Annotated in this window: 51 protein-coding genes (1 of these 51 running past the window's edge); 37 read left to right on the forward strand and 14 right to left on the reverse strand. The window is 64.5% G+C overall.

The window, feature by feature from the left end:
* Window positions 1-44 precede the first annotated feature (44 nt).
* The gene (locus VHB27_RS01810) at window positions 45-161 is read left to right on the forward strand and encodes a hypothetical protein (RefSeq protein ID WP_325597301.1); all 117 of its coding nucleotides are present in this window, start codon (window positions 45-47) and stop codon (window positions 159-161) included.
* Between the two features lie 99 nt (window positions 162-260).
* On the opposite strand, the gene VHB27_RS01815 is transcribed toward VHB27_RS01810, so the two are convergent.
* Both VHB27_RS01815 and VHB27_RS01820 read right to left on the reverse strand, forming a co-directional pair.
* On the reverse strand, window positions 261-866 hold the full coding sequence (locus VHB27_RS01815) for a TetR family transcriptional regulator (RefSeq protein ID WP_325597119.1): 606 nt from the start codon (window positions 864-866) through the stop codon (window positions 261-263).
* Between the two features lie 125 nt (window positions 867-991).
* Entirely contained in the window at window positions 992-1297 is a 306-nt protein-coding gene (locus VHB27_RS01820) for a DUF1330 domain-containing protein (RefSeq protein ID WP_325597121.1), read from the reverse strand.
* Window positions 1298-1490: 193 nt separating this feature from the next.
* On the opposite strand from VHB27_RS01820, the gene VHB27_RS01825 reads away from it, so the two are divergent.
* A complete protein-coding gene (locus VHB27_RS01825) occupies window positions 1491-2264 on the forward strand; it encodes an SDR family oxidoreductase (protein ID WP_325597123.1) in 774 nt (257 codons plus the stop codon).
* Between the two features lie 185 nt (window positions 2265-2449).
* On the opposite strand, the gene VHB27_RS01830 is transcribed toward VHB27_RS01825, so the two are convergent.
* Together VHB27_RS01830 and VHB27_RS01835 are read right to left on the reverse strand one after the other, a co-directional pair.
* Window positions 2450-3238 carry a GDSL-type esterase/lipase family protein gene (locus VHB27_RS01830; RefSeq protein WP_325597125.1) on the reverse strand — a complete coding sequence of 263 codons (789 nt, stop codon included), beginning with the start codon at window positions 3236-3238 and terminating at the stop codon, window positions 2450-2452.
* A gap of 44 nt (window positions 3239-3282) precedes the next feature.
* Window positions 3283-3639, reverse strand: a complete 357-nt coding sequence (locus VHB27_RS01835; protein ID WP_325597127.1) for a hypothetical protein — start codon at window positions 3637-3639, stop codon at window positions 3283-3285.
* A gap of 484 nt (window positions 3640-4123) precedes the next feature.
* On the opposite strand from VHB27_RS01835, the gene rplK reads away from it, so the two are divergent.
* From rplK to rpoC, 6 genes are all read left to right on the forward strand, one after another.
* Window positions 4124-4558 carry a 50S ribosomal protein L11 gene (rplK, locus tag VHB27_RS01840; RefSeq protein ID WP_325597129.1) on the forward strand — a complete coding sequence of 145 codons (435 nt, stop codon included), beginning with the start codon at window positions 4124-4126 and terminating at the stop codon, window positions 4556-4558.
* A gap of 4 nt (window positions 4559-4562) precedes the next feature.
* Window positions 4563-5255, forward strand: coding sequence for a 50S ribosomal protein L1 (rplA, locus tag VHB27_RS01845; protein ID WP_325597131.1), 693 nt, complete (start codon window positions 4563-4565; stop codon window positions 5253-5255).
* 272 nt (window positions 5256-5527) lie between these two features.
* Window positions 5528-6058, forward strand: a complete 531-nt coding sequence (gene rplJ, locus VHB27_RS01850; RefSeq protein WP_325597133.1) for a 50S ribosomal protein L10 — start codon at window positions 5528-5530, stop codon at window positions 6056-6058.
* Window positions 6059-6148: 90 nt separating this feature from the next.
* Window positions 6149-6538 (forward strand): 50S ribosomal protein L7/L12, encoded by a 390-nt coding sequence (gene rplL, locus VHB27_RS01855; protein ID WP_325597135.1) that lies wholly within the window; start codon window positions 6149-6151, stop codon window positions 6536-6538.
* Window positions 6539-6734: 196 nt separating this feature from the next.
* Window positions 6735-10910 carry a DNA-directed RNA polymerase subunit beta gene (rpoB, locus tag VHB27_RS01860; RefSeq protein ID WP_325597137.1) on the forward strand — a complete coding sequence of 1392 codons (4176 nt, stop codon included), beginning with the start codon at window positions 6735-6737 and terminating at the stop codon, window positions 10908-10910.
* A 175-nt stretch (window positions 10911-11085) separates the two neighbouring features.
* On the forward strand, window positions 11086-15240 hold the full coding sequence (gene rpoC / locus VHB27_RS01865) for a DNA-directed RNA polymerase subunit beta' (protein WP_325597139.1): 4155 nt from the start codon (window positions 11086-11088) through the stop codon (window positions 15238-15240).
* Window positions 15241-15299: 59 nt separating this feature from the next.
* Here rpoC and VHB27_RS01870 read toward each other — a convergent pair whose 3' ends face one another.
* The 8 genes from VHB27_RS01870 to carA all read right to left on the reverse strand — a co-directional run bounded on the left by VHB27_RS01870 (window position 15300) and on the right by carA (window position 25532).
* Complete coding sequence (locus tag VHB27_RS01870) at window positions 15300-15878, reverse strand: uracil-DNA glycosylase family protein (protein ID WP_325597302.1); 579 nt, start codon at window positions 15876-15878, stop codon at window positions 15300-15302.
* Window positions 15875-17713, reverse strand: a complete 1839-nt coding sequence (cysC, locus tag VHB27_RS01875) for an adenylyl-sulfate kinase (RefSeq protein WP_325597141.1) — start codon at window positions 17711-17713, stop codon at window positions 15875-15877. Before cysC ends, VHB27_RS01870 begins: the two co-directional genes overlap by 4 nt.
* Window positions 17713-18615 (reverse strand): sulfate adenylyltransferase subunit CysD, encoded by a 903-nt coding sequence (gene cysD, locus VHB27_RS01880; protein ID WP_325597143.1) that lies wholly within the window; start codon window positions 18613-18615, stop codon window positions 17713-17715. Before cysD ends, cysC begins: the two co-directional genes overlap by 1 nt.
* 73 nt (window positions 18616-18688) lie before the next feature.
* Window positions 18689-19885, reverse strand: coding sequence for a threonine ammonia-lyase (locus tag VHB27_RS01885; RefSeq protein ID WP_325597145.1), 1197 nt, complete (start codon window positions 19883-19885; stop codon window positions 18689-18691).
* A 45-nt stretch (window positions 19886-19930) separates the two neighbouring features.
* A complete protein-coding gene (gene greA, locus VHB27_RS01890; RefSeq protein ID WP_325597147.1) occupies window positions 19931-20404 on the reverse strand; it encodes a transcription elongation factor GreA in 474 nt (157 codons plus the stop codon).
* 95 nt (window positions 20405-20499) lie between these two features.
* A complete protein-coding gene (gene carB / locus VHB27_RS01895) occupies window positions 20500-23739 on the reverse strand; it encodes a carbamoyl-phosphate synthase large subunit (RefSeq protein WP_325597149.1) in 3240 nt (1079 codons plus the stop codon).
* A 47-nt stretch (window positions 23740-23786) separates the two neighbouring features.
* Window positions 23787-24134 carry a hypothetical protein gene (locus VHB27_RS01900; RefSeq protein ID WP_325597151.1) on the reverse strand — a complete coding sequence of 116 codons (348 nt, stop codon included), beginning with the start codon at window positions 24132-24134 and terminating at the stop codon, window positions 23787-23789.
* A gap of 42 nt (window positions 24135-24176) precedes the next feature.
* Window positions 24177-25532 carry a glutamine-hydrolyzing carbamoyl-phosphate synthase small subunit gene (carA, locus tag VHB27_RS01905; RefSeq protein ID WP_325597153.1) on the reverse strand — a complete coding sequence of 452 codons (1356 nt, stop codon included), beginning with the start codon at window positions 25530-25532 and terminating at the stop codon, window positions 24177-24179.
* An 80-nt stretch (window positions 25533-25612) separates the two neighbouring features.
* On the opposite strand from carA, the gene VHB27_RS01910 reads away from it, so the two are divergent.
* From VHB27_RS01910 to VHB27_RS01955, 10 genes are all read left to right on the forward strand, one after another.
* Window positions 25613-26077, forward strand: coding sequence for a GFA family protein (locus tag VHB27_RS01910; RefSeq protein ID WP_325597155.1), 465 nt, complete (start codon window positions 25613-25615; stop codon window positions 26075-26077).
* A 49-nt stretch (window positions 26078-26126) separates the two neighbouring features.
* Window positions 26127-26585: a GatB/YqeY domain-containing protein gene (locus VHB27_RS01915; RefSeq protein WP_325597157.1), complete on the forward strand. Its 459-nt coding sequence runs from the start codon at window positions 26127-26129 to the stop codon at window positions 26583-26585.
* Between the two features lie 6 nt (window positions 26586-26591).
* Complete coding sequence (gene dnaG, locus VHB27_RS01920) at window positions 26592-28418, forward strand: DNA primase (protein ID WP_325597159.1); 1827 nt, start codon at window positions 26592-26594, stop codon at window positions 28416-28418.
* A gap of 58 nt (window positions 28419-28476) precedes the next feature.
* A complete protein-coding gene (gene rpoD, locus VHB27_RS01925; protein ID WP_325597161.1) occupies window positions 28477-30411 on the forward strand; it encodes an RNA polymerase sigma factor RpoD in 1935 nt (644 codons plus the stop codon).
* Between the two features lie 206 nt (window positions 30412-30617).
* Window positions 30618-30848: a hypothetical protein gene (locus VHB27_RS01930; protein WP_325597163.1), complete on the forward strand. Its 231-nt coding sequence runs from the start codon at window positions 30618-30620 to the stop codon at window positions 30846-30848.
* Window positions 30849-30872: 24 nt separating this feature from the next.
* Window positions 30873-31172 carry a cell division protein ZapA gene (locus VHB27_RS01935; protein WP_325597165.1) on the forward strand — a complete coding sequence of 100 codons (300 nt, stop codon included), beginning with the start codon at window positions 30873-30875 and terminating at the stop codon, window positions 31170-31172.
* Between the two features lie 10 nt (window positions 31173-31182).
* Entirely contained in the window at window positions 31183-31635 is a 453-nt protein-coding gene (locus tag VHB27_RS01940) for an acyl-CoA thioesterase (protein WP_325597167.1), read from the forward strand.
* A 53-nt stretch (window positions 31636-31688) separates the two neighbouring features.
* Window positions 31689-34571: a helicase-related protein gene (locus VHB27_RS01945; protein ID WP_325597169.1), complete on the forward strand. Its 2883-nt coding sequence runs from the start codon at window positions 31689-31691 to the stop codon at window positions 34569-34571.
* On the forward strand, window positions 34568-38035 hold the full coding sequence (locus VHB27_RS01950; protein ID WP_325597171.1) for an Eco57I restriction-modification methylase domain-containing protein: 3468 nt from the start codon (window positions 34568-34570) through the stop codon (window positions 38033-38035). The genes VHB27_RS01945 and VHB27_RS01950 overlap by 4 nt, the downstream gene beginning before the upstream one ends.
* On the forward strand, window positions 38023-38772 hold the full coding sequence (locus VHB27_RS01955; protein WP_325597173.1) for a hypothetical protein: 750 nt from the start codon (window positions 38023-38025) through the stop codon (window positions 38770-38772). Before VHB27_RS01950 ends, VHB27_RS01955 begins: the two co-directional genes overlap by 13 nt.
* 167 nt (window positions 38773-38939) lie before the next feature.
* On the opposite strand, the gene VHB27_RS01960 is transcribed toward VHB27_RS01955, so the two are convergent.
* A complete protein-coding gene (locus VHB27_RS01960; RefSeq protein WP_325597175.1) occupies window positions 38940-39233 on the reverse strand; it encodes a DUF3175 domain-containing protein in 294 nt (97 codons plus the stop codon).
* 180 nt (window positions 39234-39413) lie between these two features.
* Between VHB27_RS01960 and VHB27_RS01965 the strand changes: the two genes are divergently transcribed.
* The 17 genes from VHB27_RS01965 to VHB27_RS02045 all read left to right on the forward strand — a co-directional run bounded on the left by VHB27_RS01965 (window position 39414) and on the right by VHB27_RS02045 (window position 54493).
* Window positions 39414-39632: a general stress protein gene (locus VHB27_RS01965; protein WP_325597177.1), complete on the forward strand. Its 219-nt coding sequence runs from the start codon at window positions 39414-39416 to the stop codon at window positions 39630-39632.
* 149 nt (window positions 39633-39781) lie between these two features.
* Window positions 39782-41572: a thiamine pyrophosphate-requiring protein gene (locus VHB27_RS01970; protein WP_325597179.1), complete on the forward strand. Its 1791-nt coding sequence runs from the start codon at window positions 39782-39784 to the stop codon at window positions 41570-41572.
* Between the two features lie 3 nt (window positions 41573-41575).
* Complete coding sequence (locus tag VHB27_RS01975; protein WP_325597181.1) at window positions 41576-42478, forward strand: hypothetical protein; 903 nt, start codon at window positions 41576-41578, stop codon at window positions 42476-42478.
* A complete protein-coding gene (locus VHB27_RS01980) occupies window positions 42471-43112 on the forward strand; it encodes a gluconate 2-dehydrogenase subunit 3 family protein (RefSeq protein WP_325597183.1) in 642 nt (213 codons plus the stop codon). Before VHB27_RS01975 ends, VHB27_RS01980 begins: the two co-directional genes overlap by 8 nt.
* A 70-nt stretch (window positions 43113-43182) precedes the next feature.
* The gene (locus VHB27_RS01985) at window positions 43183-44745 is read left to right on the forward strand and encodes a GMC family oxidoreductase (RefSeq protein WP_325597185.1); all 1563 of its coding nucleotides are present in this window, start codon (window positions 43183-43185) and stop codon (window positions 44743-44745) included.
* 240 nt (window positions 44746-44985) lie between these two features.
* On the forward strand, window positions 44986-46212 hold the full coding sequence (locus VHB27_RS01990) for an alpha-hydroxy acid oxidase (protein WP_325597187.1): 1227 nt from the start codon (window positions 44986-44988) through the stop codon (window positions 46210-46212).
* A 338-nt stretch (window positions 46213-46550) separates the two neighbouring features.
* Window positions 46551-47009 carry a (2Fe-2S)-binding protein gene (locus VHB27_RS01995; RefSeq protein ID WP_413788612.1) on the forward strand — a complete coding sequence of 153 codons (459 nt, stop codon included), beginning with the start codon at window positions 46551-46553 and terminating at the stop codon, window positions 47007-47009.
* Window positions 47006-47989 (forward strand): FAD binding domain-containing protein, encoded by a 984-nt coding sequence (locus tag VHB27_RS02000; RefSeq protein WP_325597191.1) that lies wholly within the window; start codon window positions 47006-47008, stop codon window positions 47987-47989. Before VHB27_RS01995 ends, VHB27_RS02000 begins: the two co-directional genes overlap by 4 nt.
* The gene (locus VHB27_RS02005) at window positions 47986-50115 is read left to right on the forward strand and encodes a xanthine dehydrogenase family protein molybdopterin-binding subunit (protein WP_325597193.1); all 2130 of its coding nucleotides are present in this window, start codon (window positions 47986-47988) and stop codon (window positions 50113-50115) included. Before VHB27_RS02000 ends, VHB27_RS02005 begins: the two co-directional genes overlap by 4 nt.
* Before the next feature lie 2 nt (window positions 50116-50117).
* Window positions 50118-50321, forward strand: a complete 204-nt coding sequence (locus tag VHB27_RS02010; RefSeq protein WP_325597195.1) for a hypothetical protein — start codon at window positions 50118-50120, stop codon at window positions 50319-50321.
* An 11-nt stretch (window positions 50322-50332) separates the two neighbouring features.
* On the forward strand, window positions 50333-50788 hold the full coding sequence (locus tag VHB27_RS02015) for a hypothetical protein (protein WP_325597197.1): 456 nt from the start codon (window positions 50333-50335) through the stop codon (window positions 50786-50788).
* Entirely contained in the window at window positions 50785-51036 is a 252-nt protein-coding gene (locus VHB27_RS02020) for a monovalent cation/H+ antiporter complex subunit F (RefSeq protein WP_325597199.1), read from the forward strand. The genes VHB27_RS02015 and VHB27_RS02020 overlap by 4 nt, the downstream gene beginning before the upstream one ends.
* Window positions 51033-51323, forward strand: a complete 291-nt coding sequence (locus tag VHB27_RS02025; RefSeq protein WP_325597202.1) for a monovalent cation/H(+) antiporter subunit G — start codon at window positions 51033-51035, stop codon at window positions 51321-51323. Before VHB27_RS02020 ends, VHB27_RS02025 begins: the two co-directional genes overlap by 4 nt.
* Window positions 51320-51580 (forward strand): Na(+)/H(+) antiporter subunit B, encoded by a 261-nt coding sequence (locus VHB27_RS02030; RefSeq protein ID WP_325597204.1) that lies wholly within the window; start codon window positions 51320-51322, stop codon window positions 51578-51580. Before VHB27_RS02025 ends, VHB27_RS02030 begins: the two co-directional genes overlap by 4 nt.
* Window positions 51577-52338, forward strand: a complete 762-nt coding sequence (locus VHB27_RS02035; protein ID WP_325597206.1) for an MnhB domain-containing protein — start codon at window positions 51577-51579, stop codon at window positions 52336-52338. The genes VHB27_RS02030 and VHB27_RS02035 overlap by 4 nt, the downstream gene beginning before the upstream one ends.
* Window positions 52335-52682, forward strand: a complete 348-nt coding sequence (locus VHB27_RS02040) for a sodium:proton antiporter (RefSeq protein WP_325597208.1) — start codon at window positions 52335-52337, stop codon at window positions 52680-52682. Before VHB27_RS02035 ends, VHB27_RS02040 begins: the two co-directional genes overlap by 4 nt.
* Window positions 52679-54493, forward strand: a complete 1815-nt coding sequence (locus VHB27_RS02045) for a complex I subunit 5 family protein (RefSeq protein WP_325597210.1) — start codon at window positions 52679-52681, stop codon at window positions 54491-54493. Before VHB27_RS02040 ends, VHB27_RS02045 begins: the two co-directional genes overlap by 4 nt.
* 71 nt (window positions 54494-54564) lie before the next feature.
* Here the strand turns inward: VHB27_RS02045 and VHB27_RS02050 are convergent, their stop codons facing one another.
* The gene (locus VHB27_RS02050; RefSeq protein ID WP_325597212.1) at window positions 54565-55866 is read right to left on the reverse strand and encodes an MFS transporter; all 1302 of its coding nucleotides are present in this window, start codon (window positions 55864-55866) and stop codon (window positions 54565-54567) included.
* Between the two features lie 140 nt (window positions 55867-56006).
* On the opposite strand from VHB27_RS02050, the gene cyoA reads away from it, so the two are divergent.
* Both cyoA and cyoB read left to right on the forward strand, forming a co-directional pair.
* Window positions 56007-57173, forward strand: a complete 1167-nt coding sequence (gene cyoA, locus VHB27_RS02055; RefSeq protein ID WP_325597214.1) for a ubiquinol oxidase subunit II — start codon at window positions 56007-56009, stop codon at window positions 57171-57173.
* 35 nt (window positions 57174-57208) lie between these two features.
* On the forward strand, window positions 57209-57671 hold the 5' end (the start) of the coding sequence (cyoB, locus tag VHB27_RS02060) for a cytochrome o ubiquinol oxidase subunit I (RefSeq protein ID WP_413788613.1). It continues 1511 nt past the right edge of the window; 463 of the gene's 1974 nt are visible here — the first part of the coding sequence; the start codon lies at window positions 57209-57211; its stop codon lies beyond the right edge, outside the window.

Below are 57671 nucleotides of genomic sequence, written 5' to 3' on the forward strand. Positions count from 1 at the left end.
CCAGCGCCAGGGCAAAAGGCTGCCGGGTGCTGGGTGGCGGCGGCATGGCGGTGTTCCAAGCAGTGGAGGCGTTCCGCCTGTTCACCGGCCGGACGCCTTCGGCTGATCGGATGCTGGCGCATTTCGCCGAACTGACGCGAAACGCGGCTACTCCGGCGTGATGCCAGGTTCGGCGTCGCTGGCTCTCCGTCCGCCATGACGAAAACGGACCGATATCCCAGGCCGTCGGTATAACGGAGATTGCGCGAATCATGGGGATATCATGCGGGGTGCCGCAGATAACCTACCACTGCATCCACCACCATCGCCCGATGACGCGCCCGGTTATCCGCAGCCGACAGGTCGACGTTGAAGGCCGTCCCAAACGTGTAGCGGTTCGAGACTCTGTGAAAACACAAACCACTGATCATCAGATGGATGTCGAGGGCTTCAGCCCGGCGGCGAAATATCCCCAGCGCATGGCCCCGCTCTAGAATCTCACCCAAGGTTTTCAGGACATCCGCATTGACGGCGCGGATGTTCTCCATACGCGCCATATATTGACCCTGATGGATGTTCTCCACCGCCACCAGACGGACGAAATCGGCGTTGTCCTCGTGGTAATCGAAGGTGAACTCGATCATCCGGCGCAGGGCCGCTTCGGGGCCAAGCGTATCCAGGCTGAGCGTCGCCTCGGCGGCGCGGATGCCGGCGTAGGCCTGTTCCAGGACGGCGGAATACAGACCCTCCTTGCTGCCGAAATAGTAGTAGATCATCCGCTTGGTGGTCCGGGTCTTTTCCGCGATCGCATCCACGCGCGCGCCCGAGAGTCCATGCTGGTTGAATTCCGCTCGGGCAACGGTGAGGATGTCCTGGCGGGTCCGCACCGCATCCGGCTTGCGGCCACTGTCTGCTGTCCGAGCCATGGCCGTCCCTCCTGCGCCCTCCCTTCCGGGTTAGCCGCAGATAGATCATGGGCTAACCGGTTAGTCTAGAGGATCGCCTGGCGGGTTCAGCCGGGTTGAGGGCCGTCATAACCTTCGATGATGATCAGGTCGGCTTCGGAATGGGCCTCCCGCAAGGCCTTCGCCGCGGTGTATTCCGGCGAGTGGTAGCAGGCGACGGCAGTGTCGTAATCGGCGAATTCCAACACCACGTTGCGGGACCGCGATTTGCCTTCCGGCGCTTCGAACCGGCCACCTCGGACCAGGAAGCGGGCACCGTATTTGCTGAACGCAGCGGCGTTGGCGGCGACGTATTTCTGGTAATTGTCAGGGTTGGTAACGTCGACATGGGCGATCCAGTAGGCTTTGGGCATTGGCTCCTCCCGTTGGCTGGCGGTGAGCGTAAGCCTTGACTACCGTGACAGCTAGACCAGCGGGCGGAACACGCCGGGCGTCAGGCCAAATCTGGGCCATCAAGCCCCGTCATCGTTCCGTCAAAGTTTGGAGAAGCGGATCGCGGACGGCCCCGGCGCTGCCTATGATGCCGCGGTATTCATGGAGAGACCCATGGTTGACCATTCCATACAAGGCAAAACGGTGCTCATCGGCGGCGGCGCCAAGAACCTCGGTGGTCTCATCGCCCGGGATCTCGCCTCGCACGGTGCGAAAGCGGTCGCGATCCATTATAACAGCCCAGGAACGAAGGCAGCGGCGGAGGAGACCGTCTCCGCCGTGAAATCATTCGGCGCGCAAGCCCACGCCTTCCAGGGCGACCTGACCAGCGCGGCGGCGAACGAGGCACTGTTCGCGGAAGCGAAGACGGCCATGGGCTCCATCGACATCGCGATCAATACGGTCGGCAAGGTCCTGAAGAAGCCGATCATCGACACGACCGAAGAAGACTATGACAGCATGGCCGCGGTGAACGCGAAGGCGGCGTATTTCTTCATCAAGGAAGCAGGGCGGAACCTCAGCGACAATGGAAAACTAGTCACTATTGTAACCTCTCTGCTCGGGGCCTTCACGCCGTTCTATTCTACGTATGCAGGGAGCAAGGCGCCGGTGGAGCACTTCACGCGGGCGGCGGCGAAGGAGTTCGGCGCGCGGGGAATCTCGGTGAATGCGATCGGACCAGGCCCGATGGACACACCCTTTTTCTATCCCGCGGAAAGCCAGGATGCGCAGCGCTATCACGAAAGCGCTGCGGCATTGTCCGCTTTCACCAAAACCGGCCTGACCGATATAGCGGATATCGTCCCGTTCGTGCGCCACGTTGTGTCCGATGGCTGGTGGATTACGGGCCAGACCATCCTGATCAACGGCGGCTATACGACGAAATAGGATGGAGGTGCTTTCCGCGCGCGTGGTCGGGCCAAGCCCGACCGTCCGCGGCTTGCGGCGCTGGTCGAGGGAAAGGCATGGATGGTGCGCCATGCCCGTCGTGACGGGTTCGGTGCCGGGGCCTCACTGCAGCTTCGGCCAGTCGCCGGAGCCGTTACGCCAGGCCCCGAGAGCGAAGCCCCCTGTCAGGTGTGCGGCCGATCGCCCAGCATCTGGGACAGCACCGGTTCGATCGCGCGGGCGATCAGTTCCTGCCCTTGGGGTGTCGGATGCAGCGGCGGTTCGGGCGGGGTCAGCTTCGGGTCCAGGAACAGCCCCTTGTCCAGGGTATCGCCGCGCATGAACAGGGCAGAGACATCCATATAGGTCACATCCCCGGATCCCTTGTACTGCTTCGCCAGCATCGCATTGATCTGCTTGGTGGTCTCGGTGATCCAGGCCGAACGGTCAGACGGCAGGACACCGAGGAGCAGGATGCGGGTGTGAGGCAGGCGCTGGCGCAGGTCAGCAATGATGGTGTCGATCCCGGCGACGGTATCCTCCGCCGACCAATGCGGACGACCCATGTTGTTGGCGCCAATCATGATCACCGCAGCTTTTGGGTTGATGCCGGAGACCTCGCCATTGCGGATGCGCCAGATCAGGCTGGCCGTGGTGTCACCCTTGAAGCCAAGGTTCACCGCGTTGCGGTCGCCGTAGAAATGCTTCCAGATCGGGGCGAAATCCATCCAGGCCGGGGGGCCTTTGTATTCCCAGTCCTGGGTGATGGAGTCTCCAAGGAAGATCAAGTTGGGCTTCTTCTCGGCGATTTCCCTCAGCTTCTCATCATGTCGCGCCCGCCACCAGGGTAGGTCCATGCGGGAGATCGGGACGGCCGCGAGGATCGTGCGGGCGGGCGCCGGCGGCGCGGCCAGCGGCAAGCACAGGGCCATGGCAGCCAGCAGCAGGGAACGGCGGAACGTCGGAGCAAACATGAGGGTCACCCGTTTATCGCGGGCGGACACTCTCCGATTGGCCGTCAGGTCGCAAGATGGTGTCGCGCCCAGGCGCGGCTGCGCTGCAGCAGGCACCGAGGGGAAAGGATCGGTTGGATCAACGCCAGGCCAATTCCCCACGCCAGGCTGGCAAGGGCGGACAAGGCCATCGGCCGCGGGTGCCAAGCGAAGGCGACGGGGTGCCCGGCGATCGGCCGCACGACAAACCACGTCATCAGCAAGGCAAAGAGACCGGCGATAAGGGCTCGAACGGCTGCTCCGCCCGGCGGCTTGGGCAGGATGCTGACGATGCAGCCAAAGATGGCGCCCCAGAATGTGACGCTGGCGACCATCGGGACATTGAAGGGCGGCACAACCGAGAGCCGGAACGCCGGGTTCATGGCGAGGCCCATCCAATAGAGAAGCTGCAATGTCGTCTGATGAAACAGCAACATTGCCAACGCGCCGGCCACGAAGCCGAGGAATAGACGGGTGGAGCGTGCGTTGGCAGACGATGGTATCATGTGCGCGTAGCTTGATCGAATGGCGATAGAAAATCACTTGCCACAAGAGAAAGTCAATCCTGCACTGCACAACTCGCATAATTCAGAAATGGCAAGTAGCAATTTATCGCTCGCCCACGGGTTACGCGGCTGTCGACAGCCAAATGCTTGCAATCGTAACGTCAAGCATATCCTCCAGGTTGCTCCGCTTTGCTTGATCCGGATGTGTGGTTGGGCTCCGTTTCCCCAATGCGCGGAAGTTTGCGCTAGACTCTCGCCGCGGGCACGACTATAGGCCCCCCTCTTTGGAACGTGGGAGATTGGGGCCGTTCGGTTGCGGTCGCGGTCGCTTGCACCACGGTCCCTTCGACAGAGGGATGACATGGCGAAGAAGATCGTCGGCTACATCAAGCTGCAGATTCCGGCCGGCAAGGCCAATCCGTCCCCGCCGGTGGGTCCGGCGCTGGGTCAGCGTGGCTTGAACATCATGCAGTTCGTCAAGGAATTCAACGCGGCGACGCAGAGCATGGAGCCGGGAATGCCGATCCCGGTGGTGATCACCGCGTTCGCGGACCGCAGCTTCTCCTTTGTGATGAAGACGCCGCCGAACACGTATTTCCTGAAGAAGGCAGCGGGCATCACCAAGGGCAGCACCAATGTCGGCAAGGGCGCCGCGGTGGGACGCGTCACCATGGCGCAGCTCCGCGAGATCGCCGAGATCAAGATGAAGGACATGAACGCCAACGACGTCGATGGTGCGGTCCGCATGCTGGCTGGTTCCGCCCGTTCGATGGGCCTGACGGTGGTGGAGGGCTGATCCGATGGCAAAGAACAAGCGCCTGGAAACCGCCCGCAAGGCCGTCGACAAGTCCAAGGCCTATTCGCTGGCCGAGGCGATCAAGCTGATCAAGTCGATCTCCAAGGCGAAGTTCGACGAGACGGTTGAGATGTCGATGAACCTGGGCATCGATCCCCGCCACGCCGACCAGATGGTACGCGGTCTGACCAACCTGCCGAACGGCACGGGCAAGACGGTGCGCGTCGGCGTGTTCGCCCGTGGCGCGAAGGCGGATGAGGCGACCGCGGCCGGTGCCGATGTCGTGGGGGCCGAGGACCTGATGGAAAAGGTCCAGGCCGGCGAGATCAATTTCGACCGCTGCATTGCGACGCCGGACATGATGGGCATCGTCGGCCGGCTGGGTAAGATCCTGGGTCCGCGCGGCCTGATGCCGAACCCTCGGCTGGGCACCGTGACGATGGACGTCAAGGGCGCGGTGCAGGCGGCCAAGGGCGGTCAGGTGGAGTTCCGGGCCGAAAAGGCCGGGATCATCCATGCCGGCATCGGCAAGGTCTCCTTCGACGAGGATAAGCTGCTGGAGAATGCCCAGGCCCTGGCCGACGCGGTGATCCGCGCCAAACCGACAGGGGCGAAGGGTACCTATGTGCAGAGGGTCTCCGTGAGCTCCACCATGGGGCCGGGCGTGAAGGTCGATATCAGCTCACTGACCGCTTGATCGAGATACGCGGCCCTTGGAAAAGGGCCGCGGGCAGGGGCGCGGCTTCGTGGAAGACGCTGCCCCGACCTGTCCGAGACCGTTCGTCCCACCCGGGAATAATGGACCAAGGTCCGCGCGCGGTAGATGGGGTGCCAGATATTCTCCGGGTTTTCCCGGCGGGTCTTTGGTTGTTCCAGGACAGGCGAACCGGAGCGGACCCGCGAGGGTCCGCTTCATAGGGCAACCTGGCCCGTCGCCCGAAAGGGCCGCGGGCCGAACGGAGACGAAACGTGGATCGTACGGAGAAGCGCGAATTCGTCACCGAGCTCAATCAGGCGCTGGTCGCCACATCGATGGTCGTCGTGGCCCGCAATACGGGTCTGACGGTCGCCGAAGTGACGGATCTGCGGCGCAAGATGCGGGCCTCGGGTTCGACGTACAGGGTCGCGAAGAACCGGCTGACCAACCTCGCTCTTGAAGGTACCCCGTTCGACGGCATCAAGCCGATGCTGAAGGGTCCGATCGCGCTCGCGTGGTCGAAGGACCCGGTGGCAGTGGCGAAGGCGGCCGTCGAGTTCGCCAAGACCAACGAGAAGTTCGTGCTCGTCGGCGGTGCGCTTGGCTCCCAGACGCTGAATGCGGATGGGCTCAAGGCGCTGTCGGAGATGCCGAGCCTGGAAACGCTGCGGGCGCAGTTGCTGGGGCTGATCGTCAGCCCGGCGACGAAGGTCGCAGGCGTTCTGCAGGCGCCGGCCGGACAGCTCGCAAGGGTCTTCGGGGCCTATGCCAAGAAGGACGAGGCTTCAGCCGAAGCTGCCTGAGTTTGCCCCGGATCGGAATGGGGCACGGCCCCGGGTTGATCGGGGGCTTGCATGGAACACACCAAAGTCTAAGTTAAAGGAACCGCACACATGGCTGATCTACAAAAGCTGGTCGACGAGCTGTCGGCCCTGACCGTTCTTGAAGCGGCCGAGCTGTCCAAACTCCTTGAGGAGAAATGGGGCGTCTCGGCTGCTGCGCCGGTTGCCGTCGCCGCTGCTCCGGCCGCCGCTGGCGGTGGGGCTGCCGCCGCTGCTCCCGCCGAGGAGCAGACCGAGTTCACCATCATCCTGGCGGACGCCGGCGATAAGAAGATCAACGTCATCAAGGAAGTCCGCACCATCACGGGCCTGGGCCTGAAGGAAGCCAAGGACCTGGTGGAAGCCGCGCCGAAGCCGCTGAAGGAAGGCGTTGGCAAGGACGAGGTGGCGAAGATCAAGAAGATGCTCGAAGACGCCGGCGCGAAGGTGGAGGTGAAGTAACGCTCTCCGCTGGCAGGATACACAGGCCGGCCGTCCCTCACCGAGACGGTCTGGCCTTCGGGTCTGGGACGGGTGGAAATCGGCCGATTTCCGCCCGAATCCCTTTTTCGGTGAAGGGTTTCGTCCCACTCCTTGGAGTGGGTACCATTCGCGCCGGGGCCGCGGATGGTCGGATTAATGGCAAGGTGGGTCTTCGATGAACGCGATCACACGATCCTTTACGGGGCGCAAGCGCATCCGCAAGAGCTTTGGCCGGATTCCGGAAGTGGCGCCGATGCCGAACCTGATCGACGTGCAGCGCGCCAGTTACGAAGGGTTCCTGCAGATGAACGTGCTGCCGGACAACCGGACGCACACGGGTCTGCAGGAGGTGTTCAAATCTGTGTTCCCGATCGACGACTTCGCCGGCCGCGGCCGGCTGGAATTCGTCAACTATGAGCTGGAAGAGCCGAAATACGACGTCGAGGAGTGCATCCAGCGCGGCCTGACCTTTGCTGCCCCGCTGAAGGTCGTCCTGCGCCTGATCGTCTGGGACGTGGATGAGGACACCGGCGCCCGCTCGATCCGCGACATCAAGGAACAGCCCGTCTACATGGGCGACATGCCGCTGATGACCGACAACGGCACGTTCATCATCAACGGGACCGAACGCGTCATCGTCAGCCAGATGCACCGCTCCCCGGGCGTGTTCTTCGACCATGACAAGGGTAAGACCCACTCGTCCGGCAAATACCTGTTCGCCGCGCGCGTGATCCCTTATCGCGGCTCCTGGCTGGACTTCGAGTTTGACTCGAAGGATTTGGTCTATGTCCGCATCGACCGCAAGCGGAAGCTGCCGGTCACCACGCTGCTCTACGCGCTGGAAAGCGCCGCGACCGAGGCCCTGCGCGCGGCCCGGGAAGCGCAGGGGGAGCAGTTGGACGTCACCGAGGTCCGGGGCATGGACCAGGAAGAGATCCTGGGCCACTTCTACGGCAAGGTCGTCTTCGAGAAGACCCCGAAAGGCTGGGCGCGTCCCTTCGATCCCGAGGCTTTCCGCGGCCAGAAGCTGCTGGAGCCGCTGATTGACGCCGCGACCGGCGAGGTCGTCGCCGAGGCCGACGCCAAGCTGACCGCGCGCCAGGTCCGCCGCATCGCCGAGAAGACCAAGGAGGTGTTGGTCGGCCGCGCCGACTTGCTGGGCCGGTTCATGGCCGAGGATCTCGTGAACGTCGATACCGGTGAGATCTATGCCGAAGCAGGGGAGGAACTCGCCGAAGCCAGGCTGACCGCACTGGAGGAAGCCGGAATCACCACCCTGCCGACCCTGGCGATCGACCAGCAGAACGGCCCGTGGATCCGCAACACCCTGGCGATCGACAAGAACACCAACCGGGATGAAGCGCTGATCGACATCTACCGCGTCATGCGTCCCGGCGAGCCGCCGACGCCGGACACGGCCGAAGCGCTGTTCCGTGGCCTGTTCTTCGATCCGGACCGCTATGACCTGTCGGCGGTGGGCCGGGTGAAGATGAACATGCGCCTGGGCATCACCGACGTCCTCGACACGATGCGGGTGCTGCGCAAGGAAGACCTGATCAAGACGGTCAAGACCCTGACCGACCTGAAGGACGGCCGCGGCCAGATCGACGACATCGACAATCTCGGCAACCGCCGTGTCCGCTCGGTCGGCGAACTGATGGAGAACCAGTACCGCGTCGGCCTGCTGCGCATGGAGCGGGCCATCCGCGAGCGCATGGGCAGCGTCGATATCGATACGGTCATGCCGCACGACCTGATCAACGCGAAGCCGGCCGCCGCCGCGGTGCGGGAGTTCTTCGGATCGTCTCAGCTCTCGCAGTTCATGGACCAGACCAACCCGCTGTCGGAAGTGACGCACAAGCGCCGCCTCTCGGCCCTGGGTCCGGGCGGCCTGACGCGGGAGCGCGCGGGCTTCGAGGTGCGCGACGTGCATCCGACGCATTATGGCCGCATCTGCCCGATCGAGACGCCGGAAGGCCCGAATATCGGCCTGATCAACTCGTTGGCGACCTACGCCAAGGTCAACAAGTACGGCTTTATCGAAACGCCGTACATGCTGGTCAAGGACGGCGTGGTGCAGAAGGAGCCGCGCTACCTCTCCGCCATGGAGGAGGAGCGTCTGGTCGTGGCGCAGGCCGACGCCCCGATGGATGGCGGCGGCAAGTTTACGCAGGATCTGGTGTCGGTGCGCAAGCAGGGCGACTTCCGCCTGGTGAAACCGGAAGACGTGACCGCGATTGACGTGTCGCCGAAGCAGTTGGTGTCCGTGGCCGCGGCGCTGATCCCGTTCCTGGAGAACGACGACGCCAACCGCGCGCTGATGGGCTCCAACATGCAGCGCCAGGCGGTGCCGCTGATCCGAGCGGACGCGCCGCTGGTGGGCACGGGCATGGAGGCCGCGGTCGCTCGGGACTCCGGAGCGACCATCGTGGCCCGCCGGCCGGGTGTGGTGGATCAGATCGATGGTGCGCGCATCGTCGTCCGCGCGACCAACGACGACGGCACCACGAAGGGTGTCGACATCTACCGCTTGAGGAAGTTCATGCGGTCGAACCAGTCCACCTGCATCAACCAGCGCCCGCTGGTGAAGGTCGGCGACCGGGTGACGGAGGGCGATATCATCGCCGATGGTCCGTCGACGGAGCTGGGTGAGCTGGCGCTGGGCCGGAACGTGCTCGTCGCGTTCATGCCCTGGAACGGCTACAACTTCGAGGACTCGATCCTGATCAGCGAGCGGATCGCCCGCGACGACGTGTTCACATCCATCCACATCGAGGAATTCGAGGTGATGGCGCGTGACACGAAGCTGGGCCAGGAGGAAATCACCCGCGACATCCCGAACGTGGGTGAAGAGGCGCTGAAGAACCTCGATGAGGCCGGTATCGTCTATATCGGCGCGGAAGTGAACCCGGGCGACATCCTGGTGGGCAAGGTGACGCCGAAGGGCGAAAGCCCGATGACGCCGGAAGAGAAGCTGCTGCGCGCGATCTTCGGCGAGAAGGCGTCCGACGTGCGCGACACGTCCCTGAAACTGCCGCCCGGCGTGACCGGGACAGTGGTGGATGTCCGCGTGTTCAGCCGCCGCGGCGTCGACAAGGACGAGCGTGCGATGGCGATCGAACGCGCCGAGATCGAACGCCTCGCCAAGGACCGCGATGACGAGAAGGCGATCCAGGAACGCTCGTTCCTGAACCGCCTGCGGGAGAAGCTGCTGGGCCGCAAGGCGTCCGGCGGGTTCAAGGGCATCAAGGCCGGGACGGACATCACCGAAGAGGTACTGGCCGAACACCCGCGTGGCGCCTGGCGCCATATCGGCGTGCAGGACGACGCCGTGATGCAGGACATCGAGACCCTGCGGCGTGAGTTCGACGCCGCTGTCGGCCGCCTGCAGGCCCGGTTCGACAGCAAGGTGGAGAAACTGCAGCGCGGCGACGAGCTGCCGCCTGGCGTGATGAAGATGGTCAAGGTCTTCATCGCGGTGAAGCGCAAGCTGCAGCCTGGCGACAAGATGGCCGGCCGCCACGGCAACAAGGGTGTCGTCTCCCGCGTCGTGCCCGTCGAGGACATGCCGTTCCTGGACGACGGCACGTCGGTCGACCTCGTGCTGAACCCGCTGGGCGTGCCGTCGCGCATGAACGTGGGCCAGATCCTGGAGACCCATCTGGGATGGGCCTGCGCGAACCTGGGCAAACAGGTCGGTGAACTCGTCGAGGAGTACCGCCGGACCGGCGCTCGCCGCGACGACCTGCTGACACGGTTGAAGGACGTTTATGGCGACGAGGTCTATCGCCTGCAGATCGCCAACCTGGAAACCGAACAGCTGATCGAGCTGTGCGAGAACCTGCGCAAGGGCATCCCGATCGCGACCCCGGTGTTCGACGGCGCGCGCCAGACGGACATCGAAGGCATGCTGAAGCGGGCCGGGCTGGATACGTCCGGCCAGGTGTCGCTGACCGACGGCCGCACGGGCGAGACGTTCGAGCGGAAGGTGACCGTCGGCTATATCTACATGCTGAAGCTGCACCACCTGGTCGACGACAAGATCCACGCGCGCTCGATCGGGCCTTACTCTCTGGTCACCCAGCAGCCGCTGGGCGGCAAGGCGCAGTTCGGCGGCCAGCGCTTCGGCGAGATGGAGGTCTGGGCCCTGGAAGCCTACGGCGCGGCCTACACCTTGCAGGAGATGCTGACGGTGAAGTCCGACGACGTGTCGGGCCGCACCAAGGTCTACGAAGCGATCGTGCGCGAGCAGGACACGTTCGAGGCCGGCATTCCGGAGAGCTTCAACGTGCTGGTGAAGGAACTGAAGAGTCTGGGTCTGAACGTGGACCTGGACAATCGGGCGGCGTGATTCCTCTCGCGGCAAGGCGAACCGTCATGGCCGGGCTTGTCCCGGCCACCCGCTCCGGGATGGTTCAGCGCGGCGAAGGTCGCTTGTTTGCACCCCTCCGTGGGAGGGCGACCGGGACCAGCCCGGTCATGACGATTGATATGACGATGAACCCACATCAAGGGGTATCGAGCGTATGAACGAACTGATGAAGATCCTCGGCCAGACCGGCCAGTCTCTGACTTTCGACCAGATCAAGATCCAGATCGCCTCTCCGGAGCAGATCCGCTCCTGGTCCTATGGCGAGATCAAGAAGCCCGAGACGATCAACTACCGCACCTTCAAGCCGGAGCGGGACGGTCTGTTCTGCGCCCGCATCTTCGGTCCGATCAAGGACTATGAGTGCCTGTGCGGCAAGTACAAGCGGATGAAGTTCCGCGGCATTATCTGCGAGAAATGCGGCGTCGAGGTCACCCTGGCGAAGGTCCGCCGCGAGCGGATGGGCCATATCGAGCTGGCGTCCCCGGTTGCGCATATCTGGTTCCTCAAGTCCCTGCCCTCGCGCATCGGCCTGATGGTCGACCTGACGCTGAAAGAACTTGAGAAGATCCTGTATTTCGAGAGCTACGTCGTTCTCGAACCCGGCACGACCGACCTGAAGCTGCTGCAGTTGCTGACCGAAGAGCAGTTGATGGCCAAGCAGGACGAGTTCGGTGAGGACCAGTTCGAGGTCGGCATCGGCGCCGAGGCGATCAAGAAGGTGCTGAACCGCATCGACCTGGACGCCGAGAAGGTGAAGCTGCGTGGCGAACTGAAGGAGACGTCTTCGGAAGCCAAGCGCAAGAAGCTGGTCAAGCGCCTGAAGTTGATCGAGGCGTTCGGTGAATCCGGCTGCCGCCCCGATTGGATGATCATGGACGTGGTGCCGGTGATCCCGCCGGAGCTGCGGCCGCTGGTGCCGCTGGACGGCGGCCGCTTCGCGACGTCCGACCTGAACGACCTGTATCGCCGCGTCATCAACCGCAACAACCGCCTGAAGCGGCTGATCGAGCTGCGTGCGCCGGATATTATCGTCCGCAACGAAAAGCGCATGCTGCAGGAATCCGTCGATGCGCTGTTCGACAACGGCCGCCGTGGTCGAGCGATCACGGGCGCGAACAAGCGGCCGTTGAAGTCGCTGTCGGATATGCTGAAGGGCAAGCAGGGTCGTTTCCGGCAGAACCTTCTGGGCAAGCGCGTCGACTATTCGGGCCGTTCGGTCATCGTGGTCGGGCCGGAACTGAAGCTGCACCAGTGCGGGCTGCCGAAGAAGATGGCGCTGGAGCTCTTCAAGCCGTTCATCTATTCCAAGCTGGAGAAATACGGCCACGCCACGACCATCAAGGCTGCCAAGCGGATGGTCGAGAAGGAACGGCCCGAGGTCTGGGACATTCTGGAAGAGGTGATCCGCGAGCACCCGGTGATGCTGAACCGGGCGCCGACGCTGCACCGGCTGGGTATCCAGGCGTTCGAGCCGGTGCTGATCGAAGGCAAGGCGATCCAGCTCCACCCGCTGGTGTGTACGGCGTTCAATGCGGACTTCGACGGCGATCAGATGGCGGTGCACGTACCGCTGTCGCTGGAAGCGCAGCTCGAAGGCCGCGTGCTGATGATGTCGACCAACAACATCCTCAGCCCCGCCAACGGCAAGCCGATCATCGTGCCGTCGCAGGACATCGTTCTGGGCATCTATTACCTGTCGCTGGAAACGGCTGAATTCAGAGACGTGCCTGACGACAAGGCGCCTGTGTTCGGAACGATCGGAGAGATCGAGCACGCCCTGTTCGCCAAAGCCGTCACACTGCACAGCAAGATCCGTGCGCGGTTTGAAACCGTCGATCACGGCGGCAACAATGTGCGCCTGCAGGTTGTTACGACCCCAGGTCGCATGCTGATCGCACAGATCCTGCCGAAGCATCCGGATGTGCCGTTCAGCCTGATCAACCGCCAGTTGACGAAGAAGAACGTGTCGGACGTGATCGACATGGTCTATCGCCACTGCGGCCAGAAGGAATGCGTGATCTTCGCCGACCGGCTGATGGGTCTCGGCTTCGCCCAGGCGGCGAAGGCGGGCATCTCCTTCGGCAAGGACGACATGGTCATTCCGGCCGAGAAGAAGAAGCTGATCGCCGACACCCAGACCGAGGTGAAGGATTTCGAGCAGCAGTACCAGGACGGTCTGATCACGGCCGGCGAACGCTACAACAAGGTGGTCGACGCCTGGTCGCGTTGCACGGACGAAGTCGCCAAGGCGATGATGAAGGAGATCAGCAAGCAGGAATCCGGCAAGCCGACCAACTCGGTCTGGATGATGTCGCATTCCGGTGCGCGTGGGTCGCCGGCGCAGATGCGCCAGTTGGCCGGCATGCGCGGCTTGATGGCGAAGCCGTCGGGTGAGATCATCGAGCAGCCGATCATCGCCAACTTCAAGGAAGGCCTGTCGGTCCTGGAGTACTTCAACTCCACCCACGGCGCCCGCAAGGGCCTGGCGGACACGGCGCTGAAGACCGCGAACTCGGGCTACCTGACCCGCCGCCTGGTCGACGTGGCGCAGGACTGCATCATCGTCGAGGAAGACTGCGGCACCGAACGTGGCCTGACCGTTCGCGCGGTCATGGATGGCGGCGAAGTGGTTTCGTCTCTATCGGAACGAATTCTCGGCCGCACCACGGCCGAGGACGTGGTCGATCCGACGACGAACAAGGTCATCCTGGGTCGCAACCAGTTGATCGAGGAACCGGAAGCCGAAGCCATCGAAAAGGCTGGCGTCGAAGCGGTGAAAATCCGCTCGGTGCTGACCTGCGAGGCGCCGGTCGGCGTCTGCGGTCACTGCTATGGCCGTGACCTGGCGCGCGGCACGCCGGTGAATATCGGCGAGGCCGTTGGCGTCATCGCCGCTCAGTCGATCGGCGAGCCTGGCACCCAGTTGACGATGCGCACGTTCCACATCGGCGGTGCGGCGCAGCGCGGTGCGGAGCAGTCCAGCGTCGAAGCGAGCCATGACGGTATCGTTTCGATCAAGAACCGCAACGTCATCGCCAACAGCGCCGGCGCGATGGTGGTCATGTCGCGCAACTGCGAAATCGTCCTGAGCGACGACAAGCAGCGTGAGCGTGCCCGCTTCCGCGTCCCCTATGGCGCGCGTCTGCTGGCCGAGGAGAACCAGCAGGTCACTCGCGGCCAGAAGCTGGCGGAATGGGATCCGTTCACCCTGCCCATCATCACGGAGCGTGCCGGTAAGGTCGAATATATCGACCTGATCGACAGCATCACCCTGGTGGAGCGGATGGATGAAGTCACCGGCCTGACCTCCAAGGTCGTCGTCGACTACAAGTCCGGCGCGAAGGGCGTGGATTTGCGTCCACGCCTGCAGTTGAAGGACGAGAACGGCGAGGTGCTGCGGTTGGCGAACGGTGGTGACGCGCGTTACTTCCTGGCGCCCGACTCCATCCTGTCTGTCGACAACGGCGCCGTGGTGCAGGCCGGCGATGTGCTGGCGCGCATCCCGCGTGAAGGCTCCAAGACCCGCGACATCACCGGCGGTCTGCCGCGTGTGGCAGAGCTGTTCGAGGCGCGGCGTCCCAAGGATCACGCGGTCATCGCCGAGTGCGACGGGCGTGTCGAATTCGGCAAGGACTACAAGGCCAAGCGCCGCATCATCGTGAAGAACGATGAGACCGGCGAGGAAACCGAGTACCTGATCCCGAAGGGCAAGCACGTCTCGGTGCAGGAAGGCGACTTCGTGCGTCGCGGCGACCCGCTGGTCGACGGTCCGCGCGTGCCGCACGACATCCTGAAGGTGCTGGGCGTCGAGGCGCTGTCGGACTATCTGGTGAACGAGATCCAGGATGTGTACCGCCTGCAAGGCGTGAAGATCAACGACAAGCACATCGAGGTCATCGTTCGGCAGATGCTGCAGAAGGTGGAAATCACCGACCCCGGTGACACGACCTTCCTGATCGGCGAGCAGGTCGACCGCAGCGAGTTCGAGCAACTGAACGCCAAGCTGGTGAAGGACGAACGTCCGGCAGTCGGCATGCCGGTGCTGCAGGGCATTACCAAGGCCTCGCTGCAGACCACCAGCTTCATCAGCGCCGCGTCGTTCCAGGAAACGACCCGGGTGCTGACCGAGGCGGCGACGGCTGGCAAGACTGACAGCCTGATGGGCTTGAAGGAGAACGTGATCGTCGGCCGTCTGATCCCGGCCGGCACAGGTGCGGTGATGAACCGCCTGCGTGCCGTCGCCGCGGGCCGGGAAGGCCGGGCGTTGTTCAACGAGACGCCACAGATCACCGATACCGCCGCCGAATAAGCGGCTGTTGCGTCAGGGAAGGCCGGCGGGTGAAGACCCGGCCGGCCTTTTCTTTTGCGCTACGGTTCCAGGGCTGCCGCCACCGCCGTCCGCAGTACCGGCAGCAGTTCCTCCGTGAACCATGGGTTCCGCCGTTCCCACCCCGTCGTCCGCCAGGACGGGTGCGGCAGTGGCATCACCGTCGGTCCGAACTCCTGGAATCGCCGCACCCGTTCGGTCATCGCGCCTTTGCCCAGCCGCCGCTCCTGCGCATAGGTTCCAACCAGCAGCGTCAACCGGATCTCCGGCATCAGCCGCAGGAACCGGTCCATCCATAGTGGCGCGCATTCCGGCCGTGGCGGCCTGTCGCCGCCATTGGGTAATCGTCCCGGATAGCACAGCCCCATCGGCACGATTGCAATCTGCGACGCGTCGTAGAACGTATCCCGATCCATCGCCAGCCATCCGCGCAGCCGGTCGCCAGACGGGTCGTTCCATGGAATCCCGGTCTCATGCACCTTCGTCCCCGGTGCCTGCCCGATGATCAGTAACCGCGCGGTGACGGACACACGGAAGACGGGCCGAGGCCCGAGGGGCAGGTCAGCGCAGATGCGGCAGGCCAGTGCCTCGGCTGAAACGGACTCGAGCGTATCCGTCAGGTGATGATCCCGCGCGCACGCAGGTTGGTCACGACGACCTCGGCCAGGTCGTCCGGCGAACCCTCCATCGTGCGCAGCCGCATTTCCGGGTCCAGCGGCTCCTCGTACGGCGCATCGACGCCGGTGAAGTTGCGGATCTGACCGGAATCGGCCTTCACGTACAGGCCCTTGGGGTCACGACGCCGGCATTCCTCGATCGGGGTATCGACGAAGATCTCCAGGAACTCGCCTTCGGCGACCCGGTCTCGCGCCAGCATGCGTTCGGCACGGTAAGGGGAGATGAAGGACACGATGACGATCAGCCCGGCTTCGACGAACAGGCGGGAGACCTCGGCGATACGGCGGATATTCTCCACGCGGTCGGCTTCCGAGAAGCCCAGGTCGCGGTTCAGGCCGTGCCGGACGTTGTCGCCGTCCAGGATCATCGTGTGGTGGCCCAGCGTATGCAGGCGCTTTTCCACCTGGTTGGCGATCGTCGACTTGCCTGCGCCGGACAGGCCGGTGAACCACAGCACCGCCGGTTTCTGGTGCTTCATGGCCGATCGGGCGGCCTTGTCCACGTCGAGACGATGCCAGACGATGTCGGCGTTGCGGGTCTTGCTGCCGGTGACCATGCCGGCGCCGACGGTCCCGCGCGTCAGCCGGTCGATCAGGATGAAGCCGCCGAGGTCGCGATTGACCTCATAGGGTTCGCAGACCACGGGATGGGTCAAGGAGATCGACACGCGGCCGATCTCGTTCAGCGCGAGTTCGCGGACGGGGGTTTCGTCCAGCGTCTCCATGTCCAGGCGCGTGGTGATTTCGGTGACCGTGGCCACCGCCATGCGCGTGCCCAGCATCAGCATATAGGCGCGGCCGCGGAACAACGGGGTTTCGTCCATCCAGACGACCCAGGCTTCCAGGCCATCCGCCGGTTTCGGCGCAGGTTCGACGGCCAGCACGTCGCCGCGGGAAACGTCGATCTCGCGGTCCAGCACGATCGTGACCGGATCGCCCGGGCCCGCTTCGGCGAGGTCGCCATCCATGGTGACGATGCGGTCGATCTTGGCCTCGGTGCCCGAGGCGGCATTCACCACGGCGTCACCGGGTCGGAGCTGCCCGGCCGCGATCGTTCCGGCATAGCCGCGGAACGTATGGTCGGGACGGCTGACGTATTGCACCGGCATGCGGAACGGGCGGGTCTGGCCCAAGCCCGTCTCGGCGGCTTCCAGCGCGTGCAGCAGCGGCGCGCCCTGATACCAGGACATGCGCGCGCCGGGGCCGGTGACATTGTCGCCATCGCGCGCGCAAAGCGGGATCGCGGTGACGTGGTTGAAGCGCAGCTTCGGCATGATGTTGCGAAAGTCCTGCTCGATCCGGGCGAACACCCCTTGATCGAACCCGACCAGATCCATCTTGTTCACCGCCAGCACCACCTGCCGGATGCCCAGCAGTGACGCGATGGCTGCGTGACGCCGCGTCTGCGGCAGGATGCCCTTGCGTGCGTCGATCAGCAGGATCGCCAGGTCCGCGGTCGATGCGCCCGTAACCATATTACGTGTGTATTGCTGATGGCCGGGCGTATCGGCCAGGATGAAACGACGAGAGGGCGTTTCGAAAAAACGATACGCGACGTCGATGGTGACACCCTGTTCGCGTTCGGCTTCCAGCCCATCGACCAGCAGGGCATAGTCGACACCGCCCTCGACCGTGCCGAAGCGGCGGGAGTCACGCTCCAGCACCGCGAGGACGTCGTCGGGGATGGAGCCGCATTCGAACAGCAGGCGGCCGATCAGGGTGGATTTGCCGTCGTCGACACTACCGCAGGTCAGGACGCGCAGAACGGAATCGGGCATCAGAAATATCCTTCCCGCTTCTTGCGTTCCATCGAGCTGTCCTGTTCCTGGTCGATCAGCCGGCCCGCACGTTCGGACATGCGGGTTTCCATCATTTCCTTCAGCAGCGCGTCCATGTCGGCGGCGTCGGACTCGACCGCGGCGGAGAGGGGATAGCAGCCCAGGGAGCGGAACCGCACCATCCGGTCCTTCGGCCGCTCGCCGGGTTCAAGGCGCATACGATCGTCATCCACGACGATGATCTGTCCGCTCCGAATCACGGTTGGGCGGACCGCCGCGAAATACAACGGCACAACGTCGATTTTCTCGGCGGCGATATAGGTCCACACGTCGAGCTCGGTCCAGTTAGACAACGGAAACACCCGTAAGGTTTCACCTGGTGCGAGTTGTCCGTTATAGAGATGCCAGAGTTCCGGCCGTTGCCGCTTCGGATCCCAGGCATGGCCGGGCGCACGCACCGAGAAGATACGTTCCTTGGCGCGGGACCGTTCCTCATCACGGCGGGCCCCGCCGATCGCGAAATCGTAGTTGCCTTCGGTCAGGGCTTGCTTCAGCGCGTCGGTCTTCATGATCTGCGTATAGGCGCCGCCATGGTCGAACGGATTGATGTTGTTCCGCAGCCCCTCCGGGTTCGTGTGCGACCGAAGTTCCAATCCGTACCGTCTGACCACCTCATCCCGGAATTCGATCATCGCTCTGAATTTCCAGGTCGTATTGATGTGTACGAGCGGGAAGGGCGGCCGAGCGGGGTAGAAGGCCTTGCGGGCGAGGTGAAGGAGAACCGAGGAATCCTTGCCGATCGAGTACAACATGACGGGCCGACTGGCCTGCGCCGCGACTTCTCTAAATATCTGGATGCTTTCGGCTTCCAATGTCGCAAGATGAGCGGGGCGCGAATTCATAGGGGCTTGATCCACAAGCAAAGCTCCTTGGTCAGCTGCCGAGCGGCCGGGCGACCAACTTATGATTCGTCAATTATACGCGCCGGACGATGTAGGTCCGTTCCAGCGCCTGGACGATGTCATTAGCATGCTTTGGGTCACGTGCTTCCACCATTATTTCGAGCTCGGCCGCTTGAACCGAAACCGAAGCGAAAAGCCGTTGGTGGGAGACTTCGATGATGTTTCCGCCCGAGGTGCCGATCGTTCCTGCGATATCCGCCAGGACGCCGGGCCGGTCGGGAATTTGCAGATGCAGCTTCAACAGGCGTCCGTCACGCAACAAGTCGCGTAACAAAACGTTGGAAAGGATACGCGCGTCTATATTGCCGCCAGTGATGGCGATGCCGACTTTCTTGCCGCGGAACCGTTCCGGATAGGCCAAAAGGGCGGCGAGGCCGATGGCGCCCGCACCCTCGGCGACTGTCTTGGCGGCTTCGACCAGCAGGCCGATGGCTTCCTCGATGGCGCGTTCGGGGATCACCAGGACACCGGCGACGCGGCGCCGGACGAGTTCGAACGGGGTTTCCCCGATGTCGCGCACGGCGATCCCTTCGGCCACCGTCGCGCCCCCGACCGACACCGCTCGGCCGGCGAGGCGCTGGGCCATGGCGGCGTAGGTTTCGACTTCGGCGCCGTAGACGGCGATGCCGGGCTGCAGCGCGGTGGCAGCGACCAGGCAGCCGGCCAGCAAGCCCCCGCCGCCGGTGGGGATGATCAGTGCATCCAGGTCCGGCACGTCGCGCAGCATCTCCAGCGCCAAGGTGCCTTGGCCGGCGATGATGCCGGGATCGTCATAGGGATGGATGAACACCAGATGGTCGCGTTCGGACAGCTTGTGCGCATGGGCGGCGGCCTCGGCGAGGGACTCGCCTTCCAGCACGACGTTGGCGCCCCAGGCGGCGGTGCGGGTCACCTTGGTCGCCGGGGTGAATTTCGGCATCACGATGGTCGCGGCGATGCCAGCCAGGCTGGCATGGCGGGCCACCGCCTGGGCATGATTGCCGGCGGACATGGCGACGACGCCGCGCTCCCGCTCGGCCGGGGTCAAAAGGGCCAGCCGGTTGGCCGCGCCTCGTTCCTTGAAGGCGCCGGTGGCTTGCAGATTGTCGAGCTTCAGCCAAACCTGGGCGCCGGTCAGGCGGGACAGGGCTTCGCAGAGCAGCATGGGCGTGCGCTGCACCTTGCCCGCGATACGCTCCGCCGCCTGTTCGATGTCTGACAGGGAGATCACGCGGTCGCCTGGCGCGCACGCAAGGGATGAACCATCGCTTTCGGTTCAGCCGAACCGGATTTCAAGGATCTCGTACGACCGGTCCCCGCCCGGGGCTGGCACGGACACCGTCTCACCGACCTTCTTCCCGATCAGCGCCTTGGCGAGCGGGGAGGAAATGGACAGCCGGGCGATCTTGATATCGGCTTCATACACGCCGACGATCTGGTAGGTGGCTTCCTTTTCGGTTTCCTCGTCCACCAGCTTCACGTGGGCGCCGAACTTGACATGGCTGCCGGACAGGGTGGAGGGGTCGATGACCTCGGCGGCGGCGACGATCTCTTCCAGCTCCTGGATGCGGCCTTCGATGAAGGATTGACGCTCACGCGCAGCGTGATATTCGGCGTTTTCCGACAGATCGCCGTGTGATCGGGCTTCCGCGATGGCACGGATGATGGCTTGGCGTTCAACCGTTTTCAGGTTGCGCAGCTCTTCTTCCAGCCGTTGCAGCCCAGGGGCAGTCATCGGAAACTTCTGCACGTCAGGGTCCTTCGATCCTCAGTTTTCCTAGCGGTCTACATGGCTCCGCCGCGACAAGGACGACCCGAAGGGCAACCTCATCCGCGGCGCAGGTGTCAAAACGAACCGCGAAAGTAGGACTGTAGAGGCGCAACTTCAAGCGTTCCGGCGCGCAATGCTGCAATTGCGTGAACCGCCGCTCGGGCGCCCGCGAGCGTCGTGTAGTGCGGCACGAAATGCGTGAGAGCGGTCCGGCGGATCTCGAAACTGTCGGCCACCGATTGCGGGGTGGAGGCGGTGTTGATCACCAGTTGCACCTCTCCGGACTTGATCGCGTCGACGCAATGCGGCCGGCCTTCCAACACTTTGTTGACCACTGCGACCGGGAACCCGGCCTCCTTGATCCGGGCGGCAGTTCCCCTGGTGGCCATGATGGAGAAACCCATCTCGCTCAGCAGGCGTGCCAGGACGGGCAGGCCCTTCTTGTCGGCGTCCTTGACCGAGAGGAACACCGTGCCGGACGCCGGCAGCACGATACCGGCGCCAAGCTGCGACTTGGCGAAAGCGCGCTCGAAGGAGGAGTCGAGACCCATCACCTCGCCGGTCGACCTCATTTCGGGACCGAGGATGGTGTCGACATTGGGGAAACGAGCAAACGGGAACACGGCTTCCTTCACGGCGACGTGGGGTGAAATCGAATCGTCATCCAGCTTGAAATCGGTCGCGAGCCGAGCACCGGCCATGACGCGGGCGCCGATCTTGGCGACGGCGACGCCGGTGGCCTTCGCGACGAAGGGTACGGTGCGGGATGCGCGCGGGTTCACCTCCAGCACATAGATCGTATCGTCCTTGATCGCGTACTGCACGTTCATCAGCCCGACGACGCCCAGGGCGCGGGCCATCGATTCGGTTTCCGACTTCAGTTCGGTCACCATCGCCGGCGACAGCGAATAGGGTGGCAGCGAGCAGGCGGAATCGCCCGAATTGATGCCGGCCTCCTCGATATGCTCCATCACCCCGGCAACATAGACGCTTTCGCCATCGGCGATGCAGTCGACGTCGACTTCGATCGCGTCGTTCAGGTAACGATCGATCAGCACCGGATTGTCGCCGGAGACGCGGACGGCTTCCCGCATGTAGCGATGCAGGCCGGCGCGGTCGTAGACGATCTCCATCGCGCGGCCACCCAGTACGTAGCTGGGGCGGATGACGACGGGATAGCCGATGCGTTCGGCAATCTCGTCGGCCTCCTCGGCACTGCGGGCGGTCCCGTTGTCGGGCTGGCGCAGGCCGAGGCGTTGCAGAAGCTGCTGGAACCGTTCGCGGTCCTCCGCCAGATCGATGGCATCGGCGCTGGTGCCCAGGATCGGGATGCCCTCGCGCGACAGGGCCTGGGATAGTTTCAAGGGAGTCTGACCGCCATACTGCACGATGCAGCCCAGCACGGTACCGTTCTGCTGTTCGCGGCGAACCAGGCCGATCACGTCCTCCTCGGTCAGCGGCTCGAAATACAGGCGGTCGGAGGTGTCGTAGTCGGTCGAGACCGTTTCCGGGTTGCAGTTGACCATGATGGTCTCGAACCCGGCGTCCTTCAGCGCATAGGCGGCGTGGACGCAGCAATAATCGAACTCGATGCCCTGGCCGATACGGTTCGGGCCGCCGCCCAGGATCACGATCTTCTGGCGGCCGGTCGGATCGGCCTCGCAGATCGGGGTGCCATAGCCGCCCTCGTATGTCGAATACATATACGGCGTGCCAGAGGCGAATTCGGCCGCGCAGGTGTCGATACGCTTGTAGACCGGGACGACGCCCAGTGCGGTGCGTGCCTTGGTGACGTCGGCGGCCGGGACGCCGGCGAGCTCACCCAGGCGCCTGTCGGAGAACCCCAACGCCTTCAACCGGCGAAACGCGCCGGCCTCGCGCGGCAGGCCTCGCGCGGCGACGTCGCGCTCGGCGATGACGATCTTTTCCATCTCGCGCAGGAACCACGGGTCGAACTTGGTGGCGTCGTGGATGTCTTCCACCGACATGCCCTCTCGCAGAGCCTGCGCCGCCATCACCAGGCGGTCCGACGCCGGGCGGGACAGTGCCGCTCGGAATGCGTCGATGTCGCCGGGGGCCTCGATCGCGTCGAGGCCATAAAAGCCGGTTTCCATGCTGCGCAACCCCTTTTGCAGGGCCTCCGCGAAGGAGCGGCCGATGGCCATGGCCTCGCCTACGGATTTCATGGACGTGGTCAGCAACGCCGGCGTGCCGGGGAATTTCTCAAAGGTGAAGCGGGGGATTTTCACGACCACATAGTCGATGGTCGGTTCGAAGCTGGCGGGCGTGGTCCGGGTGATGTCGTTCTGCAGCTCGTCCAGCGTGTACCCGACCGCGAGCTTGGCGGCGATCTTGGCGATCGGAAAGCCGGTCGCTTTCGACGCGAGGGCCGAAGAGCGGGAGACGCGCGGGTTCATCTCGATGATGACCATCCGTCCGTCCTTGGGGTTCATGCCGAACTGCACGTTCGATCCCCCGGTGTCGACGCCGATCGCGCGCAGGCAGGCGATCGAGGCGTCGCGCATCCGCTGGTATTCCTTGTCGGTCAACGTCAGCGCCGGGGCGACCGTGACGCTGTCGCCGGTATGGATGCCCATCGGGTCGACGTTCTCGATCGAGCAGATGATGATGCAGTTGTCGTTGCGGTCGCGCACCACTTCCATCTCGTACTCTTTCCAGCCGAGGACGGATTCCTCGATCAGGACCTCGGTGGTTGGGGACGCTTCAAGGCCGCCGCCGACGATCTGCTCGAACTCTTCCTTGTTGTAGGCGATGCCGCCGCCGGTGCCGCCCAGGGTGAAGCTGGGGCGGATGACGGCGGGCAGGCCGGTCAGGGCGAGGGCGGCGCGGGCTTCCTCCATCGTGTGGGCGATGGCGGAGCGCGGGGATTCGATGCCGATCTTCTCCATCGCGTCGCGGAACTTCAGCCGGTCCTCGGCGCGATCGATCACGTCGGCCTTGGCGCCGATCAGTTCGACCCCATGGCGTTCCAATGCGCCGGAGGCCGCCAGTTTCATCGCTGTGTTCAATGCCGTCTGGCCGCCCATGGTGGGCAGAATCGCATCGGGCTTCTCGCGGGCGATGATCTTCTCGACCACTTCGGGAGTGATGGGCTCGATGTATGTTGCGTCGGCCAGGCCCGGGTCGGTCATGATGGTGGCCGGGTTGGAGTTGACCAGGATGACGCGATAGCCCTCGGCCTTCAGGGCCTTGCAGGCCTGCGCGCCGGAGTAATCGAACTCGCAGGCCTGGCCGATGACGATCGGGCCGGCGCCGATGATCAGGATGGAGTGGAGGTCGGTGCGTTTGGGCATGGGGCGGGCCTTCTGGGTCGGCTGGCGCGGTCAGGTGCGTGGGGCGGTTAGCGGCGTCGTGCTTCGGCCACGCCCTGGGGGGTGAGTTCCAGGTGCCAATGGCATTGCAGCGCGCCCTCCGGCAAGCGGATGGGTTCGCGGATCAGTCCGTCGCGCAGGCAGGCGTCGATGGCATCACGGAACGCATCATAGCCGACCGGCGTGTCGGTCAGGGCGGCAAAGCGTTCATAACCGGCTTCAACGCTGGGGGCGGTGATGCCGTGACGGAAGCCGACGGCCAGGATCGCCGAACGCGCGGCGTCCAAACGGTTCGTGTGAGCCGTCCCATCATCGTTGGGCATGTGCGAACTCGCTGCTGGACGGAAAAGGGACCGAACCGGCGACTGCGGCACCACGGACGGTCTCCTGGCATGATGGATAGCCACGGTGGCCATCCATTATGTCCGCTGCTCCATTAGTCCCACGAACCGCTTGAACAGATAGTGGCTGTCCGACGGTCCCGGACTGGCCTCCGGGTGGTACTGAACCGAAAACACCGGCCGGTCGATGACCGCGATCCCCTCGTTCGATCCGTCGAACAGCGACACATGTGTCACCTTCGCCCCTGCCGGCAGCGTATCCGCGTCCACCGCGAAGCCATGGTTCTGGCTGGTGATTTCGACCTTTCCGGTCTCCAGGTCCTTCACGGGCTGGTTGGCGCCCCGATGGCCCCGGTCCAGCTTGTAGGTCTTCGCCCCCAGCGCCAGGCCCAGCAACTGGTGTCCAAGGCAGATGCCGAATAGCGGAACCCCCGTCTCCAGTACGCCGCGGATTGTCGGAACCGCATACTCCCCGGTAGCCGCCGGATCGCCGGGGCCGTTCGACAGGAACACGCCGTCGGGTTTGTGACGCAGGATGTCATCGGCCGTCGCGGTGGCGGGGACGACGGTGACCCGGCAACCGGCGGTCGCCAGGCAGCGCAGGATGTTGCGCTTGGCGCCGTAATCCACGGCCACGACATGGAACCGAGGCTCCGTCTGCCGGCCGAAGCCCTCGGGCCAGGCCCATGTGGTTTCGTCCCAGTCATAAGTCTGGCGGCAGGTAACCTCCTTCGCCAGGTCCATCCCCTCCAATCCCGGCCAGGCGGAGGCTTGCGCCTTCAGCGCATCGAGGTCGAAGCGACCGTCGGCGGGGAAGGCCAACACGCCTGTCGGGGCACCACCGTCGCGGATGCGGACGGTCAGCGCGCGGGTGTCCACCCCGGCGATGCCGGTGATGCCTTGTGACCGGACCCAGGCGTCGAGCGTCTGCATCGCCCGCCAGGATGACGGTTCGGTGATGTCCTGCTTCACCACCAGGCCGCGGGCAGCGATGTTGGTCGCCTCGATATCCTGGACGTTGGCGCCTACGTTGCCGATATGCGGGAAGGTGAACGTGATGATCTGGCCGGCGAAGGACGGATCGGTCAGCGTCTCCTGATATCCGGTCATGCCGGTAGAGAAGCACACTTCGCCAACCGGGGCCGTTCCCGCCGTATGGACCCCGAACCCGCGTCCCCAGAACACCGACCCGTCGGCCAGTACCAGCACGGCGGTGGCGCCAGCCGGCACACCGTCCACTGCCTCGGGGGTTTCGCCCGTCATCAGGTCCGCCATTGTCAGCCCCGTGGCGGCGATCACTGCGGGCCAGTGCCGCGACGGGATGGCGCCGGCCTGGCGCCATTTGCGTACCGCTTCGGTGCCTACGCCAGTAAGTCGAGCGGCTGAGTCGGGACCGCCGAGGCGGTCTATGATAGAGTCGATCGCGTGCGCCATGACTTGACTATATGGGAAGAAACTTCCCAGCTCAACTGTCGCCCGGCTTGACGGAAGAAATCTCCCGGAGGATTCACGCAATGCCAGACACCATCCTGACCGGCGGATGCCAATGCGGTGCTGTCCGCTATGCCCTGTCCGAAGCTCCGGAGTCGACCGTTTGCCATTGCCGCATGTGCCAAAAGGCCGTCGGCGGACCGTTCGCCGCGTTCTGCAAGGTGCGTCTCGACCACTTTGCCTGGACGCGTGGCCAGCCGGCCGCGTTCCGCAGCTCCACGGCGGCGGAGCGGCATTTCTGCCGCGACTGCGGCACGCCGTTGACCTTCCATTACTTGCATGGCGACGCCATCGAGGTGACGACCGGCAGTCTCGATCATCCGGAGACGGTGCCGATCATCCGCAACTTCGGTGCCGACTCGCGGCTGCCTTGGATCGACCGGCTGATGCCGGGTGCGGTCCCGGATGTGCCGCCCAGCAATCCGGCGCTGGACAGCCGCCAGCATCCCGACCACGAAACACTGACCGGCTGGCGGCCGCCTGCCTGATTATCACCACACCTCGTCCCTATAGAGACCGCTCCGCCGGAGACTTTTCATGACTCTCAGAGAACAATTCACCGACCACCTCAAGACCGCGATGAAGGCCGGCGATGCCGCCACGACCTCCACGGTCCGCATGATCATGGCCAAGATGAAGGACACCGACATCGCCGCTCGTCCCAAGGGCATCGACAAAGTGCCGGACGAGGAGATCGTCGCCATGCTGCGCGGCATGGTCAAATCCCGGCGGGAGTCCGTCGAACTCTACCGCCAGGGCAACCGGCCCGAGCTGGCCGCCAAGGAGGAGGCCGAGATCGCGGTCATCGAGGGATTCCTGCCCAACCAGATGGATGATGCCGCCGTCCAACGGGCGGTGAAGGACGCGGTCGCCGAGACCGGCGCGGCCAGCATCAAGGACATGGGCAAGGTGATGGCCGCGCTGAAGGCGAAGCACGCCGCCACCCTGGACATGTCCAAGGCGGGCCCGCTGGTGAAAGCGGCCCTATCCGCCTGACGTCCCATGGCGCTCCCCGCCGGATTTTTGGAAGAGCTTCGCACGCGGGTTCCCGTCCCCGCGGTGGTGGGGCGCCGCGTCCAGCTCGCCCGGTCCGGCAAGCAATGGAAAGGATGCTGTCCCTTCCACGGGGAAAAGACGCCCAGCTTTTATGTCTATGACGATCACTACCACTGCTTCGGATGCGGGAAGCATGGCGATGCGATCACCTTCGTCATGGACACCCAGAACCTTGGCTTCATGGACGCCGTTGCCCAGCTCGCCGCCGAGGCCGGATTGGAAGTCCCCAAACCCACCCCGGAAGCCGCCGAGGCGGAACGTCGGCGCCTGGACACGATCGAGGTGTTGCAAGCCGCTCTGGCGCATTATCGCCGCCGGCTCGACCTGCCGGAAGGCCGAGCGGCGCGGGACTATCTACTGGGGCGAGGCCTGACGGCGGAGACGATCGAGCGCTATGGCTTGGGCTGGGCCGGCGAGCGGGGCGGTCTGACCGCGGAACTCGGCCGCCAGGGTGTGGCAAATGAGCAACTGGAAATCGCCGGCCTGCTGCGCCGCGACGAGGAAACCGGTCGCACGTTCGAGTTGTTTTCTAACCGCGTGATGTTTCCGATCCGTGATCGGCGCGGCGCCATCATCAGCTTCGGTGGCCGGATCCTGGGGGCCGGTCAGCCGAAATACGTCAACGGGCCGGAGACCCCGGTCTTCTCCAAGCGCCGCAGCCTGTTCGGGCTGGACATCGCGCGGGAGGCCGTCCGGACGGGAAAGGCCCTGATCGTGGTGGAAGGCTACATGGACGTCATCGCCGCCGCTCAGTCCGGTTTCACCGGGGCCGTAGCTCCGCTCGGCACCGCGTTGACCCAGGAGCAATTGGAGCAACTCTGGCGGATTTCGGCTGCTCCCGTTCTCTGCTTCGACGGCGACAGCGCCGGGGCGCGTGCCGCCGCCAGGGCTATGGACCTGGCGCTGCCGATGCTGACCTCGGGACACACGCTGAAATTCGCCACGCTGCCGGCGGGCGAAGACCCTGACAGCTTGGTGCGCAAGGGCGGCGCGGGGGCTTTGCAGGCGATCCTGGACATCGCCCAGGCACCGGTCGAGGCGCTGTACGGGATGCTGCGGCAGGAGGTCGGGGATGCCAGCGCCGAACAGCGCGCGGCGCTGCGCAACCGGCTGACCGAGGTGGCCAGCCGGATCGCCGACAAGGCGCTGGCGAGCGAATACCGCTCCGCGCTGCTCGACCGTTTCTTCGCCAGCCGGCCGCGCAACGGGGGGACGAAAAGCGGGGCGCGCGCCAATGGGGTACGCCCGATGAACAGCGTCGTCCGGACGGCACCCAGGCAGGTGCCGCAACCGAACGGCGCGATCGCTGAAAGGATGCGGATCCTGACGGCAATCCTGCTGCGCCATCCGGCGCTTTTTCACGACGTGGCGCACGCGTTCGACACGCTGGGGCTCGACGATCGCCTGGCGGGGTTGCGGAATGCAATCGAGTCTTATGCAAATACAGCGGAAACCCTTGACTCTGCTGGTCTGATGGACCACCTCACGCAGTCTGGATTTGAACGCGACGTGCAGCTCGTGCTGGCCGGGGCGCCGATGCCCTTGCCGGCCTGCGTTGCGTCCGACGCGATGCCGGCCGAGGCGGAAAGAGAATGGTGGCACATTTTTGGCTTCCTCAATGTGGACCGCCTGCGAGAGGAAGTCGAATTGGCCAAGGTCGAAGCGGGTCGCAACCTGACGCAGGAAACCCAGCAACGTCTGCAAGCGCTCAGGGAAGCTCTGCTGAACGTGCAGAGCGGCGACCCGGATGGCGCATCGATGAACGATGCCTAAAAGTATGATGTTTGATAGTATGGGGTCACACCCGACCTACGAAGGAGAGACCTGAACGATGGCCACCAAGCCCATGGTCGCAGGTGATACCGCCACGGCGGAACAGGATGTCGAGAACACGCTGCTGGATGTGCAGACCGCCGCGGTCAAGCGGCTGATCGCGAAGGGCAAGGAGCGTGGATACATCACCTTCGATGAGCTGAACGCCATCCTGCCGCCGGACCAGAACAGCTCCGAACAAATCGAAGACGTGATGGCCAATTTCTCGGAAATGGGCATCCAGGTCGTCGAGTCCGAGGAGTCCGAGGAAGGCGAGGCCCCTGCCGCCAAGGCCGACAAGGTCGATGAGGCGGAGGAGGACGAGCAGTCCGGCAATGTCGACGAAGCCAGCCTGGGCCGCACCGACGATCCGGTGCGCATGTACCTGCGCGAGATGGGCAGCGTCGAGCTGCTGTCGCGTGAGGGCGAGATCGCCATCGCCAAGCGGATCGAGGCCGGCCGCAACATGATGATCAACGGACTTTGCGAAAGCCCGTTGACCTTCAAGGCGATCATCAACTGGCACGACCAACTCAAGGCCGGCCGGATGCTGCTGCGCGACATCATCGACCTGGAAGCCACCGAGGGCGCGGGGTCGGGCGGCGAAGAATCTGACGGGGCACCGGCCAGCGACGGGTTCGCCGCCAACGACGACATGGATCCCGACGACGAGGATGGCGGCCCCTCGATGTCGCTCTCGGCGCTCGAGGAAAAGCTGAAGCCCGAGGTGCTGGCGAATTTCGAGGAGATCGAGAACCTCTATAAGAAGCTGCACAAGATGCAGCACCGCCGACTGGAGACCATCACCAGCGGCGAGGAAATGAGCTCGCGCTCGGAAAAGGGCTACGAAAAGACCCGCGAGGAACTGGTCGAGAAAGTCGGCCAGGTGCGGCTGCACAACAATCGGATCGAGGAGCTGGTCAGCCAGCTCAAGCTGCTCAACCAGCGTCTGACGACGCTGGAAGGCCAGCTCATGCGGATGGCGGAAGGCTGCAAGGTCAACCGCGAGGAATTCCTGAAGTTCTACCGCGGGCAGGAACTCGACCCGAACTGGGTCGAGAAGGTGGGCAAGCTGCCGGGCAAGGGCTGGAAGCTGTTCGTCGCCAAGCACCCGGACGATATCGGCAAGGTGCGGGGCCAGATCTCGGCCGTGGCGACCGATGCCAGCCTGCCGATCAGCGAATTCCGGCGCGTCTACATGACCGTTTCGCGTGGGGAACGGGATAGCGCGCGCGCCAAGAAGGAGATGATCGAGGCCAATCTACGCCTGGTGATCTCGATCGCGAAGAAATACACCAATCGTGGCCTGCAATTCCTCGACCTGATCCAGGAAGGCAATATCGGGCTGATGAAAGCCGTCGATAAATTCGAATATCGCCGCGGCTACAAGTTCAGCACCTATGCGACCTGGTGGATCCGGCAGGCCATCACCCGCTCGATCGCCGATCAGGCGCGGACGATCCGTATCCCGGTGCATATGATCGAAACGATCAACAAGCTGGTGCGCACGTCGCGGCAGATGCTGCACGAAATCGGCCGCGAGCCCGCCCCTGAGGAACTGGCCGACAAACTCGGCATGCCTTTGGAAAAAGTGCGGAAGGTCCTGAAGATCGCCAAGGAGCCGATCAGCCTGGAAACGCCGATCGGTGATGAGGAAGACAGCCACCTGGGCGACTTCATCGAGGACAAGGCCGCCATCATCCCGCTGGACGCCGCGATCCAGGCCAATCTGCGGGAGGCAACGACGCGGGTGCTGTCCAGCCTGACGCCGCGCGAGGAGCGCGTGCTGCGTATGCGTTTCGGGATCGGCATGAACACCGACCACACGCTGGAAGAGGTCGGCCAGCAGTTCAACGTGACCCGCGAGCGCATCCGCCAGATCGAAGCGAAAGCACTGCGCAAGCTGAAGCACCCCAGCCGCAGCCGCAAGCTGCGAAGCTTCCTCGACGACTGATCCTGGCGTGGCCGGGTGCTTTCTCCGTCAGGGCGGGCCTGCGCTCGCCATGACGAGGGGAGGTCTGTGCCGGACCGAGACGGCAGACAGGGATCGCGACCCCGCCGCGAAACGCCCACCTATCCACGCCGCGTCAAATATCCTAGTGTGGAAGTTCCTGTAACGGCTGACGATTCAGTCTCTTACCACAACGACACGGCGATCAGATGGCGGATGCTCAGACTCCCGGCAACTCCGAAGGCGCCGAGGCCTCGCTCAACCGGCTGGAAGCAGCGTTGGAAGCGATCGCCGACAGTCTTCGTGCGAGGCCGCCCGCCCCGGCCCCCGCTGCGTCTCCTCCATCGGCGACGCCCGAGGTCTTGGATGAAGTCGAGCAGCGTCTCGACGCCGTGATCGAGCGGGTCAGGACGATCCTCGGCCGAAAATCCGATCAGTAAAACCGAAGAGAACCAGGTTCGCTCATGGCGCAAGTCACCATCCGCATAAATGGCTATTCTTATACCGTCGGCTGCAAGGACGGGGAGGAAAAACACCTCGAAGCCATGGCGGCCGAGGTCAACCGGCGGGCCGATGCCATCCGCCAAACCGCCGGCGGAGTGGGTGAGACCCGCATGCTGGTCATGCTCGCGCTGTCGATGGCCGACGAGATCTTCGAGATCCAGCAGAACGCCAAGCCGGACAAGCGCGCCGACACGGAACGGCTGCATCGGCTGGCGAAGCGGGCCGAACAGATCGCGGCGAACGTCGAAAAGAGCGACTGACGCTGCCGCGATGAACGGCGTCAGGCGCGAACCCGCCAGGCGGGCGGATTACCGTTACTTCACCAGCATCACGACGCGCTGGAACGACAATGACCAGATGATGCACGTCAACAACGCCGTGTATTACATGTATTTCGACACGGCGCAGACGACGTTCTACATCCAGCGCGGCCTGCTCGACATGCGCAGGACGTCGCCCTATGTCGTCGCGGAAAGCGGGTGCCGGCATTTCACCGAAATCAGTTATCCCGACGTGCTTACGATCGGGATCAGGGTCGCCAAGCTGGGAACGTCGTCCGTCCGGCTGGAGATGGGACTGTTCCGTAACGACGCCGATATCGCCTCGGCGGAAAGTTATTTTGTTCACGTATTCATAGATCCGGGCACGAGACGGCCGATCACCATCCCGGACGAAGCGCGGGCGGAGTTTGCCGCGATCGCGATCGGCGCCGACCGCCATTAACCCTTCGGAAAGGTTCCTGTGTTTCCGTCGCCCTGTGGCAACGGAACACCCGCATGCAACTCACCCCCGGACTCAGGATCGCCGCACGCGGTCTTGAGTGGGACGTCATTGACGCCGACCCGCCCCCAGACCCCTCCATCGCGGAACATCGCCGCGTGCGCCTTTGCTGCGCGTCGGGTGACCTCGCAGGGCTGGAATGGGACATCCTTCACCCCCTCGAGCCTGTAACGGTCTTGCGCGCCGACCCGGACCCACGAGCCCCCGATAGTCTGCGGGACTGGTGGCTCTACCATACCGCCTGGCTGTTCGATCAGGTGCCCGGCCCTGCGACCCAAGCCGGCCGCATGACGATCGAGCCATATCAGCAGGTACCGGTACGGCGCGCGCTCGACATGGTGCGCCCGCGGTTGCTGCTGGCGGATGGTGTCGGCCTTGGGAAGACCATCCAGGCCGGGCTGATCGCCGCGGAACTCCTGGTGCGCCGCCGAGCGCACAGGATCCTGGTGGTAACGCCGCCGGGACCGCTGCTGCGACAGTGGGAGCAGGAGATGCGGCTGCGCTTCGGCCTCCGCTTCGCCGTCCTGGCCGACGCACCCAGCCTGCGGGAGGCGCGCGCTCGGCTCGAATTCGGCGGCAACCCGTTCGAGGCGACGTCCCTCTGCCTCACTTCCATCGATTTCGCCAAGTCGGACCAGGTACTGATGGAATTGGAGAGGACGCGCTGGGACCTTGTGATCATCGACGAAGCGCATCACTGCGCTCAACCGGACTCCCGTCGTCATCTGCTCGCGAGGGTTCTGTCACGCATTTCGGACGGTCTGCTGCTGCTGACCGCCACGCCGCATGACGGCAACGACGCGCATTTCGCTGCGCTGATGGCGCTGCTGGACCCCAGCCTCGTAGACGGGGCGGGCCGGCTTGTCGGCACCGCCTATCGCCGCCACGTGGTGCGGCGTTTGAAATCGCATATCCGCGACCCGCGCACTGGCCTGCCTCTGTTCCGCGAGCGCCGGGTCCAGCCGGTGCGGGTGATGGTCGATGCCGATCCTGTGTGCGCCTTCCATAAGGCGCTCTCTGACCTCGTGCTGCCTCGCCTGCGCACCCCGCGCGACACGAGGCATCTGACCGATGCCTTGGCGTTCGTGACCTTATTGAAACGGTCTCTCTCGACCCTTGCTGCCTGCGTCGCCACGCTGCGCGTCGTTGCCGCCCGCCTTGGCGCCACCGACAGCCTTGCCCGGCGACGGGAGCGCCAGCGGGCGCTGCGGGCTTGGTGCCGCCGTGTGGCCCGTTATGGGGTGCTGTCGGCGGCCGAGGAAAGCGCCGTCGCTTCCCTTGAAGCGGAAGAAATGGCCACCAGCCTCGATGCTGCGACGGCCGAGGCGCTGAACGCATTGATCGCGGCGGGCGAAGCGGCGATCCCGCTTGATCCAAAGCTGCAAGCCCTGCGACAGGAAATCCGCCTGATCCGGCTGGAACAGCCGAACGCCAATGTCCTTGTCTATACGGAATACGCCGAAAGCCAGCGAGCCGCCGCGATGGCGCTCGCGGAGCTTGGCGGGATCGTGCTCACGATCGCCGGCACCGATACGGAGGCAGAGCGAACCGGCGCGGCCGAGCAGTTCGCCGAACAGGACGGCATTGTGCTGATCAGCACGGACGCGCTGGCCGAGGGCTTGAATCTGCATCGACGCTGCCGCCACCTGATTCATCTCGACCTGCCCTACAACCCCAACCGGCTGGAACAGCGCAACGGCCGCATCGACCGCTACGGCCAGGTCCACGACCCCGACATCCGCTATTGTTACCTCGTCGGCACGTTCGAGGAGCGCCTGCTGCTGAAGTTGATCGAGAAATACGAAGCCGCCAGGGTCTGCTTGGACATCATGCCGGACACGCTTGCGGTTTCATCCGCAACCGGTGGCCTGCGCGAGCCGATCTTCGCCGGGGGCACGGATGACTTGTTCGCCGGCCTGCCCCGCCTGGTCCAGTCCCTGGACCAGGCCGCCGAGGACACCGCGAGCGAGGCCTGGCGCGACCTGTTGCGAGAGATCGACCACGCCTTCAAGGCGTTCGAGGACATGGCCGTCCGCCACGGCTGGCTGGGCGGCGGCCCTACGGGTGATCCAACCGATCCAGTCACCGAAGCGCCGCTGGGGCTCACCGTTCACACCTTCGTCGCCGCGGCGTTGCCCGACGGCAAGGTGCCGGGATCGTGGGCCACCGATCTCCATGCGCTGCCGGGCTTCGACGGCACGACGAACACGGTTCGGCTCACAGACGATCCCGACCGGCTGCACGATCGTCTTTACCCCGGTCGCGCCCATCCCCTCACGCGTCGTGTCATCGCGCGGCTTCGCGCGGGCAGGACGGGGCAGGTGGCAGCAGCGCGGGGGGAGGTGTCGCTGATAGCCACTTATGCCGTCGAGACCGGGGACGGCCGCTTCCGCACCCTGTTCGCGCTGCGCCAATACCCTGACGGCCGTATCGTCGACGAGCCGGATTGGTTGCGGCACGCCGACCGTCCGTCCATGGTTGCCGACTGGGACACAGATTTCGCGCCCTGGGCCGGCGGTCCGGCACTGGATCGGGCGGCCGGTGCCGCCGCCGATAGAGCGGTTGCCACGCATGCCGCCGCGGAAGCGCGACGGGCCGAAAAGGCGGAGCTCGAAGTCGCCGCTTGGCTGCGCCGCCGCGCCGACGAAATCTGCGGACCCGCGCCGAAGCCCGGCACGGGCGATCTGTTCGCCGCCGCCCGGCCGGTGATTGCCGCGGCGCCCGAAACCCGGCTAGCCCGGTGTGCCGCCGACCCCGATCAGCCCGACGCTACTCGCCAAGCGGCGGCCGAGGTGCTGGCTATCTTCGCCGCAAGGCCGCGTCCGTGTGCCTCCGAAATGCGGCTGCGCAAGCTGGGCCTGTTGCTGCTCCACCCATGAGCCTTGATCTTCGCGATTGCACCTTATCCGGTCCGGCGCTGACCGAAAGCTTTCTGCAAGACGGCCTGCCGCCGACTTCCGAGGCCGGCCACGCATGGGCCACCGCGCGCATCGGCACGATGCGCCGGATCACCGCCGCCCTTGGCTACGGCCGGCCCGTCCGGCAGGCACCGATCCTGACCCGGGAAGGGGAGGAGGACGGCGGTTTCCTGGCGCGATCCGGGACCGTCCGCCTGCGTGTCTGGTCGGTCGCATGCAGTTCGGCCCCGGATCCCACCCATCGGACCAGCCCAACCCGCGTCGCACAGCGTGTCCTGTTCGCGGCGCGTGAGACCGCCGGACTGCTGATTGAAGGCCCGGTCCTGCGCCTGCTGCTGTGCGACGCCAGCCGATCCGACACCTGCCTGAGCGTTGCGATCGACGACTGGCCTGCTCGTGATTCAGTACCGGATTCGTGGCGTTTGCTGTTCACCCTGATTGCCGCCCGCGCTCTCCCCGCGCTTCCTGGCATTCTCGACCGCGCGCGACTGCATCAGACAAAGGTGACGGCGGCACTGCGCATCCAGGCGCGGGAGGCCATCCTCGGTTTCGTCAACGCCCTGCCGGCGCGGCGCGGCGTAACGGCTTCAGCGCTGTGGCAGGATGCGCTGATCCTGGTCTACCGCCTGCTTTTCGTGCTGAAGCTGGAAAGCGCAGCCGGCCAGGCCTTCAGCTTCGCGGCGTCCTCACTCTGGCGCGGGGCGTTCTCGCCTAACCAGGCGCTGGGGCCGCTGGTCCGGCGGCACCTGGATTTCGGCCACGATACGGGGCGAATGCTGCAGGATGGGCTGCGCCGGATGTTCGACCTGTTCCGGGACGGCGTACGCGCGACCGGCCTGAGTGTCGCGCCTTTGGGCGGCATGCTGTTCGGAGCGACGACCCTGCCGCATCTCGGGTCGCTGGATTGGGGGGAGCGCGCGGTGGCGATCCTGCTCGACCGGTTGATCTGGCTGCCGAACAAGCCTGGGCTGGTTCGTTCTCGGGTGCATTATGGCAGCCTGGGCGTCGAGGACCTGGGTGGCGTCTACGAAGCGCTGCTGGAACTGGAACCCCGGTTCACCGAGGACGGGACCTTCCTGCTGCACCCCGGGCCGGGCCGGAAGGCGAGCGGGGCCTATTACACGCCGCGCGACTTCGTGCGGTTCCTGGTGCGTGAGACGCTCGATCCCCTGATCGCAGCGCGCAGCCCGTCGTACGACCCGGACCCTGCGGCGCTGCTGCGGCTGAAGCTGGTCGACCCTGCCACCGGCAGCGGCCATTTCCTGGTCGAGGCCTGCCGGCATCTGTCCGACGCGGTCCTGACCGCCGCGCGCCAAGCCGATGCGCTGGGCCTGACCGACCGGATCGCGGCCATCCCCGACCCGGACGCGACGCTGGTCCCGTACCTGCCCAGCCACGGCGACAACGAGACGATCGCGCGCGCCATCTGTCGCCGGCTGGTGGCGGTGCATTGCCTGTATGGTTGCGACAGGAACCCTTTGGCCGTGACTTTGGCCAAGCTGTCGCTATGGCTGGAGTCCTGGGCCGAGGGCCTGCCGCTGACCTTCCTCGACCACCGCATCGTGCATGGCGACGCACTGACCGGGCCGTTCTTCGCGCATTTGACGACCCTGCCGGTGACCGGTGGGCCGCTCGATCCGCTGTTGGCGCGGGATGTGATCGCGTGCCTGCTGGCGCGGATGACGGCGGCGCGGGACCTGATATCCCGGCTGGACGCCTCGATCGGCCGCGATCTGCGGGACGTCGCGGCGAAACAAGCCGTGAAGCAGGAGGTCGACACGCTCTTGTCTCCACTGCGGCGGTTGGCCCAAGCCTGGGCCGAGACCGCGATGACCGGCGCGCGGGATGGGGACGATCGATGGATCGCGTTGGCTCGGGCGGTGATGGCCGCGGATGGGCCGCACCCTCTCGTCATGGTGGGCGAAGGCCCTCCATTCGCGCCTCCCGAGGCTGATCGCGCCAAACATATGGAGAGCTGGCACGCGGCTGGTCATGATGACGGGACCGTGGGGCTGTCGGAACCCCAATCCCTGTCCTGGGACCTCATTTTCCCCGACGTCTTCCCTGCCGGCTTCGACATCGTGCTTGGCAATCCACCCTGGGATGTGGTGTTGCCCAACAGCGTTGATTTCGTCGCCGATATCGATCCGTCCGTCCGCCTCGCCGCCACGCGCCAAACCCGGGCTGCGATCCAGCGCAGGGTGCTGTCCGACCCGGCGGTCGCAGAGCGGTTCGAGGCCTATCGTGCAGGGTTCGAGCGGCTGAAGCGGATCGTCCCTCGCTTGTACCCCCTGCAGCGCGGGGCATCCGGCAGTCTCGACCTGTATCGCTTGTTCGCCGAACGCGCCTTGTCGCTTGCGGCCGAGGATGGAACGATCGGCCTGGTGCTGCCCTCGGCCTTCCATGCCAATGCCGGGGCCGCCCGGTTGCGGCGGCACTATCTGGACTCGACACGGATCGATTGGTGCCTCTCGTTCGAGAACCGCAGTCGCTGGTTCGACATCGACAGCCGTTTCAAATTCGACCTGATCGTCGCCCGACGCCCCGGCCCGACGCATGCCCTGCGCTGCGGCTTCTACCTGGGACACTTGGCCGAGGTCGAGGAATCGGGCCGGACCATGACTTATCCTCGCGGTTTCCTGGACGCGGCCGGCGGCGTGCATCTGACCCCGCCGGAACTGCGCGGCGTCAAGGATCTACGCCTCGCCGAACGCCTCTACACCAATCCCGTCCGCTTCGGCGCCTGGTGCGAGGCGCGGCGCATCCGCTTCGGCTGCGACCTGCACATGACTGCCGACGCGGCGCTGTTCCGGCCAGCAGGCGAGGGTGGCCTGGTGCTGCATGAGGGCAAGACCTTCCACCAGTTCACCACGTTTTGGGACACCGAACCGCGCTACAGCGTCAACGAAGAGGCGTTGCGTCCCGCAATCGCGACGGCATCGCGGCATGTTCGGTTGGCGTTCCGCGACATCGCCCGTTCGAACGACGAGCGCACCATGATCGCCTGCCTGGCGCCCGCGGGGACGGTGTTCGGCCACACCGCAACGGTCGAGCAGGCGCCCTGGGCACGCGACCCGACCGACGCCGCGCTGCTGTGCGCGGTGCTCAATTCCTTCCCCTTCGATTGGCTGATCCGGCAAAAGGCCGCGACGCATCTGAGCTTGTATCTACTGAACGACTTGCCGATGCCGGCCCTGACCCCGGCGCAGGCGACCTTCCTGGCTTCGGCTGCCACGCGGGGCGTGCCGCCGCCAGCCGAACGGGCACGCATGGATGCGGTCGTGGCGCACGGATATGGCCTGGATCGCGCGCACTACGCCCGCCTGCTGGCCGGGTTCTCGCATCGGTCCTGGCCTGATGCGCCCGAGGCTTGCTTGGATGCGTTCGATCATGCCGACCTGGTCTGCCCGCCATGCGCAGCCTGATTGGTTATTTCGGCCTCGCGCGGCTGGCCGGGGCGACCGCACCGGTGATCGAGACAGCGATCGTCGCTCCGCTGCGCGAAGCAGGCTTCGAGATCCTCCGGGCCGGCCATTTCAACTGCCCCGCCGCGCTGGACAATCCGCGTTCGGGGGAGCGTGGCGCGATTCCCGATGCCGACCCGGCACGGCTGCTGTCGCTCGATGCCTGCGAGCAGGAGGTCCAGACGGACGACGCAATCGCCGAGGCCTTCGCGACTGCGCGCGCCTATCCGGACGCGTTCGGCGATGGATATCGCAGCTTGCGGAACCTTTGCCACCAGCTCCGCAGCCTGGACCGGTTATGGCGGCTATTGGCGGCATTCCGTCCGGGGCCGGAAGATGTCGTGCTGTTGCTGCGTCCGGATCTGCTGTACCTGGACCCGCTCGTAATTGGTCGAGACCTCGGTGAGCTGCTGGCCGGCGGCATCGACCTCGTCGTGCCCGCTTGGCAAAGCTGGGGTGGGCTGAACGACCGCTTCGCTTTCGCAACGCCGCACGCCGCACGGGTCTACGCCACGCGCTATCGATTGATCGCGGATGGCTGCACTGCCATGGGCGGGTTGCATGCCGAACGGTTCCTGGCGTTCAGCGCGGGGTTGCATGGCCTGCGTGTGGCGCGGACGCCGTTGCGGGCGGCGCGGCTGCGCGTGAATGGTGATATCGCGGGAAACGATCTGCGGATGCTTGACGTCCAGGCATGACGATCGCGTCCCGCACCAGCCGTCAAGATGCCGCTTGTCCTGCCGCGAGCGAAATCAATGGCAAGTACTGGGACTCGGTCAAGTAGTATGGCTGACGCCGTACTCGTCCATTTCCTTGACGCGCAACCCAACAGCGAGTGAATGACCGAGCGGCCCGGGCACGGCGCTTATCTCCCGGAATTCCGGTGAAAGAACTTGCGCAGGCTATCTTTCGCCCGTTCCAATGTGCGTCGGCGATGCATTGGAAGCGTCTTGCCTGCCCTGTTGATATAGAAAGTCAGCATAGACATGGCGGAGCGGTATGCACTGCCTTTGCGCCTATCGCTGTGTTCGGCCGACTCCTTCAGCGATTTCGCGATCGTATCTGGATCCTTTGACTTGAAAATGTCCTTCTCAAGATCCAGGGCATCGCTGTGCCTGGTGACTTCCCCGGACCAACGAGCCTTGGTTTTCGTCGTCATCGCCGCTCTCCCTTCGGCTGTACATGGGGAACGTAAGGTCCGCCTGGAAAGTTGCTTCGCGCCGAACCTCAAGACCCGCTCCTCTCACGGGCAATGTGAACGCAACCCAGTCGAAAGCCCGCCGTTGCCTAGGAGCGAGGTGGCCGCAATGCCACCGAGAAGAAAGAAGGAGGTACAGCCATGGCCGATCAAAGGCATTCTGGTAACCCCGGCAACTTTGCGGAAGACCGCGAGAAGGCAGCGAAGGCCGGGCATGTCGGTGGCCAGCACAGCAGCGGCAACTTCGGCAATGATCGCGAGCGCGCGGCCGAAGCAGGCCGCAAGGGCGGCCAGGCCAGTTCCGGCGGCTCCCATGAGCAGCACGTAAAGGCTGGTCAGCAAAGCCACAAGAACACCTGAACACGTGACGACGACCCTGCGCTTCAACGCCTGAGGCGCAGGGTCATTCAAGCCTTCGAGCGGATACGCTCATATCTGCATGATGTCATCCGCGCGAGTGGCTTCCCGACTGCATCGATCCCCCTCCATCTCCATTCGATGAGGCGAAAATGGCCGAGAACGTCTCCGACTTCTTTTGGAAGCGGCTTCACGAGTGGGGAGTCCGCTGCGTCTTCGGGTACCCCGGCGACGGTATCAACGGTCTGCTTGGCGGCCTGCAGCGCCTGGGGGAAGACAAGATTCGCTTCGTCCAGGTGCGTCATGAGGAAATGGCCGCCTTCATGGCGTCGGCATATGCCAAATTCACCGGTGAACTTGGTGTCTGCATCGCGACGTCCGGCCCAGGGGCATCGCACCTGATTACGGGCCTTTACGATGCAAGGCTGGACCATATGCCGGTCCTGGCGATCGCGGGGCAGCAGGCCCGCACGGCCGTCGGGGGGCATTACCAGCAGGAACTCGATCTCGTCAGCCTGTTCAAGGACGTCGCTGGCGCCTTCGTTTATCAGGCAAGCATGCCGGCTCAGGTCAGGCACCTGATCGACCGTGCCGTCCGCATTGCAGTGGGCGAGCGGCGGGTGACGGCCCTCGTGATGCCGAATGACCTTCAGGAAGACGAATACACGCCGCCCCCGCGTAAGCACGGAACGGTGCATTCCGGCGTCGGCTACGCCGAACCGAAAGTCGTGCCGTATGAAGTGCATCTCCGCAGGGCGGCCGATGTGCTCAACGCCGGCAAGCGTGTCGCCATCCTTGTCGGCGCCGGCGCACTGGGTGCGACGGACGAGGTCATTTCGGTTGCGGAGCGCCTCAACGCCGGCGTGGCGAAAGCGTTGCTGGGAAAGGCGGTAGTGCCGGACGATCTGCCATGGGTCACTGGCTCCATCGGCCTGCTTGGCACCAAGCCGAGCTGGGAAATGATGACCGATTGCGACACGTTGCTGATGATCGGATCTGGTTTTCCTTATTCCGAGTTCTTGCCGAAGGAAGGCGGCGCGCGCGGCGTGCAGATCGACATCGACCCGGGCATGCTCAGCGTCCGTTATCCGATGGAGGTCAACCTGGTCGGCGACAGCGCGGAGACGTTGCGAGCCTTGTTGCCCATGCTGCAGCAGAAGGACGATCACGGTTGGCGTCAGCAGATCGAGAAGAACGTCGCCGCCTGGTGGAAGGACCTCGAGGCAAGAGCCCATGTCGACGCCAAGCCGGTCAACCCGCAGCGTGTGACCTGGGAGCTTTCCCCACGCTTGCCTGAACGGGCGATCATTACCAGCGACTCCGGCTCCTGTGCCAATTGGTACGCACGCGATCTGAAAATCCGCCGCGGCATGATGTGTTCGCTGTCCGGCGGACTCGCCTCTATGGGCGCGGCCGTACCTTACGCAATCGCCGCGAAGATCGGGCATCCGGATCGGCCGGTCATCGCTCTGGTCGGCGATGGCGCCATGCAGATGAACAACATGGCAGAGCTGATCACCGTCTCGAAATACTGGCGGGAATGGTCCGACCCGCGCTGGGTCGTATGCGTTTTCAACAACCAGGACCTCAACCAGGTGACCTGGGAGCAGCGCGTGATCAACGGCAACCCGAAATTCAGCGCCACGCAGCAGATACCCAACGTGCCGTATCACCGCTTCGCTGAACTGATCGGACTGCGCGGTATCTACGTCGATACGCCGGACAGTCTTGGCGCGGCCTGGCAGGAGGCATTGGCGTCCGACCGGCCCGTCGTGCTGGAAGTCAAGACCGACCCCGAGGTGCCGCCCCTGCCGCCTCACATCACATTGGACCAGGCCCGCAAGTTCACCTCGATGCTGGCGAAGGGCGACCCCGACGAAGGCAACATGATGCTGGGGACCGCGAAGGAAGTGCTGGCGTCCATGCTGCCTGATCGCCGTTGATCCATGGCGGCACGGCTCAGTCTGTCGGAGATGCGTCAGGAGCTCGATAGCCTGTCAACGTCGCTTCAGCATGCGGAGGCCTATGACGGAGCGACGTTGCGGGCGGCACGGCGTCTGAACCGCGCATCAGGCCTGCTGGCGACATCGGTCCTGCTGGACAGCGCTGTGGAGCACGACCGGGGCGGCTTCGAAAACCGCGCCATGTACATCCCGCTGGTCGTTTCAACCCTGGTGCTGGCTGTCAGCGCGCATGGAACCGCGGACAGGCGCCCCGCATCGCACAGGATGCGGCAGATCGTCTACGGCGTGAGCGCAGCGACAGGGGTGTTGGGGACGAGCTTCCATCTGTACAACGTGTTGAAGCGCCCCGGCGCGTGGTCCTGGCAGAACCTCTTTTACGGTGCGCCGCTGGGAGCGCCGTTTGCGATCCTGTTGGCCGGTCTTCTGGGTTCGGCGGCAGAGCACGCCCGCGACAACCCGCCGTCACGCGCGCGAATCCTGGGGTTTCCGGCGGGACGGTTCATCGGCGCCATCAGCGGCGTGGGGATGCTTGGGACGACCGCCGAAGCCGGACTGCTGCATTTTCGCGGCGCCTTCCACAATCCGGCCATGCTGGCCCCGGTGACGATGCCCCCCGTGGGCGCCGCGCTTCTGCTGAATGCCGTCATGGGACCGAAGGGGAGAGACCGCCGCGTGGCACGCTGGTGGCTGCGGCTGGTCGCCTGGATGGGGTTCGCCGGCGTCGGCTTCCATGTTTTCGGCGTGCAGCGCAACATGGGCGGGTGGTCCAACTGGCGGCAGAACCTGCTCAACGGTCCCCCGATTCCAGCGCCGCCCAGCTTCGCCAGTCTCGCGTTGGCTGGGCTGGCGGCATTGGGCCTGCTGGAAGACCACCCCGATGGATGAACGCTATCCCGGCTACGACGTCCTGGCGAAGCGAAACACGCCGTCCTGGAACGTCCAGACGCGCCGTGTCATCGACCGGCGTCTCGCCGTGCCGCGGGAACCCAGGTTTTTCTCGCAAGCCGAATTTCGGACGCTGGAGGCAATCGCCGCGCGTATCGTGCCCCAGCCGCCGGACAGGCCGCCTGTTCCCGTCGCGGCATTGATCGACGACAGAATGGTCCGGCAGCAGCACGACGGATATCGGCCGCCGCATATGCCGCGCGACGACGAGGCCTGGAAGCTCGGCCTGCGGGCGATCGATGCCGAAGCCGAAGCCTTATGCGGCGCCGCCTTTCATCGGCTCCATTCCGCCCGGAAAGATGAGGTCCTGCAGCACATCGAGCGGGGCGGCGGCAATCGGTCGGAATGGGGCGGGATGCCGTCTCGCACGTTCTTCCACCAGCGGCTGGTGGCGGACATCGTGCGCGCCTACTGGTCGCATCCGGCGGCCTGGAGCGAGATCGGCTGGGGCGGTCCGGCAAGTCCGCGCGGGTATGTCCGCATGGGCTACGACCGGCGAGACCCGTGGGAGGCCGTGGAGGCCCATCCCCATGACTATGATGCGACCAGGAAGGCGAACCGGCGTGTCGGGTGACCCGTTCTCAACGCCGCGCGGCAGGGGCGGCCGCGCCCCGGATGTCTTCCGGCCCGGCGGTTGGATGCCGATGCGGCGTTATGCACACTCCGACGAGGTCGACTTCTTGATCGTCGGCACTGGCGCGGGTGGCGCCACGCTCGGCTGCCGGCTGGCTAAAATGGGATTCTCCGTCGTCGGTCTGGATGCCGGACCTTGGTTTCGGCCGCTGGAGGATTTTGCATCCGACGAGGCGGAGCAGGCGAAACTGTACTGGACCGACGACCGGATCTCCGGCGGCGACAATCCGGTTCAGCTTGGCGCCAACAACAGCGGCAAGGCGGTTGGCGGCAGTACCGTCCATTTTGCCATGGTCTCCCTGCGCTTCAGGCCGGAGTGGTTCAAGTCCCGCACCCTGCTGGGTTACGGAGCCGACTGGCCCGTCGATTGGCAGGAGATGTGGTCCTATTACCGTCAGGTCGAGGAAGCGCTGATGATCAGCGGTCCGCTGACCTATCCCTGGGGACCGAAGCGACCGAGCTATCCGTATCGTGCGCATGAACTCAATGCGGCGGCGCTCGCGCTGGCCGAGGGCTGCGAGGCGATGGGCATCGCCTGGACCGAGACGCCGCTGGCGACTTTGTCGGCGCCCCGCGGCCTGGCGCATCCCTGCGTTTACCGCGGCTTCTGCGTGTCCGGATGCTCGACCAACGCCAAGCAGAGTGCGCTGGTCACCTGGATTCCCCGCGCGGTGGCGGCCGGTGCGGAAATCCGGGACCTGGCGATGGCGGGCCGCATTGAAATGGGGCAGGCGGGCCGGGTGACGGGCGTTCACTACCATCGCGAAGGGCGCTGGCATTTCCAACGGGCACGGAACGTCGTTGTTGCCGGTTACGCGATCGAAACGCCAAGGTTATTGCTGAACTCGGCGACAGACCGCTACCCGCATGGGCTGGCGAATAGCTCCGGCCTGGTCGGACGGTATTTCACCGTGCAGGCGAACCAGGCAGTCTGGGGCGTTTCCCCCCGGGAAATCCGTGGATACAAGGGGCCGCCGTCGTTGGCCCTGACGGAGCACTGGAATTACGACGACAGCAAGGATTTCTTCGGCGGCTACTGTTACATGAGCCAAGGACCGTTGCCGCAGCTCTGGGCCAATACTGTCGCGAACGGTCGCGGTTTCTGGGGTGACCGTCTGATGGCGGCGATGAAGGACTACAATCACCAGGTCGGATTGAAGATCGTCGGCGAAATGATGCCGCAGGAGCGGAATCGCGTCACGCTTGCGGATGAAACCGATCAGTACGGCCTTCGCATCGCCAGTGTCGAGTATAGCTGGTGCGACAATGACAAAGCCCTGATCGACCACTCCTTGAAGTTCATGTCGCAAGCGCTGCAGGCCATTGACTGCCGCGACATCTGGTCCCAGACCGACGACACTTGCCATATGAACGGCACCGCGCGCATGGGGGATGATCCGCGCACCAGCGTGGTCGATGCGGATTGCCGAAGCTGGGACATACGCAATCTGTGGATTTGCGACGGGTCTGTCTTTCCTACCGTCGGCGGCGTGAACCCGTCGTTGACCATCCAGGCGATCGCCTGCCGCACTGCCGACCGGATCCGCTTATTATCGTCTCGCGGCGAACTTTAATCGCGGTCCACCCTTCACACCGAAAGTTCATCCGCCCGGCTCAAACGACTGACGGTGAATCCGGTTGGAGAAGACAGCGGGCGGGCCTCTGCCCAGTCCGCTTTCCTTCCCATGGCAGCGGAGCGTGCTCGTGCCCTCGGCAGTTGTTTGCGTGCTGGCGAAACGTTATCCGGTTGCAGGCGGCGAGGCCGGAACGTGCAAGGCCGCCCAACGCCGAACGATCCATTGCGGGTCGGCGCGGTGAGCAGCGTCGCCGGGCTTGGCCCCGCCGTGGCGGCGGCGCACAGGAAGGGCGCGAAACCTCGGAGACCAAGGCGGCTCGCCGCAATCCTGGATCTGGATGATTTCGAACGCGCGGCGAGGCCCAGGCTGCCAGCGGCCGTGTATGGCTACGTGGCGCATGGTGCGGAGACGGAGACGACGTTGAGGGCAAACCGAGCGGCGTTCGATGCATGGCGGCTGGTGACACGAGTGCTTGCCGGGGTGGAGGAGCGGCGCCAGGACATCCAACTCTTTGGCCGTCGCTATGATGCGCCGTTTGGCATCGCCCCGATGGGCGGCAGTGCGCTGGTCGCCTACCAGGGTCACACCGTGATGGCCCAGGCGGCGGCCAGTGCGAAAATCCCTTTCATCCTGAGTGCCAATTCGATCATTCCATTGGAAGAAGTCGCCGAGGCGAATCCCGGCCTTTGGTTCGCGGCCTATCAATCCCCCGATCAGGCCGCCATCGAAGGCATGGTCGAACGCATATCTCGCGCTGGCGTCGGCGCGTTGGTGGTGACGGCGGATGTGCCCATCGGATCCAATCGGGAAGCCGATGCAAGGGCAGGCTTCGGATTTCCGATCCGTCCGAACTGGGAACTGGGTTGGGACGTGGCGACACATCCCCGGTGGCTGGTCTCTGTCCTGGGCCGCACAGTGCTGAAACGCAGGAATCCCCACATCGACAACCTGGAGCCGTGGGGCGGCCCGGGCCTATTCTCCCGGGAAGTCGCGGGTATCGCGGCACATGAGGCGTTACGCTGGCGCCATATCCAGATGATACGCGAATTGTGGAAGGGCCCTTTGATCATCAAGGGCATCCTGTCGGCCGACGACGCCGTAATCGCTCGGGACTACGGAGCGGACGGCATCATCCTGTCCAATCATGGCGGCCGTCAGCTCGATCAGGCGGTAGCGCCATTGCAGGTCCTGCCGAAGATCTTGAAGCGAGCCAGTGGTTTGACGGTCATGATGGATAGCGGGGTACGCAGGGGAACTGACGTCATCAAAGCCCTGGCCTTGGGGGCGGACGCGGTCTTCGTGGGGAGGCCTTTCCTGTTTGCCGCGGCGTACGGCGGCCAAGCGGGCGTCGGGCATGCGATCTCACTGCTGTCGAAGGAAATCGATCGGGACATGGCGATGCTCGGCGTACGCCGGATCGAGGAAATCGGTCCGGAGATGCTGCACAGCATGTCGGATGGCTAAGGTCGGAGATCAGATCACGAGAAAAGTGTTCCCGGCAGTCGGCCACGCCGATGGTCTGTCGAACGTTGGCCTGTCACGTCCCAGATCGGGACGAAGCAGCCAGATACCAGGTGAGCGAGGCATCCACCATGACGGATAGCAATAACCCACCAGGCCGGCGAACGGGCGCCAGGGCAATCGTGGAAAGAGCGTTACAAGCGGAACAACGCGACGAGGACGAGAAGGCGGGAGAGCTGGTCGAACAGGCCGTGCGAATCGATCCGGACGAGGTCGCCTCTGTCCTGCAGGAACAATCGTCGACTCCGTCGGCGCCGATTCATGCGGGTTCTTCCTTCGCCATCGTTTTGACGATCAACGGACAGCGCCACGAGTTGATGATCGACGCTCGCACCACGCTACTGGACGCCCTGCGCGACCGGTTGCACCTGACGGGCACCAAGCGCGGCTGTGATCTCGGCCAGTGTGGGGCCTGCACCGTTCTACTCGATGGCCGCGCGGTGAATGCGTGCATGATGTTCGCGGTCATGGCGGAGGGGCATGACGTCCTGACAATCGAAGGCCTGGCCGCGGACGGAAAGCTTCATCCCGTTCAGAAGGCGTTCATCGATTGCGACGCGCTTCAGTGCGGCTACTGCACGCCGGGCCAGATCATGAATGCGGTGGGAATGATACGCGCCGGCAGGCTCAACTCCGACGACGAAATCCGAGAAGGCATGAGCGGCAATATCTGTCGGTGCGGCGCCTATCCTGGCATCGTGCAAGCCGTCCTCGCCGCGATGACGGAGATCGCCGAATGAACCCGTTCACCTACACCAGGGCCGGCGACGCGCAGCAGGCGATCAACGCCTTCCAGGGAAGCCCGGGTCCGTTCTATGTGGCCGGCGCGACGGATGTCATGCAGTTGCTGCGGGAGGATGTTTATAGTCCCGGTACCCTGGTCGATATCAGCAGCCTGCCATACACTCAGGTCGAGGTCGGCCCGCGCGGTGCGCGCATAGGCGCTTTGGCCCGGCTGGCGGATGTTGCCGATGATGATGCCGTGCTCCGCTATTATCCTCTTCTTGCCCGGGTGCTTAGGGAAACCGCCTCGACCCAGATACGGAACGTGGCGACGATGGGCGGCAATCTGCTGCAGCGGACACGCTGTCTGTATTTCCGCGACGCTCATACCGCTTGCAACAAACGCCGTCCGGGATCGGGATGTGCGGCGATGCGGGGTGCGAACCGGATCAACGCGATCCTGGGCACCAGCGAGCAATGCATTGCGGCCTATCCGGGCGACATGGCGGTCGCGCTTGTGGTGCTGGATGCGCATATTCAGCTTGAAGGGCCGGACGGACCCCGGAGCGTTCCGGTGGCGGAATTGCACCGGGTTCCGGCCGACGATCCGGCACACGACACGACGCTGCGGCCTGGTGAAATCATTACCCGCATAGACCTTCCCGCGAGCCGCTTCGCCGAGAGCTGCGCTTTCGTGAAGGCTCGTGATCGAATGACGTTCGAATGGGCCTTGGCGTCTGCGGCGGTCGGATTGGAGATGGATGGCGGAACGGTGAGGGTCGCGCGCGTCGCCGCCGGAGGCGTCGGAACGGTGCCTTGGCCCCTGCCGCGCGTTGAACATGCCCTGATCGGGAAGGCACTGAGCGCTGAACGCGCGGCAAAGGCGGCAGCGCTCTCTGTGGAAGGCGCTCGAAGCGCGGGTGACAATGGTTTCAAGCTGAAACTCCTTCCGCGCGTGGTGGAGCAGGCAATCCTCGCGGCTGGAGGCCAGGCATGAACGCATGGGTCGGCAAGGAAATCAGTCGCGTTGATGGTCCGGCCAAGGTCACTGGCCAGGCGACTTACGCAGCGGAATTCCAACTTCGCAACAAAGCCTACGCCGCGTTGGTGACCGCGACGATTCCCAGCGGAACGATCGAGAGGTTGGACGTCTCGGCGGCGGAAGCTGCGCCGGGGGTCATTCTGGTCCTTTCCCACCTCAACGCACCCGGGTTGCCTTATGCCCAGCCCAAGAAGCGGCCCGTGGTGGACCCGCAAGCCGGCGAACGGCTGCACGTCTTCCAGGGGCCGGAGGTGCTTTTCGACGGCCAGCCGATCGCCGTCGTGGTCGCGGAGACAAAGGAGCAGGCGGATAGCGCTGCCATGCTGGTTTCCGTCGATTATCGGCAGACACCGCCCGCCGGAGACATGGACCCAAGCCGATCGCATGCACCGAACGAAGCGGTGGCGAAATCCGGCCGTCCCGGCGAAAAGGGGCGGGGCGACGCAGGCCCCGCGTACCGCGGCTCTGCCGTCACGATCGATATAACGTGCAGCCATGAGCGTGAGCAGCATAACGCCATGGAACCGCACGCAACCATCGCGGAGTGGGATGGCGACCACCTGACCCTCTATGACAAATCCCAATGGGTAGACAATGTTCGGCAGGAGATCGCCCTGATCTTCGGCATGGCGGAGGATAACGTCCGCGTCATAAGTCCTTTCGTCGGCGGCGCCTTCGGATCGGCTCTCCGAACCTGGCCCCACGTCACTATTGCGGCGCTCGCAGCTCGACAGGCGAACCGGCCTGTGCAGTTGGAGCTGAGCCGGCGGCAATGCTTCTTCTCCGCCGGTGCTCGGCCGAAGACCTTGCAGCGATTACGCCTGGGCGCCGACCATGACGGGAAGCTGCAAGCGATCATCCATGAAGCGATAGGCCAGACCTCGGTCTATGAAGACTATGCCGAAATCACACTGGACGCTGCCAATTCGCTTTACGCATGCTCCAACGTCGCGACCCGCTACCACCTCGTCAAGATGAACATGAATTCGCCCTGTCCGATGCGCGCGCCCGGCACGGCGACGGGCGTGTTCGGACTCGAAATCGCCATGGACGAGATGGCCGAGGAATGCGGTCTGGACCCGGTGGAGTTCCGGTTGCGCAACCACGCGGATCGCGATGAGGAAAAAGACCTGCCCTATTCCAGCAAGGAATTAAAGGCGTGTTACGCCTTGGCTGCAGAGGCGTTTGGATGGTCGCATCGCTCGACTGTGCCGGGACGGAATCGAAACGACCGATGGTTGATAGGACATGGCATGGCGACGGCCTTCTATCCCTCGCATCGATCATCGTCGACGGCAAAGGCCACCATGTTCGCGAACGGCACGGTCGTCGTCCGAACGGCGGCCGGCGATATGGGGCCCGGGACCTATACTGCGATGACGCAACTCGCGGCCGAAACGCTCGATCTGACGCCGGAACAGGTGCAGTTCGAGCTTGGTGATACCGATATGCCGGAAGCGCCGGTGCATGGGGGCTCGATCACGTTGGCCAGCGTGGGCAACGCCGTCATTGCCGCGTGTCGCTCGCTGCGGGAGAAGCTTGGCAACGGCGATCCGGTGGCCGCCATGCGCCAATTGGGACAGGAGGCGGTCTCGGCCGACGCCGAATCGAAACCCGGAGAAGAAGCCAACATCTATTCGAGTTCGGCCTTCGGTGCGGTTTTCGTTGAGGTAGCGGTGGATTCCCGGCTGGGCGCCGTACGCATTCCCCGGATCGTAGGCGCCTATGACATCGGAACGGTCGTCAATCCCAAGATCGCCCGAAGCCAGTGCATCGGCGGGATGGTGGGCGGCTTGGGTATGGCGTTGCTGGAACAGGCGGAATGGGACCCCGCACTGTGCCGGGTCATGAACGCGAACCTGGCGGAATATCTGGTGCCGGTGAATGCCGACGTTCAGCACTTGGACGTATTGTTCGCACCCGGAGAGGACAAGATCTTCAACCCGATCGGCTCCAAGGGCGTGGCGGAAATCGCCCTCACGGGCGTCGCGCCGGCCATCGCCAACGCGATCTACAACGCAACGGGGCACCGCCTGCGCAACTTGCCGATCACCCCGGATAAACTGCTCGAGGTGCTGTAGATATGCCGGACGTCCTGCACGCCACGTTGAAAGAGGTTGAGCCCGGCTTGTTTCGGGCATCCTATCCTGGAGAAATGAACGGAACAGACGAACCAAGCGGCGGACAACTGCCTGATAGTCATATCGGAACCAGCCGTGACGATGTGCGGATTTGGGTCGAGCAGATGGCTGTCCAACTGGGCTACGAACGTGTGGAGTGGCATTAGGGTATGCTGTCATGTCCTATCGTTCCGCCTTCGTCGATATCGCCACGGTCGTGCTGCTATTCGGCATCTACTTTCTGCTGGCCGGTGAGGTGTCCGGAACGGAAATGATCGCAGGCGCCGCGGCAGCTTCGGCGACAACAGCCTTTATCGTCGCAAGGCGTCGGCGCAGTGGCGGTCGGCTCTCCTTGATGGTCCCGCCTTCAACCATCCTCCAGCCGTTGGCGTCCTTGATACCCGATACGATCCGGGTCGCCGGTGCGCTCGCCCGGGTGATGTGGTTCGGCCCGCCCGGCGATCGCGGCACGTTCCTGTGCCAGGGACCGGTGCCGCAGAAGGCGGTTGGGCCAAAAGGGGTCTGGATCCTCAGTCAATCCTTCACACCCAAGAACTTCGTCCTCGACGACGCAGATGGTTCGGCGATCGTCCACTGCCTGGCGCCCGGCGATCGGGAAGGCGCGCGGGGATGACCCTATGGCTGTGGAGCGTGGTCGCGGTGGTCGTGGCGATGCTGATCCCGACCGTCATGGCGTGCCGTGGCCGGATGGCGGAGCGGTGGGTCGCGCTGCAGATGGGTGCCGCCCTGACGGTCGTCATCCTGGTCATCATGAGCTTCGCCTTCCATGCGGCGATCCTGATGGATTTGTCGCTGGCCCTCGTTTTGCTGGGCGTCCCTGCCACGCTCGTCGTCGCGGTGGCGTTGGAGCGCTGGATATGATCGCGGTCCTGCTCATCCTTATCGTGTCGGCCGTCTGGTTCGCGCAATTGGGATTCGTCCGCCTCGCCACGCCGCTTAGTCGGCTGCACGTCGTGACCGCCATCTATGTCGCGGCCGGGGTCGCTACGATGGCCTTGGCCGTCGTCACCGATGGCGCCTCGGTACGCGCCGTAAAAGCCATGCTGATCCTTGCTTGCGCGCTGGTGGGTGGTGCGGCGACGTCGCACGCCATCGGGCGCGCCCTGTGGCTGCGTGGATCGGTCGGCCCGGCGAGGCCCGATCCATGAGCCTCCTGCTCGATCTGCTGTTTTTCATGACGGCCGTGACAGGTACGGGCATCGTCCTGTCGCGTCAGCCGGGCCGGCAGGTTCTCGCGATCGCCGCGAACGGATTGGTGCTCAGCCTTCTCTTCACCGCGCTTCAGGCGCCTGACGTGGCGTTCTCGGAACTCGCCGTGGGAACGGCGGCTGTTCCCACGCTGTTCCTGGTGGTGCTGATCAGCACCCGGATCGATCGCACGCCAAGGTCGGAGGCGAAGGAATGACCCCCCGAGCGCGCCTGCTGGTCTTCATCGGGGCGTGTGCGTGCGTTCTGCCGGCGGCGGTCGACGTGGTCATGCACATGCCGGCCTTCGGCGTCCATCCGCTGCCGTACGGCGATGCCGTGAACCGTCTGGGGACCGCCGAACGTCACGTCACCAACATGGTCAGCCTGGTCAATTTCGACGTCCGGGGCTTCGACACGTTGGGTGAGGAGTTCATGCTGCTTTGTGCGGTGACCGGGGTCACCATACTCCTCCGCGGCGCACGGGGCGAGCAGCCCACCGCCGAACCTGGCTATGCGCCAGGGAGGCCTGACGTCCGTCGTTCCGCCGCGGTGACCGCGATCGGGCGTGTCTTCGCGCCGCTGATCGTCCTGTTCGGCTTCTATGTGGTGTTGCACGCCATGACGACGCCAGGCGGCGGCTTCCAGGGCGGCGTCATCATGGCCTCGGGCTGCCTGCTGATATGGATGGGAGACGGCTACCGCAGTTGGCGGCAGATGATGCGGACGGAGATCCTCGATGCCGCCGAGGGCTTCGGTGCCTCACTTTACGCCGCCGCCGGCCTTGCGCCCATGGTCCTGGGTCTGCCCTTTCTGACCAACATCCTGCCGTTTGGGCAGCCGAAGGATCTGCTCTCGGGCGGGTTGATGCTGGTGCTCAACGCCGGCGTGGGTTTCGCCGTTGCCGGCGGCTTCGGCGTGCTGTTCGTCGAATTCCTGGAGGAGACGCGGGCCGTCCCGCTTGGAGGCGGAGAATGACCGGCATGTTGTGCTGGGCGACGGTGGCCTGGTTGCTGGGTATCGGCCTGTACGGGATCGTTACCAGCCGCAACTATGTTCATCTCGTCGGCTGCCTGTCCGTCGTCCAGGCTTCCACCTACCTGTTGCTGCTGGGTATCGGCTATCGCTGGCAAGCGGGCCCGCCGATTTTCTACGACCATCCGCCCGGGACGCCCGCGGTCGACCCGGTCGTCCAGGCGCTGGTGCTGACCGATATCGTGATCGGCGCCACCGTCACCGCATTGTTGCTGGCCCTGGTGTTGCGGTTGCACAAGCGAACCGGCTCGCTTGATGCGGGCTCGATCCGACCGCTGTCTCGGTGAGCGTGTGGGGCCTGCCAGGCCTGGTTCCGCTGCCCGTCGTGCTTCCGCTTGTGGTCGCCGGGGTTCTGCTGGCGTTCAGCAAGTTGCTGCCGGCACGGCTGCCTGACGCGATTGCCGTGCTGACGACGGTGACGGTCAGCGGCCTCTGCGCCGACTTCGCGCTGCATATTGGCGACCAACCCCTGGTCTACTGGTTCGGCGGCTGGACGCCGCGCGACGGACAAGTGTTGGGAATCAGCTTCGCCGTCGACCCGGCCGGCGCCATATTGGGCGCCTTCAGCGGCTTGCTGTTCACTTGCTCCCTCATTTTCGCCTGGGGCTACTACGATGAGGTGCATGCGCATTTTCACGTGCTGATGTTGCTGTTCATGGCTGGCATGGTGGGCTTCTGCCTAACGCACGACCTGTTCAACATGTTTGTCTGGTTCGAGGTCATGAGCGTCGCGGCATTCGCGCTCACCGGCTATGCCCTTCGCAGTTCTTCCCTGGTCGGAGCGTTGAACTTCACCGTCATCAACACCATCGGAAGCTATCTGATCCTGGCTGGGATAGGCTTGCTCTATGCTCAAGGGGGCGCGCTGGATTTCTCGGCCTTGGCCCAGGCTGTCGCGAAGACGCCCGCCGACCCGGTTTTGACGGCCGCCTTTGCGCTGGTGGCGATGGGATTTCTGATCAAGGCGGCGCAGGTGCCTTTCCAACCCTGGCTGGCCGACGCCCACGCCGTGGCGCCCAGCCCGGTGTCGGTCATCTTCTCCGGGATCATGGTGCCGCTCGGGCTGTTCGGCTTGGCGCGGATGGTCTGCGACGTCTTCGCGGCCAGCCCCGAGGTTCACCGTGTAGCCACGACCCTGCTGCTTGGGATGGGAGCGCTGACGGCGGTGCTGGGCGGGGTGATGGCGTTGATCCAGCGTCACATCAAACGGCTGTTGGCGTTTTCCACCATTTCCCACACCGGGATCATGATGATCGGATTGGCCTCGCTGAACCGGGTCGGGCTCGCGGGCTTGCTGGCGTATCTGATCGGCCATGGGCTGGTGAAAGCCAGCCTGTTCATGGTCGCCGGCATCATCGAGGCGCGTTGCGTCGGCACGGATGAGATTGGGTTGCGTGGTGCCGGGCGCCCCTTCTGGGCGGTGGGTATCGTGATGGCAGTCGGCGCGTTGATGCTGGCCGGTCTACCGCTCGGGTTGATGAAAATCGGCAGCGAGCAGATCGTCGGCGCAGCGCATGCTTTCCGTCAGGGTGGTACGGGCGCCGTGCTGATCGGCGCCGCCTGCACAGGCGCTGCCGTGCTGCGCGTCGCCGGCCGCGTGTTCGGAGGTTTCGGCCCCGTCCCCGGCGAGGAGAAACGCGCGCCGACGGAGCAGGAGCGGGAGAAAGCAGACCGTCCGCTCAGCCTGATGCTGGCGCCGACGCTGCTGTTATTGATGCTCGCCGTTCTGCCGGCGGAAAGCGGCCGAGCGTTCCTCGATCACGCCGCGACCATGTTGCGGCATGCGTCCGATGTTCGAGATCTTGTACCCGGTTCCGCCACGGGAGGATTGGCGTCGCCTTCTGCCCGGCGGGGGGAACTGGCGGCGCCCGTGATGCGCACGATCGGACCCTGGATATCCGTGGGGCTGGCGATTGTGATTGCGGTTTATCATCTCGGACGCAGCCGCATACAACCCGCCATCAACAAAGGGGTCGACCGCGTTCTGGGTCCTTGGGTCGAGGTGCTGCAGGGGCTTCATGGCGGTTTGATCGGCGACTATGTGGCGTGGGTGGTCGTCGGGCTGGCCGTTTTCGCCGTGACCTGCGCGTTTGCCTAGAACCGGCGCCGATTCAGCGGTCTCGCCGGTTATTCGAGATCGAGGAACTGATCACGCCGATGATCGCCGGGTCACTTCTGTCCGGCTCGGCGATTGAGGGCCAGTGCGACCATTGTACACGCCGCCCCGGACAGCAGATAAGCCCCCGACGCCAGCAGGCCGAAGCGGCTCGCCAGCGCCAGTGCGACGATGGGTGCGAAGCCGGCACCGAGGAGCCAGGCGAGATCGGAGGTGAGTGCCGACCCGGTATACCGGTAGACCTGGGAAAACCGGGACGCCACTGCCCCGGATGCCTGCCCGAAGGACAAGCCGAGCAGGATGAAGCCAAGCACCATGAACACGAGCTGGCCGATGTCGCCGGCATCCAGCAGTTGCGGCGCAAAGCCGCTGAAGGCCGCGATTCCGATGGCGGTCCCGCCCAGAAGGCTGCGGCGGCCGATCCGATCGGCGATCAGGCCGGAGGCGATGATCGCCAGCAGGCCAACCGCCGCACCGATCAGCTCGATCACCAGAAAGCGGGCCGGACGCTGGCTGGTGTAGAGAAAGACCCACGACAACGGAAACACCGTGACCATATGAAACAGGGCGAAACTCGCGAGCGGTGCGAAGGCGCCGGCGATGATCGTGCTGCCCTCGGCGCGCACGGTCTGCCGGATCGGGGCGGGTTGGAGCTCCTTGCTGCGAAACTGTGTTGTGTATTCAGGTGTCACGACGATTCGCAACCGTGCGAACAGGGCGACGACGTTGATCGCCAGCGCCACGAAGAACGGATAGCGCCAGCCCCAGGTCATGAAATCGTCGGCCGACAGGTTCGCCACGAAATAGGCGAACAGCCCGCTGGCCACCATCAGCCCGAGCGGCGCCCCCAGTTGTGGGATCATCGCGTACCAGCCCTTGCGGCCTTCGGGCGCGTTGAGGGCCAACAGCGATGCCAGGCCGTCCCAGACGCCGCCCAGCGCCATCCCTTGGCCTATGCGGGCCAACGCCAGCAGGAATACCGCCGCGGGACCAATGTCCTCGTAGCCGGGCAGGAATGCGATCGCCGCGGTCGAGCCGCCTAGCAAGAAGAGCGCGGCGGTCAGCTTCACGCCTCTGCCATGGGCCCGGTCGATCGCCATCGACACGACCGTGCCGAATGGCCGCGCCACGAAGGCGAGCGCGAACAGGGCGAAACTGGCGAGGGTCCCTGCCAACGGATCCATGAAGGGGAACACAAGTTTGGGAAACACCAGCACGCTTGCGATGGCGTAGACGAAGAAGTCGAAGAATTCCGATGTGCGGCCGATGATGACGCCGACGGCGATGTCATTCGGATTGGGCGTATGGGCGCGTGTATGGAAAGCGCCCGAAGAGGGGACGGCCTGCGCGGTCATTCTTCCCGATCACTCCTGTCGGCAAACGCGGCTCTTTACCGTCGAAGTGCACGCGGGGGGATTGGACAATTTGTCCAATCCCTTTCGCCGCGCGTTGCCGCTACGGGTGCCGCGGTCTCGTGGCGGTCTTAGGAAGAGCTTTGAGTCGAAAATACCTGTCCGTTCTGACACCCATGCTGTTGATGGGATTGAGCGGGTGCAAGGCCGTCGTGTTGGATCCGGCGGGCGATGTCGCGCTTCAGCAGCGGAACATCCTGCTGGAATCGACAGGACTGATGCTGCTGGTGATCTTGCCGGTCATGGCCCTCACGGCATGGTTCGCCTGGCATTATCGTCAGTCGAACAAGGCGGCTCGATACGAGCCGGAATGGGATCACTCGACGCAGTTGGAGCTGGTGATCTGGGGCGCCCCGTTGCTGATCATCATCTCGCTCGGGGCACTGACTTGGATGAGCACCCATCTGCTCGACCCGTATCGGCCGATCGCTCGCATCGCGGCGGGGCAGGCTGTCACCGGAACGAACGAACCGTTGGAAGTCGACGTCGTGGCGCTCGACTGGAAGTGGCTGTTCATCTATCCCCAGTATCAGTTGGCGACGGTCAATGAGCTTGCGGCGCCGGTGGACCGGCCGATCGATTTTCGAGTCACTTCATCATCGGTGATGAACTCCTTCTACATCCCGGCGCTGGCGGGACAGATCTACGCCATGCCAGGCATGGAGACGAAACTTCATGCCGTCTCCAACCAGACGGGCGTCTTCGACGGCTTTTCAGCCAACTACAGCGGGGCCGGCTTCTCCGGCATGCATTTCGCTTTCCATAGCATGACGTCCGTCGATTTCCGCCATTGGGTCGACACGGTGAAAAGCGGTTCCGGCAGCCTGACTCGGACCGCGTATCTGCGGCTGGAACGTCCCAGTGAGAACGAACCCGCACAGAGCTTCGCTTCGGTCGACCCGACACTCTACAATACAATCCTGAACATGTGTGTCGAAGCCGGCAAGATGTGCTTGAGCGAGATGTCGGCGATCGATGCCCGCGGTGGCCTGGGCCTGCAAGGTATCCGCAGCGTGCTGCCTCTTGAACACGACAAATACGCACGCCGCGGCCCTGACGAGGGTCCGCCCACCAGCGCCTATGTCCTGAGTCCATGTTCGGTGCAAGAGGCCGAACGAGCGGCTGCCGCGCCACCGATGCTGAAAGGGCCACGGGATTTGGCCCCGCTCAGTGGTGCCGGCCTCTCTCGCCCCGGCAGCAAGTCCGGGTTGCTGGGCTGGCAGGTTCCGAACACCAAAACGAGATCGTGACGGTCATGCTGCAAGACCCGAAACTCCTCCATTTCCTGTTTGGCCGTCTGTCGTTGGATGCGCTGCCGATCCACGAACCGATTCTTGTCGGCACGTTCATCGTGGTGGCGATCGGTGGCGTCGCCGTCTTGGGCGCGATCACCTATTTCCGCCTGTGGCGTTACCTTTGGGAGGAATGGTTCACCAGTGTCGATCACAAGCGGATCGGCGTCATGTACATGGTCCTGGGGATCATCATGCTGCTGCGAGGCTTTGCCGACGCCGTCATGATGCGGCTGCAGCAGGCGATCGCGTTCAACGGGTCCCAGGGCTATCTGCCAGCGCATCACTACGACCAGGTCTTCACGGCGCACGGCGTGATCATGATCTTCTTCGTGGCGATGCCGTTGGTGACGGGGCTGATGAACTTCGTCGTCCCGCTGCAGATCGGCGCGCGCGACGTATCCTTCCCCTTCTTGAACAACTTCAGCTTCTGGATGACGGTCGCGGGCGCCGTCA

The organism is Rhodopila sp. (genome assembly GCF_035548235.1).
In the GTDB taxonomy this organism is placed as follows: Bacteria; Pseudomonadota; Alphaproteobacteria; order Acetobacterales; family Acetobacteraceae; genus Rhodopila.

Bases quoted from the DNA above. Each gene is read 5' to 3' on its own strand.
- VHB27_RS02010 (WP_325597195.1), top strand. From the start codon at position 50,118: ATGCCGGACGTCCTGCACGCCACGTTGAAAGAGGTTGAGCCCGGCTTG.
- VHB27_RS01915 (WP_325597157.1), top strand. From the start codon at position 26,127: ATGACTCTCAGAGAACAATTCACCGACCACCTCAAGACCGCGATGAAG.
- VHB27_RS01810 (WP_325597301.1), top strand. From the start codon at position 45: ATGGCGGTGTTCCAAGCAGTGGAGGCGTTCCGCCTGTTCACCGGCCGG.
- VHB27_RS01975 (WP_325597181.1), top strand. From the start codon at position 41,576: ATGGCGGCACGGCTCAGTCTGTCGGAGATGCGTCAGGAGCTCGATAGC.
- VHB27_RS01910 (WP_325597155.1), top strand. From the start codon at position 25,613: ATGCCAGACACCATCCTGACCGGCGGATGCCAATGCGGTGCTGTCCGC.
- VHB27_RS01970 (WP_325597179.1), top strand. From the start codon at position 39,782: ATGGCCGAGAACGTCTCCGACTTCTTTTGGAAGCGGCTTCACGAGTGG.
- rpoC (WP_325597139.1), top strand. From the start codon at position 11,086: ATGAACGAACTGATGAAGATCCTCGGCCAGACCGGCCAGTCTCTGACT.
- VHB27_RS02005 (WP_325597193.1), top strand. From the start codon at position 47,986: ATGAACGCATGGGTCGGCAAGGAAATCAGTCGCGTTGATGGTCCGGCC.
- VHB27_RS01940 (WP_325597167.1), top strand. From the start codon at position 31,183: ATGAACGGCGTCAGGCGCGAACCCGCCAGGCGGGCGGATTACCGTTAC.
- VHB27_RS02025 (WP_325597202.1), top strand. From the start codon at position 51,033: ATGATCGCGGTCCTGCTCATCCTTATCGTGTCGGCCGTCTGGTTCGCG.
- VHB27_RS01935 (WP_325597165.1), top strand. From the start codon at position 30,873: ATGGCGCAAGTCACCATCCGCATAAATGGCTATTCTTATACCGTCGGC.
- VHB27_RS02000 (WP_325597191.1), top strand. From the start codon at position 47,006: ATGAACCCGTTCACCTACACCAGGGCCGGCGACGCGCAGCAGGCGATC.
- cysD (WP_325597143.1), bottom strand. From the start codon at position 18,615: ATGAATTCGCGCCCCGCTCATCTTGCGACATTGGAAGCCGAAAGCATC.
- cysC (WP_325597141.1), bottom strand. From the start codon at position 17,713: ATGCCCGATTCCGTTCTGCGCGTCCTGACCTGCGGTAGTGTCGACGAC.
- rpoD (WP_325597161.1), top strand. From the start codon at position 28,477: ATGGCCACCAAGCCCATGGTCGCAGGTGATACCGCCACGGCGGAACAG.
- rplK (WP_325597129.1), top strand. From the start codon at position 4,124: ATGGCGAAGAAGATCGTCGGCTACATCAAGCTGCAGATTCCGGCCGGC.
- VHB27_RS01945 (WP_325597169.1), top strand. From the start codon at position 31,689: ATGCAACTCACCCCCGGACTCAGGATCGCCGCACGCGGTCTTGAGTGG.
- VHB27_RS01955 (WP_325597173.1), top strand. From the start codon at position 38,023: ATGCGCAGCCTGATTGGTTATTTCGGCCTCGCGCGGCTGGCCGGGGCG.
- VHB27_RS02035 (WP_325597206.1), top strand. From the start codon at position 51,577: ATGACCCCCCGAGCGCGCCTGCTGGTCTTCATCGGGGCGTGTGCGTGC.
- VHB27_RS02030 (WP_325597204.1), top strand. From the start codon at position 51,320: ATGAGCCTCCTGCTCGATCTGCTGTTTTTCATGACGGCCGTGACAGGT.
- rplL (WP_325597135.1), top strand. From the start codon at position 6,149: ATGGCTGATCTACAAAAGCTGGTCGACGAGCTGTCGGCCCTGACCGTT.
- rplA (WP_325597131.1), top strand. From the start codon at position 4,563: ATGGCAAAGAACAAGCGCCTGGAAACCGCCCGCAAGGCCGTCGACAAG.
- VHB27_RS02040 (WP_325597208.1), top strand. From the start codon at position 52,335: ATGACCGGCATGTTGTGCTGGGCGACGGTGGCCTGGTTGCTGGGTATC.
- VHB27_RS01965 (WP_325597177.1), top strand. From the start codon at position 39,414: ATGGCCGATCAAAGGCATTCTGGTAACCCCGGCAACTTTGCGGAAGAC.
- carA (WP_325597153.1), bottom strand. From the start codon at position 25,532: ATGGCGCACGCGATCGACTCTATCATAGACCGCCTCGGCGGTCCCGAC.
- VHB27_RS02020 (WP_325597199.1), top strand. From the start codon at position 50,785: ATGACCCTATGGCTGTGGAGCGTGGTCGCGGTGGTCGTGGCGATGCTG.
- VHB27_RS01930 (WP_325597163.1), top strand. From the start codon at position 30,618: ATGGCGGATGCTCAGACTCCCGGCAACTCCGAAGGCGCCGAGGCCTCG.
- rpoB (WP_325597137.1), top strand. From the start codon at position 6,735: ATGAACGCGATCACACGATCCTTTACGGGGCGCAAGCGCATCCGCAAG.
- VHB27_RS01830 (WP_325597125.1), bottom strand. From the start codon at position 3,238: ATGTTTGCTCCGACGTTCCGCCGTTCCCTGCTGCTGGCTGCCATGGCC.
- VHB27_RS01835 (WP_325597127.1), bottom strand. From the start codon at position 3,639: ATGAACCCGGCGTTCCGGCTCTCGGTTGTGCCGCCCTTCAATGTCCCG.
- VHB27_RS02015 (WP_325597197.1), top strand. From the start codon at position 50,333: ATGTCCTATCGTTCCGCCTTCGTCGATATCGCCACGGTCGTGCTGCTA.
- carB (WP_325597149.1), bottom strand. From the start codon at position 23,739: ATGCCCAAACGCACCGACCTCCACTCCATCCTGATCATCGGCGCCGGC.
- VHB27_RS01985 (WP_325597185.1), top strand. From the start codon at position 43,183: ATGCGGCGTTATGCACACTCCGACGAGGTCGACTTCTTGATCGTCGGC.
- VHB27_RS01820 (WP_325597121.1), bottom strand. From the start codon at position 1,297: ATGCCCAAAGCCTACTGGATCGCCCATGTCGACGTTACCAACCCTGAC.
- VHB27_RS01960 (WP_325597175.1), bottom strand. From the start codon at position 39,233: ATGACGACGAAAACCAAGGCTCGTTGGTCCGGGGAAGTCACCAGGCAC.
- dnaG (WP_325597159.1), top strand. From the start codon at position 26,592: ATGGCGCTCCCCGCCGGATTTTTGGAAGAGCTTCGCACGCGGGTTCCC.
- VHB27_RS01950 (WP_325597171.1), top strand. From the start codon at position 34,568: ATGAGCCTTGATCTTCGCGATTGCACCTTATCCGGTCCGGCGCTGACC.
- VHB27_RS01825 (WP_325597123.1), top strand. From the start codon at position 1,491: ATGGTTGACCATTCCATACAAGGCAAAACGGTGCTCATCGGCGGCGGC.
- VHB27_RS02050 (WP_325597212.1), bottom strand. From the start codon at position 55,866: ATGACCGCGCAGGCCGTCCCCTCTTCGGGCGCTTTCCATACACGCGCC.
- VHB27_RS01980 (WP_325597183.1), top strand. From the start codon at position 42,471: ATGGATGAACGCTATCCCGGCTACGACGTCCTGGCGAAGCGAAACACG.